The following is a 41568-nucleotide window of genomic DNA, read 5'->3' as shown; positions in this document are numbered from 1 at the left end:
GTCATTCCCTTTACACACATATCTCCTTAAATCAGTTTGAACACTTGATATTTGATTATTCAAGCTTTATATATTCTTTTAGTAGCTGCTTCACACCATAATTACGCATAGCAGTTAATTCAGGTAATTTTTTAGCCTCGCTTTCTGATATAAAGGTTTTATTATCCCAAATATCAACCTTTTTACAATATGCTCCTTCACCGAAGGTAAAATAAACATCATCTACATCTGTAGGTATATAATCATTCTGATGTCCTATAATCCGCCAATCTGCTTCTTTTTCAAACTTCCGATCAAATAGCGTATAACTATCTAATACTATTGGTGCGAACATTCTCTTGGATGAATCAATGTATTCGACCTCTATTTCGGGCGTTGATGATACATAGTTAAAAATCTCTGCAACACGACCAAAAAATATTTTTGAAATAATTCTGCCGAAAATATATTTTTTATCATTCAGTTTGACGCAAAATATATCACCTGGTTTTATAAAACGTAACATTGTCCGAGGTTTTTTATCCCAGCCCCAAAATTTAAAATCACTTTTTACTAGACTTTTCAAATCTTCATCTGAACCGTTATAATTTTCCAAGATTTGAACCGGTTTTGCGTTTCTTGCTTTTTTTTTGTGTTTACTTATGATAGAATCATCCTGAATAAACAGTTCATTATCTGATTGAAAAGACGATACTTCTTTTTCAAATTTATGATCAGAATTTTTTTTTAGCTTATCTTGTGAATCCATTATATAGATTGAGTATTGGTTACGAATTTAACATTTTTTTTATTTTATAGCCTTTATTTTACCCTATAATAGTTATTATTTTAAGATTGTCTAGTATTTTTAATAATGGAATTTTAATTTATTTTTGATAGGCATCTAGATTAATAATGTAAGTGATAACGATTTGAAAAATTTCTTTGACTAATTGAATGTTTTCTTAGATTCTTAATCAGATATAGAAGATTGGGAATCTCTCATATCAAAAGCCAACGCTTCCTGTTTTATACCTAATATTTCACGAAAACGTTTAATATTTCTACCTTGATGTATCTTTCTGGATGTTGCGTTATCTATAGTCATAAGACAAACGTACTAATTTATTTTTGGGCTAGTATACAAAAAAGTTAAATAAAATATAAGATTAAAAATCAATGGTATTTGGTGAAAAATCAGTTTGTAAAATTGAATATCGGGCAGGGTAGAACTTCCTTTGCAGAAAGAAAAAATCAGAAATATATGGAAGTTCGTAAATATAAAAGCAAAGCCAAAATACGTACTATAAAGGTATATGAAAGGGATTTTAAAAGAGCCAGTTTCCGTTATATATCTTATCCGGAAATACGTATGGCAGGGAAATGGTTGCAGGATTCGGGTTTCAGAACCGGAGACCAAATAGTAATTAAACATAGTAAAAAAAGGATTGTTATTACTAAGGTTTGAATGGTAAAATATTATGTTAAATAGAATGCAGGGAAAAACCCTTTTGTTTTTAAAACAAAAGGGTGAAAAATTCAAGGCTGTAAGTGGATTTCAGCTTAAAAAACTTCTTTAAAAAGCTTAAAGATTTTGAATTCACTAAGGCTCAAGGCATAAAATATTTTTAATATAGTTATTCATTTCATCATTTTTTTGTCTTGAAACAAAAGAATCAAAAATTCAAAAAAAATAAAAACTCGCTATCGCTCAAACATTTATTTTTCGTCATGTTTTTAAATTAACAATATAATTAAGCACTTCAAAAGTCTTAAAAAAATAAAATTTCTTTTCTCAGGTGTTGGCCAAAAAAAATTAAATAGCACAAGCTGGCCGTATGTTGGATTTGTGCAGAAAAATTTACAGCGTAATTTTTTATTGTAAAGGCTGTAAATTTTTTGAACAAACCGATTTGGCCGCGCGGCTATTTATACATAATGACTAATTATAGGAAAACCCTGTAAAATGTGTTTGTCTTAGAAAAGTTCTATTTAGGCGAAGCCCGGAGCTTTTGCGCAGACATAATATGACATTATAGGAAAATCTTTTAATTCTGCCAGAATTCTGAAATGTTTAATTTTCCTATAATTTATATTATGTTAAATAGGTTTTTGAGATATAAAATTACTCATACCTCATGAAATTTTATTAATTAAAAAATTTTTAAGACATTAAGTTTAGTTTTTTTCTTAATTTTTTAGGAAGTGCATTTTTATTAAGTAAAATTGCTGTAGTTTTAAATTGAACGTAAGTTTTCGTTACATATAAATATCCTTTGAAATCATTGGTATCTCCCCAGGAATTTTTAATTAAATAATATTCTTTACCGTTTTGATCTTTTGAAATACCTACTATATGCATAGCATGATCATCAGTTGTTGATTTATTATTAATAGCTTCCTGACGCATTTCTTCTGTTATAATTTTTTCAGGTTTTGGATGTGTAAATAAATTTGCCCGCTCTTCCGAAGATATTGCATATAGATTTGTATCAGGAACATAAGCCAGTCCGTTTTTCCAGCTGAAATATGCTTCACTTACATCAGTTGCCCAGCAAACGGTATATCCTAATGATAAAGCATGATCTATACAATCCGTAAGTTCAGCCATAGGTATGTTATACATCTTATCTCCGCTCCAGTTATCCGGCAAGGGTGGATAAAATTGTTTATAGTATTGGTAATCTTTAAATGAGGTAATTTCAATATAATCATCTGGATCTAAATCCACTATCTCTTCGGCAAATGTTTTGGGAGTATACTCTTTTCCATTATATATAAATGTTTCAGGAACTTTTCCTAAATATTTATCTAATATTGATGAAAAATTTATAGTCCAGTTAGTATTTATAGGAGCTTTTTTAGCTATAATTTTATCCAAATTATTTTTAAGCTCTATCTGCATTTCTTTAAAATTGTTCTTTACAGCTCCATTGATTAATCCAGTATATGCTTCTTGGGGCATTATCCCATATTTTTTATACATATTGATTACATCATGCAATGAACCGCCATCTCCATAATTTAAAAACCCGTCCATCATTACATAATTTTTGGCCTTTTCTTCATAAGTTTTTCTTGCAGTATAGATTTCTGCTATATCTAGAACGCGTTTATGTTTTTTATAAATTTCAGACTCAAGAAAAGAATTTCCTGCATAGCTCCAGCATGTTCCGGATGAACCTTGTTGTTTCACAGTAGTGTTATCAAGCTGTTTGACTAGAGTAAATTGGAAATTAGTATTATTTGATTTATTATTTATAATTTTTTTTATTAAATCCTCTTGAGCATATATTGAGGATTGAGTCGTAACTAATGTTAACAGTACTAATAGAATTTTCCTCATTGATTAAATTATTTATTTTTTTCTTTCTTTTTCTTTTTGTTAAAATAATCATAAACGAAATAGCCGCCTAATAGAATTATAAAAACGGGTAAATAATTAGTCTTTTCTTGTAAAGGTACATTTGTATTAACTGTTCTGAACATTCGATCCCATCTAATTTTAAATTTTGCCGGATGTCCATAAGGATCGTTTTCAAATAGTCCTTGAATACTCAACCAGGTAAATATTGGCGTACCTATAATGTGATCTTCAGGAACATAACCAAAATATCGGCTATCTAAAGAATTATCTCGATTATCCCCCATCATCCAATAATAATTTTGTTTTATAGTGTATGTACTAGTTTCTTTACCATTTATGAAAAATTTACCATTGATTTCTTTCAAATTATTTAATTCATAATTTTTTATAATTCGTCGATATTGATTTATATTTTGGCTAGTCAATTGAATTACATCTCCTTTTTTAGGTATAGTAATTGGTCCATATTGAGAACCGTTCCAACCACTATGTAAGGGAAAAATAGAATTAGTTGTATCGATTTTAGTTTTAGAAACATCTTTATAATGAATACCCTCTTCCCCTTTTTTCGCATATAAAATTTGAATAGAATCAACTGTATCAAAATTTTTTATTTTATCTGAATATTCTTTAGTTAATCCTTTGAAATAGTATACGTTTTTTCCATGTTCATCTAGACCATCTTGATAAGTTGCATAGCCTAATAAGTCTTCGATTTTTCTTTGGCTGATTCCTGCTTCTGTAGTGTATACTAAATAATCTCTTTGTTGCTGTTCATCTTTTTTTATGTCTTCAGGCTTTCCATTTATAAATAAATTACCATCGATAAGCTGTATTTTATCTCCGGGTAAACCTACACATCTTTTAACATAAGGATCTTTTCTATCAATGGCTGTATGTAATGAATCTGTAGGATAATTAAATACTACAATATCATACCTCTCAATATTTCGCCAGCCGGGAAGCCTCATGTAAGGCAGACGAATTTTATCAACATAAGAATTGATTTGATTTTGTGGTTTTTGATTATCTCCCAAAGGAATTTTATTTTGGAGAAAAGGAAGAGCTACCGGTGTCATCGGTATTCTTATTCCGTAATTAAGCTTACTTACAAAAAGAAAATCTCCAACCAATAATGTTCGTTCCATGGATGCGGTGGGTATAGTAAAGGGTTGAATTACAAAAGCATGAACAATTGTTGCAAAGACAACCGCAAATAATACTGCTGAAATAAAAGTTTCTTTTCTCTCTTCTTTTCCGCTGTATTTTGTTTCAGAAGAATAATTTATATAAGCTAGGAAAACAAATGAGAAAAATAATACTAATACGGCATCTAAGTAAGAACGGCGATTGTAATGTCTTATAAAATCCACTAATATTACCGCTCCCATAATTGGACCGACAATAGGTATAAATACAATAAGAAGCCACCACCAAGGTCGATGAATTATTTTTAAAGTAATAAAAATATTATAAAATGGTAATAAAGATTCCCAAGCTTTTCTACCTGCTTTTTGAAATAGTTTCCAGGTAGTTAAAAAATATAATATATTTGTAATTAAAGCGAATAATAAATAATATTGTAGTAAATGCATGAGAAAATTCTTTAAATTTTTTTAATAATATTGTCTTTTACTTTTTAGTTTCTTTAATAATTTTAGTAAATTATTCTAACTTAAAAGCCAAGTACGTCTTTCATGGTAAAAATACCTTTCTTCCCAATTAACCATTCTGCGGCAATTAGTGCTCCCATAGCAAAGCCTTTTCTAGAATGGGCAACGTGTTTTAATTCGATATCATCAATAGATGAATTATAGATAACCGTATGTGTTCCGGGTACGTCATGAACTCTCTTTGCCTCAATACCAAGCAAATTATTATTTGTTTTATATGATAAATTCCAACCATCAAAGTTGTATATTGGAATAATTTCTTCAGCAAGAGTTATAGCTGTTCCACTCGGTGCATCTTTTTTTTCTGTATGATGTATTTCTTCGATATGAACTGTATATTCTTGATATTTTTTCATTATTTCAGCTGCTTTTTTATTTATTTCAAAAAATAAATTAACACCCAAACTATAATTGGAAGAATAAATAAACCCACCATTGTGCTCTGTACAAAATTCTTTAACTTTAGGGAGCTTATCCAACCATGCGGTAGTTCCACATACAACCGGCACTCCAATTTCTAAGCATGCCATCACATTTTCGTAAGCAGTAGAAGGAGTTGAGAATTCAATAGCTACATCTGCGCCATTTATATTTTTTTTGGTTGGTTTTTCTTCTAATCTGGCTACTATTTGGTGATTTTGTTTTTGAGCTATTTCTTCTATGGCTTTACCCATTTTACCATAACCTACTAAAGCTATTTTCATAAATTATATATTAATTAATTATAAACATTTTTAATTTCAAAAAGATAAACAAAAAGAAAGTCCTACTTTTTGATTAGTAAATATAGTATTATTTGCATCTTCCATTATAACTGGTCGAATAGCAAGATCCTTATCTTTATCAAATATTGATAGATGAGCATCAACGGTAGCATCTACTATATTCAAAAGGTAAGCGAGTGAGGTTAATACAATGGCATAATCTCTATTTCTTCGCTCAGAATCCTGAGCATTTGCTAAAACCTTTGGGCTTATTCCTGCTACATCCGAAAATTTATGTTTTTGACCGCTAAGTTCCGCTAAATATGCCTTATGGTATTTATTATATCTATCATCGTAATATTTAATAAATCCTATTCCAGTACCTATAATTCCTAATACAATGGGAGCTTTTATATATTTTTTATTATATAATTGCCCTAAACCGGGAAGTATGGCGGAATACAAGGACGCCTTTAAAGGACTTCTCAACATAGTCTGAGTAAGTGAGTCTGTTTTATTAATATTTCGGATTATAACTCCATCGTCAGTGATCGTCGCATCATTTTTTTCTTGATTTTGCGCTAAAATAAAACATGTTAAAAATAATGAAATTATAACCAATATTTTCTTTTGTATCATTCTAATAATTTCTGAATCCTTTCAAATTCTTCAGTTGAATCAAAGTTAATGATAATTTTTCCTTTTCCTTTATCGGTTGCTTTAATTTCTATATTAGTTTCAAAGTAATCTTCAAAACTTTTCAAACCTTTTTTTAAATGATTAGGTAATTCTTTTTCTTTGGATACTTTTTTAATCTTAGGATTTTTAAAAGTACGTATAAAATTTTCAGTTTGTCTTACCGATAATTGTTCGCGTACTATTTTTTCATACACAAATAATTGTTTCTCTTGTTCTTCTAAGGAAATAAGGGCTCGTCCATGTCCCATAGATATGATACCATCTCTTATACCTGTTTGAATTATTGGAGATAATTTTAAAAGTCTTAAATAATTTGTAATGGTACTTCTGTCCTTCCCCACTCTGTTGCTCAGGTTTTCTTGAGTAATATTGATTTCCTCAATTAATTTCTCAAAGCTCAGGGCAATTTCAATAGGGTCTAAATCTTTTCGCTGGATGTTTTCAACTAAAGCCATTTCCAAAAGTTCCTGATCATTAGCTAGTCTAACAAATGCAGGCAATTTTTTTAATCCGGCTTGTTTGGAAGCACGATATCTACGTTCTCCAGAAATTAAATCATATTTATCTCCATTCTTACGAACTGTTATAGGTTGAATTAAACCTAGCTGTTTAATAGAGATTGATAGTTCGTCTAATGCTTTTTGATCAAAATTAGTTCTAGGTTGATTGGGATTGGTTATAATGTCATCAAGAGAAATTTCCAAAATATTACCTACCAGTTCTTCAGCTCCTGCTTCTTCAGCAGAATTTACTTTTTTTGAACTTTCGCTTAAAATTGCGGATAGGCCTCTACCCATAGCTCTTTTTTTGTCTATAGCCATAATTTATTTTACTTCTGCCTTATTTTTATTTAAAACTTCTTCTGCAAGTAATATATAATTAATAGCTCCTTTGCTTTCTGCATCATATTTTAGAATAGATTCGCCAAAACTTGGAGCTTCGCTTAAACGTACATTTCTTTGAATGAGACTGTCAAAAACCATATCCGGGAAATGTGTTTTTACTTCTTCTACCACTTGATTTGATAAGCGTAGGCGTGCATCGTACATTGTTAACAATAGTCCTTCAATGGTGAGATCAGGATTATGTAGCTTTTGTACACTATTTATAGTATTTAATAATTTTCCTAAACCTTCTAATGCAAAATATTCACATTGAATGGGAATGATTACAGAATCAGCGGCTGTAAGAGCATTTAAGGTAATTAATCCTAAAGATGGTGCACAATCAATGATTATGAAATCATATTCATTTTTTATGTCCTTTAATGCTTCTTTTAACATATATTCTCTGTTAACTTTATCGACTAATTCAATTTCAGCTGCAACGAGGTCAATATGAGCTGGTATTAAATCCACATTAGGGGACGTAGTCGGTTGTACTGTATCTTTTGCTGAAGCACTATGTTCAAGAACTTCATAGGTTCCTACTTCAACTTCTTCTACATTAATACCTAAACCTGAACTTGCATTTGCTTGTGGGTCTGCATCGATAAGCAATACTTTTTTTTCAAGTACCCCTATCGCAGCAGCCAAATTTACAGCTGTGGTTGTTTTTCCAACTCCTCCTTTTTGATTAGCTATAGCAATAATTTTTCCCATTTATATATTAAATTTGAAGGTGTAAAAATACAATATTTAAACGGTATATTCAGAAAAAATTATCAAAATTGCAAGGTTTTATAGGGTATAATTTATATTATTTTAATATTATTATTGTGTATTTACCTATATCTAAATATTTCTATTTTAGCTTGTTTTTTATCTTTTATATGTTTTGATTACCTTAATAAATTATTTTTATTTTATATATTAGTTAGCGATATAAATTAATGGAATCATTTAAATCTTTAGTATTAATAATCTTAAAAATTTTATTACTGAGATTTTATCATTAATTTTAATTAAGGTAAATTATTTTTTGTTAAACTTTTTTCAATAAGGTTTGTCATTAGGTTATAAAAGTATTTAAAGATATGAAAAAGATATTATACATAGGAGCATTGCTTATAACTACTACATATGCTTTTACTCAATCAAAATGTGATGATCATAAAGATCATGAAAAAAAGGAGGAGAAATTAAAAGAAATGAGAGATAAAATGGCAAAAGAGCTAAGTTTAACTGACGAACAGATAAAAAAAATAAATTTAATTGAAGATAAATATAAAATTCAGGAAGATGAACTGCGAAATAAATCTGAAGAGCTACGAAAACAGATTCATAAATTAAAAGAAAATAAAAAATCTGAGATTGATAAAGTTTTTACAGAAGAACAAAGACAGAAGATTAAAAAAATTAAAGAAGATATGCATGCTAAGAAAAATATATATAAAAAGGGATTAAAATACCATGATTAAGATAAAATACGACTAATCTAAATACATTATTTATAAAAAAAGCTTCATTTTTGAAGCTTTTTTATTGAATTTATATTTATAGATTAAAAATCATTTGTTGATTAAGAAAAATTTTGCATATCAATTAATTTTTTGTAAATCCCGTTCCTTTCTAATAGTTCAATATGGGTTCCTTCTTCCATTATCCTACCCCTTTCCATTACAACAATCTTATCGGCATTTACAATAGTAGATAATCTATGAGCAATAACCAAAGAGGTACGATTAGACATGAGATTATCAAGTGCATCTTGAACGAGTCTTTCACTTTGGGTATCTAATGCCGAAGTTGCTTCGTCTAGAATCATTATAGGTGGATTTTTTAAAATAGCTCTTGCAATAGCAATTCTCTGCTTTTGTCCTCCGGATAATTTTCCTCCCCCCTCACCTATAGTTGTTTCAAATCCATTTGGCAATTGCTCAATAAATTCAAGAGCATTGGCTACTTTAGCCGCTTCCATAACTTCACTCATGGTAGCTTCCGGATTGCTTAATTTAATATTATTAGCAATGGTATCATTAAATAAAATAGATTCTTGAGTAACCATACCCAATAATTTACGGTAAACTTTTAAATTCAAATCTCTCAAATCATGACCATCTATATATATAACTCCACTATCAACATCATAAAATCTAGCTATCAAATTAGCCAATGTAGTTTTACCACTACCACTTTGTCCTACTACTGCTACAGTTTTTCCTTTAGGTAAAAATAAATTTACATCTTGTAATATTGGATGCCCTTCAACATATTGAAAATTTATATTTTTTAGTTGAATTCCTTCTCTTATTTCAGAAATTTCAAAGGCATTTTCCGGTTCATAAATCTGAATGCTGGTTTCTAATGTTTCTATCAGACGGTCTGTAGATGCGGTGCCTTTATGTAAATTGGTAATTGAAGTTGATAATGTTTTAGCCGGTTCTAATAATTGAAAAAACAATGCTATATATACCAAAAATGAAGGTAAGTTTAACCCCTCTCCGTCTAATATTAGAATTCCACCATACCAAGTAATAAATATCATAGCTACAGAACCTAAAAACTCTGAGGAAGGTGAAGCTAATTCATATTTTTTCATCATATTTATGGATAATCTTCTTAAAGTAAGAACAATATTCATAAATCTGTTTTTCATGGATTCTTCTGCATTAAATATTTTAATTATTTTAGCTCCGTTAAGGGTTTCATCAATTACAGAAAGTACATTACCTGTCTCTGTTAATCCTTTTTTAGCATCTTTTTTTAAACTTTTTCCTATGGAAGAGATAATCCACGCCATAAATGGCAACACTATCAGTGCAATTAATGTCAATGAAGGGCTAATAGTGATTAAAGCAATTAAAGTAAAAAGAATGGAAAAAGGTGTTCTCCAAAGTTCTAAAATTGAATTTAATATATTTCCTTCTACTTCGCCAATATCTCCCGAAAGCCGTATCATAATATCTCCTTTTTTCCTGTCGGTAAAATAAGAAACCGGTAGCGTTAAGATTTTATCATACATCGCTACTCTTAAATCCTTGGAAATTCCACTTCGAAGAAGTACAATAAAATATTGAGCTAAATATCTGAAAATGTTTCTTAATAAGAATAAAACAATTACTGCAATGCATAGATAAGCTAAGATTGTTTTCGGATTGGTTCCTTCAAGAGAATGATCTAAATATATATAAAATTTGTATTTAAGTTCAGCCATCATACCTGTGGAGGCTTGCATTTCTCTTTTGGTGTCTTCAATTAAATTTTTATTATTTCCTCCTAAAAGCATTTCTAAGATAGGCATAATAGAAAATACGGAAACGATGGAGAACAAAGAATATAAAAGATTAAAGAGAATTCCTAGTATAAATTCTTTTTTGTATGGATAGGCAAATTTTTTTAGTATTTTTTTTAATGAATTCATGCTTCCTTTTAATTATCACAAAGGTAAATAAATTTCCCTTCGTTTTGATTAAAAATTGGCTTGTATTCCTATATGTATTTTAGAATCAGAAAAATTTATCGGTTCTGAATCGTATTTTCCTACAGCATAATTTAAAGAAAAGATACCGAAACGTGTTAAAAAACTAATTCCTAAGCCTGTTCCTAATAAAAAAGGTCTTGCATTTTGATATTTATTTTCAATCCAAGCTAGATCAGTAAATAAACTTAAATACATCTCTTCAAAGGGAATATATCTATATTCAAGACTACCAATGGCATAAGCATTGGCATAAATAGATTGCTCATTAAATCCACGAATGGTTTTTAAACCGCCAACTTTATAAAGTTCATTTACTGTTAATGTATCTGCAAATAAAGCTGAAGCGGATATTCTAGGTTTTAAAAAATGTGATCTGGATAGTTTTATTAATTTTTCGATAGATGCGGAAACATTGTATTCTGTAATATTTTTTCTATCTTCTGGAATATTTCTATACACCATACCTTTTATTGAATATAAATTTTTGGATCCTAAAATTTCATTCTCATTTTTTTCATTATATTGGTAGCTAATACCTAAACCGGTTTTAGAAAAATTATTACTGATTTCAGAATCAGATATATACCGTGAATTTTCAAATAAACCCTCAAATCCTAATCGTTGATGGATAGCGTACTGATAATAAATATGCTCATGAAAACGTATAGTTGCATAAGTACTGTCTTGTTTGTATATATTAAGGGAAGATTCTGAACCAAATTTTGATTTGAAAAGATAAGGTACATTTACCATAACTTCAAAGTTTTGAGATTTTTCAGGAGTTGAAAGCCAATTTAAATTGATTGTTTCAAATGAATTGAATAAGTTTCCTAATGATAGTTGCAATTGGCCATTAACTTTAAATTTTCCCTTATCATCATTGCCGAATCCTAACATCCCATCAAATGAACTGGCTTTTCTTTTTTTTAGATATAAAAAAATCGATGTTGAATCTGGGGTAAATAATACTTGCGGATTTTTTTCTTCTGTTATAAAATTAGTACTTAGCAGTAAAGAAGAAATTTCTTTAAGTTTCTCATCTGAATATGTTTTCCCAAGAAATCCGTATTCTAACTCTTTTTTTATACCTCTAGGAATTTGGTTATAGCCATTTATAACAAAAGAATTGATTATCCTTTTTTGGTTAAGTGCAACAGTTATAGATGCTTCTAGAGGCTCTTGTGCAATTGAAAGATTTGTATATACCATATTAAAGGCATATCCTCTCTTTAAATAATAATAATGGATGATTCCAGCTAGTGAATCAATATTATTGGTTGTAAATTTATCTTTATTACCTGTCGCTATTTTTGATAAAGAATCTAATTTTACCCTAACTTTTTTGTAAAATTTCCCCCTATTTAAATATATTGAGGTTTGTTTGTTAGTTTTATTTAAGGAATCAACTTTAAGGGTATAGAAACCTAAGTTTACCAATGAATCTAAAATATAATTTATTTTATCTTCCGAATTAGATGTTGAAAACCATACCTGATTGTTATTATATATTTTAAATAAATTTTTTCCTGCTTGTGCATTAAGCAAAAATGGAAATAATATAACTATATAGAGCAGCTGGTATCTCATAAGTTAAGTGTGCAGAACCTCTATTTTGTTTTTTACAAATTTAAAATAAATTATTTTCAATTGATTTTGAAAGAATAAATAAAATTTTCTAAGATAAATATTAATTATGAAGAGAATTTTCTAAAAAATTTTTAACTATAATTATCCATTCATCTGGATATTTTTCTAAATAGCTATGATGTAAGGAATTATCGAAAATTTTAAATTCTTTTTTATCACTTGCAGAATTTTCGAATATACGTTTAGATTCTTCTATAGGTATTCTGGGATCTTTTCCACCACATAATAAAAGTGTAGGTGTGGTTATATTTTTTATAAATTCTTCCGGATTCATAGCAAATGCATTAAATCCATTTAAAGCTCCTCCCCAAAATGTCATCAAATATGAAAATGGCATTCCTATATAATGTAATTTACCTACTCGCGTCTTTACGGCGTCAATCATTTTTCCGTAAGGCGCTTCCAATATAAGACCTTTGACATTTAAATTGTAATCATGTTGAGCTTTGATTATTGCTGCAGCTCCCATTGAAAATCCACATAAAAAAATTGGCTTTTCATTGTATTTATTCGCAATATAATCATAAGCTTGTTTAACGTTGACAGCTTCATAATATCCTATAGTAGTCTGTTTACCGTATGAATTTCCTGCTCCCATAAAATCGACAAGTAATACTTGATATCCTAAATTTAAAAAAGCATATGCTCTATCTAGCATAGACGATTTTTCGGAACGAAATCCGTGAAAAATTAATACGGTTCCAATATATTCGGATTCTGGTTTTAAAAGCCATCCTTCTAAATATTTATTTTTATCTATTACAATTTTTATAGTTTTATATTCCCTATTTGGAAATTTTATAACTCTAGGTTTAGGTAGAGAAACTCCTGTAAATAATGTGGAAAAGCCAATTTTAAAATTGGTTTTAGTATTAGTTTCTTTGCAGTGGGTAAAACTATATGCTTGAATAGCTGAAATATAATTACTTAAAAGAAATAAAAGAATTAATAAAAATCCTATCAGTTTTATGATAGGATTTACTTTATTTTTTAATATTTTAAATAAATACATACCGCAAGATAATAAATAATATTTATCTGGGGATATCTTTCTGCTTGACTATTTATTCGTTTTTCTTTGCAATAAAACATCTACCATATGTTCTTTTCCTAAAAGATGAATTGACTTAACGCTAATAATCCACTTTATAGTTTCGTCCAAATTATTTTGTTTTTTAGTTATATCTTTTTGGTTTATATAATGTAAAAATAAGAATAGTAATGAGAAAAAAAGTAATACTAAAGCTAATACATAGGATGGATTAATTTGCTGATACGCAGTATGTAAAAAATTCTCTCCATAAATCCAATTTATTACTAAAATAATACAAGAAAATATAAAGAGCCCAATGGCAGTCATATAATTTAGTATTGAAAATCGTTTTAATTGTTTAATCTTTTGTTCAGAACTTGCAATCCAAAGATCAAATTCTTCTTCTATCTTTTTCCAGGAGTCAACATTGGTATTTTCTTTAATTAAAGTATAGTTAAACTTACCTAAAGGTATATAAGTTAAAACAATATATTCCCAGCCTAATCCCAAAGCCAATATTAATAAGATAATAATTACTGAAAGAAAGCTATAAAATATGTTTTGAATAATGTTGTAATACAAGCCTAATTCCAAAACGATTATTATCAAAATTGCATAAACAAAAAATTTAAAGGAGCTCCTTTTATTTCTTTTTAAATCTTGATATTTACCATTAACTTTTTCATTATTAATTTCAGAATTATTTTCTTTTTTTTCTTTATCTGGATATATTTTATTCATATTATGAATTTATTAACAAAAATATATATTAATTTAATAAATTCAATAAAAATTATCTTAAAATACCTCCAGTCAACATTCTACCTGAATAAATAGTTTGTCTTCTAGCAGAAAATAATATATTAGGATTTGATACTGTACATAGATTTATAATTTCAATATTATGACTCAGACATCCGCTTTTTTTTAGGAGATATTCATTAGCTTTCCTTAAATCTATATAGTATTTTTTAGATTGATGGTTTTTCAAACTTATATTTTCTAGTTCAAATCCAGCTTTAATAAAGGTTTCGGCAACATTTTCATCTACTTCAAAACAATCTTGACAAATGCACGGTCCAATTCCTGATAATATATTTTCAGAATTACAATTAAATTTTTGCTTCATAATCGATATGGTTTTCGAAACAATTTTACGTACAGTTCCCCTCCAACCGGCATGGATGGCTGCAAAAACTTTATTTATGGGATCATAAAGTAAGATAGGTACACAATCTGCTGTGGTAATTCCAATACATATATTTTTTTGATTTGTAATTAATGCATCTGTGTTTTGTAGCATTTCTTGTTGGTTAACTTCCGATAAAGCTAAAAAATCATGGTCTATTGTCAGGACTTTATCACCATGATTTTGTATGGGAATAAATAATTTATTTATAGGAATATCTAAATCTGTACATAATCTTCTTCTATTTTCAAGAACGTTTTCTAATTTATCTCCTGAAGTTAAGCCTAAATTGAACGAGGCATAATTTCCTTCACTTACTCCTTTGTGTATTGTTGTAGTAAAATGTTGTAATTCTTTATATACGGATAAAATATTATATTGTATTGAATTATTTAAAAACATATATTTTACTAAGAGCAATCTTGAATACTATATAAATAATAATGAAACAAAAGCTAAATAAGAATAATACCCGCTGTTATTCAAATATTTTTATCATTTAGACGTGTGATAAATTTTTTCCAAAGAATTTTTTAATGGGCATCAAGCCAATTAGGTCCCACACCTATATCTACAATTAGAGGTACTTCTATTTTAACAGAGCTTTCCATAGTTTTTTTGATAAGTGCTGATACCTCTTTAATCTCTTCATCTGGAGCATCAAAAACCAACTCGTCATGAACTTGTAACAGAAGCTTGGTCCGATATTTTCTTTCGTTTAGCAATTCATGAATCTGTATCATAGCAATTTTAATTATATCTGCAGCAGTACCTTGTATGGGGGCATTAACTGCATTTCTTTCCGCATGAGAGCGTACAACACTATTGCCTGAATGGATGTCGGGAAGATACCTTCTTCTCCCTAATAATGTTTCAACATATCCATTTTTACGTGCTGTTTGTACTTGTTCAGCAATATATTCTTTTAACACAGGATATGCCTCATAATAAGCATCTATTAAGCTTTTAGATTCTGATCTTGATAATCCGGTTTGTTCACTTAATCCAAATGCAGAAACTCCATATATAATTCCAAAATTAACAGTTTTTGCTTGAGAACGTTGTTCTCTAGTTACTTGGCCCATAGGTATATGGAAGACTTTAGAAGCAGTAGCTTTATGGAAATCTTCTCCGTGATTGAAAGAAGCTATCATAGCTGGATCTTTACTCATTGCTGCAATGATACGCAATTCAATTTGAGAATAATCGGCCGAAATAATTTTATGATTTTTGTCTTTAGCAATAAAGGCTTTTCGAACTTCTTGTCCTCTTTCCGTTCTAATAGGAATATTTTGAAGATTTGGATTATTTGAAGCCAATCTACCGGTGGCGGCTACTGTTTGCGCAAATGTAGTATGTACCCTTCCTGTCTGAGGATTTACTTCATTGGGGAGAGCATCAACATAAGTTGATTTTAATTTTTGCAGTTGTCTGTATTCAAGCAACAAATCAATTATTTTATGTTTATGAGCCAACTTTAAGAGAACATCCTCACCTGTTGCATATTGTCCTGTTTTTGTTTTCTTTGGTTTATTTCCAAGTTTTAATTTATCAAAAATAATGTCGCCCAATTGTTTGGGAGAACTGATATTAAATTTTTCTCCGGCTAAGGAATAAATTTCTGTTTCAAGATGGATCAGTTCTTCAACTAATTCCTTAGACATATTATTTAATGCGATGATATCTAAATTAATACCCTCCCATTCCATATCAACCAAAACTTTCATCAAAGGCATTTCTATTTTATCAAATAGTTTTTCAAGATTATCTTGGGTAAGTTGCGGTTTGAATTTATCTTTAAGCTGTAAAGTTATATCGGAATCTTCAACGGCATATTCTTTTTGTTCTTCAATAGGAACTGATGAAAATAATTTTTGATTTTTTCCTTTTTTTCCAATCAAAGATTCTATAGATACTGGTTTGTAATTAAGCACTGTTTCAGCCAAAATATCCATACTATGTCTTGCATCGGGATTTATAAGATAGTGAGCAATCATAGTATCAAAGAGTATTCCCTTAACTTCTATATCATATTTTCTTAATACCTTACAGTCATATTTTAAATTTTGTCCAACTTTTAATATGTTTTCATTCTCGAAAAATGGACGCAATAATTCTATAAATTTCTGAGATTTTTCTTTTTCCTTCGGATTGAAAGGAATATAATATCCCTTAGCTTTTTCATAAGAGAAAGAAATTCCGACTAATTCGGCTACCATTGAATTGGTGGAAGTAGTCTCTGTATCAAAAGAAACAATTTTCTGTTTTAAAAGCTTATCAACCAATAATTTTATTGACATATTGGTTTCCATTAGTTGGTACAAATGATCAGTATTCTCGATCGTTTTCCAATGAGAACTTTCATTTATTTCAGGTTGTTGATCAGATAGATCAAATAAAGATCTTTGTCCATTTGCTTTTGTTTTACTGAAAGCTATCGTTTGAGTTTCTTTTTCATTTTCCGATATAATGTTATATGTCTTTTGAAAATTTGAAATCATATTACGGAATTCTAAATCTTCAAAAATTTTGATCACTTCTTCAATATCTGGTTTTTCAACGGTTAAACTTTCATAATTAAATTCGATGGGAACATCGGTTTCTATGGTCGCTAATTTTTTAGATAAAATTCCCATTTCTTTATTAGCCTCCACTTTTTCTCTCATCTTTCCTTTTAGTTCATGAGAATGGGCAAACAAATTTTCAATACTACCATATTCTTTTATAAACTGTTTTGCAGTTTTTTCTCCGACTCCGGGTATTCCCGGAATATTGTCAACACTGTCTCCCATCATCCCTAAAAGATCAATCACTTGAGATGGATTTTTAACAGCAAATTTTTCTTTTACTGAATCAACATCCCAAATTTCTATATCATTTCCTCGCGAAGCAGGTTTAAAAACGAAAATATTTTCTGAAACCAGTTGGGCATAATCTTTATCGGAAGTCATCATATAGGTGGTATATCCTTCTTTTTCCGCTTTTTTAGCCAAGGTTCCAATTACATCATCTGCTTCATAGCCTTCTTTCCATAAACATGGAATTTTTAAAGCTTCCATTAACTTATGTATGTAAGGAACTGCAATACGGATTGCTTCTGGTGTTTCCTGGCGATTTGCTTTATATTCTTTATAGACTTGATGTCTGAAAGTTTCACCTACATCAAATACAACTGCAAGATGTGAAGGTCTTTCCTTCTTCATTAAATCGAAAAGAGTATTGGTAAAACCAAAAATAGCTGAGGTATTTAATCCTTTCGAATTAATCCTAGGATTTTTAATAAAAGCATAATAAGCTCTAAAAATGAGAGCATAAGCATCTATCAGAAATAATTTTTTATCGCAATCTTGACTGGTCATTTTTTAGAATTATCTATATTTCTATTTTCAAATATAAGATTTTGAAGTTAATTTTTAATGATCAATTGCAAAGGGAAATTAGATAAATAAAGAATTAATACGAAAAGATTCAGTTATTTATTAAGTATATCTGTTGTTATAAAACTTAGAATAAATGGGATGTTTATCCTAAGTTTTAAAGTTTATTACTATTGATAATCGCTTAATTCGAATGATTAGATTATTTACTTTTCTAATTATACTTTAAAATATAAAATAAGATAATATATAAGGTAATCTTTATTTATTATAAGTTAATTAAGTAATAAATGAAAAAAAATTAATCTTCTTGCCCTTTTAATTTTTCTGCATTTTCTGCAATTTTCACAGCTTCAATCATTTCATCAATATCTCCATTCATAAAGTTATCTAAATTATAGATGGATTTATTGATACGATGGTCGGTCACACGTCCTTGTGGATAATTGTACGTACGAATTTTTGCAGAACGGTCACCTGTAGATACCATGGTTTTTCTATGAGCAGAAATTTTATCAAGGTGTTCCTGAAGTTTCATATCATACAACTTATTACGAAGCATTTGCAAAGCCATTTCCCTATTGGCGTGTTGTGAACGTGCAACTTGGCATTGAATCATGATACCTGTTGGTTTATGCGTGAGCTGTACTTTGGTTTCCACCTTATTAACATTCTGTCCTCCTGCTCCACTGGAACGTGCAGTTTGATATTCCAAATCTGCCGGATTAATCTCTACGTCAACCTCTTCCGCTTCAGGCAAAACGGCTACCGTTATAGCAGAGGTGTGTACTCTTCCTTGTGATTCAGTTTCAGGAACTCTTTGCACACGATGTACACCCGATTCAAATTTCATTATACCGTAAGCACCTTCCCCACTAACGTTAATGATCATTTCCTTATATCCTTTTACGCTTCCTTCGGTCGCATCCACCACCTCGAAATTCCAACCTTTTTGTCTCCAATACATGCTATACATACGAAATACATCTTCTACAAATATGGCCGATTCATCTCCTCCTGTTCCTGCTCTCAACTCTACGGTTATATTTTTATCATCTTCGGGATCTTTTGGAATCAACATATATTTAATGTTCTCTTCCATTTGAGGAATTTTTGCTAAAGCATCATTTTTTTCTTCTTTAGCTAACTCAACCATATCAGCATCTTTCCCATCTTTTATAATTTCATCTGCATCGGAAACTGTATTTAATAAAGATTTGTATTGATGATATATATCTACAATTTTATTTAAGTCTTTGTATTCTTTGTTAAGTTGGGCATATCTTTTCTGATCTGAGATTACATCCGGTTGTATAATCAAATCAGAAACTTCATCAAATCTTTGTTTAATAGCCTCTAATTTTAATACTAAATCTGACATACGATAAGTGGGTTTAAGTTTGCAAATGTACAACTTTGATAGAATATTTTCTGCTTACTAATTTTTATATGCATTAAAAACTATCTAAATTTTCTTTAATGTGTGTTTCATGAATAAAAATTTAATTCAATACTTTAAAAAAATATCTTTAAAATTATTTTTTGTTACCTATTTATTTTAAAAGTTTCCATAAATCATACATATTAAATAAATATTTTTCAAGAAAAAGTTTAAATTATTTTTGAGAAATATTATAAAAGCGAGAATTTTCCATGACGGCTTCATGTACAATATTGAAATCAACTTCTCTATCTTCAATAGGATTTAAATTTTTATCTATCACATCATACATACCCGAAGAATAAATGTTAATAATCATATTTTTTTCAATAATAGCATATTTTTGATTGTAACCGCATATAAACCAGTCTCTTTCTGAACAATCATAAAGATTTTTACCTACACTATACTCATTATAATCATTTTGTACTCCTAATACTGTATCCATAAATGTGGGAATTATATCATAGTGCAAGGTTAAATGTGTATAAATTTTAGGAGTTTTAGAATGATCATAGATAACAAGTGGCGTTCCAATTTGATAGTCTGAAAAATTTCCTCCATGTTGCCAATATCCTTTTTTATTATCATTAAATTCTTGTCCATGATCTCCTGTAATTATGATAAGGGTTGAGTCTAAAAGATTCTTATCTTTCAATTCAACAATTACTTTTCCAATAAGACTATCTACGTAGTTTAAAGAGTTTTTATACCTATTAAAAAGAGGTAGTGGATTGTAATCGTTCGTTAGAGCCATATAATTTACTTCCTGTAATGAGGGAGTAAATTTCAAATGATAATCTGAAGGATAATCAAATCCATGAGCTGAATCAAAAAATAAAAAGCTAAAAAAAGGTTGAGATTCAGCTGAAGAAGTCTTTTTAAGAAACTTCAACCACTCATTATATATATCCTCATCTCTTTCAGACGGAGAAACGCCTTTAGATTCCAACCTTAAATTAGGAATTCCAGAAAATACATTTTTGTTAAAAGGTGGGTTCTCAAGTGTTGAGCTTGATAAAATAGATAATTGATATCCTTGCTTTTTAAGTTCATTAAAAAAAACCGGCGAAATTTGTAGACCTGTAAAATTATCGTAATAGGTTGCAGGTATTGCATAAAATAATGAAAATATACCCCCGGTTGTCATATTAGAACCACTCTTATGATTTTGGAAAACTTGAGAGCTTTTTGACAACTGATATATGTTTGGCGTGATTTCTTCTGTCATGCAATTTAATCTCCAAGAATCTATAACTATAAAAAGTATATTCTTTTTTAGACTATTTTTAGATTGTAAAGGTTTTAAAGGATAATTAATCAGTGATTTAGAATAGGTATGGCTTAACAACGTGTTTTTTTCAATTTCGTCTTTATCTATTAAATTAAATTTACGTAAAAGTGATTCAAAAGTTAATGGATAATAGATAGGGTAAATGTTTTTTATTTGAGAAATAGGTCTATATCTGTTGGCATCCGCCCATGCATATAAAAAGTTTGAACATAAAAGAAGTAAGATAATTATTATTGCTGTCAGTTTAACATTAATTGTAACTATTTTTTTTGCTAATTTGTTGGAAATATAGAATATCAGTAATTCCAATAATATAAGTCCTACTATAAAAGCTATGAATATTATAATATTTACTGTCGAAAGATAGAAAATATCCGTGGCTCTCTTTCCAAAAACCAAATTAAAAACTATTGGGGATAAATGGTATCTAAACTGACTGAATACGGTTACATCAATTTGTATATATATTATGGTAAAAATAGATAATAAGCTAAAAATTATTTTAGATAAGAGTATAGATTTAATCTTATACAAAAATATCAAGCTTACGAATAGCGGAATAAAATTTATTAGAAAAAAATGAGTTACAAATGAAATAGATACGTAAATATAGGATATAAAACCGGATAAGTTTTCAATGTATTTCAAATAATTTTTTCCTAAATAAAAGAGTATAATTAGATTGATTAAATTTGCTAAATACAGTTGTTTTGCAGTAAAATATATTTTTGATTTCATATAATATTTAAAATAACCGTTTTAAAAAATGATATAAAGTATATTAAATTTTGTGAACTATTTTCTTTATTTATAAAATTTAAATAGTGTAAAAAACAATAAACAATCATAATTATAAAAAAATATTTTATAGCTCCTAATATTATACCAGCAATTTTGTTTGTAAAATCAAAACCTAATTTTTTTAAAAAAGTTTCCATTAATTTAGATAAAATAATCGTGCTTCCAAAAATTATTAGAAAAATACATATATAGCTGACCCATAAGGAAGTTTCTTTAGATATTAATCCGTATCTTAATAATAAATCGTTAAATTCAGATATAAATAGTGAAGAAAATGCATATCCGAATGCGAGGCCTAAAAATGATGAAATTTGTTTTAAAAAACCTTTAAAATACCCAAAAAAAGCACCAATAACAGTACCTCCTAATAAAATATAATCATATTGCATTTTAAACCTTATATTCTTTATATTCACCTAAAACATTTAAAAAACCTGTATTTTGTTTGATTTCTTCTAATGCTTTGTAATAATTATCGTCTTTTTCTCCATTGGTTAGAATATCCGCATGGAAAGAATATTGAAAAACAGATCCTTTAAGAGGTACAGACTGAATTTTAGTTATATTTATTTTATATTTAGCAAGAATATTCAATACTCTCGCCAAGCTTCCCATTGTATGATCGGTAGTAAAATAAAGGGATGCTTTAGAAAAATTTTCTATTTTTTGAGGTGATGCTGCTAATAGATAAAATCGCGTATAATTATCTGAAATATCGTGAATGTTTTCCTTTAATATGGTTAAATGATACATTTCAGCTGCCAATTTTGATCCAATAGTGGCAATACCTTTCATTTTATTTAAGCTGATATTATAAGCGCAAGTAGCCGTATCATCTTTAGATAATAACTTCCAGTTAGGGTATTGTTCTAGAAAGTTTTCACATTGTAATAAAGCCATAGGATGCGTCCTAACTTCGTAAATAGAATCTAAAGTTTCTTCTGGTAACGCTAAGAGATGAAGTTTAATTGGTAAAATAACTTCTCCAATAATATGTAACTTATATTTAGTTATTAGACTATAATTTGGTAAAATTGCTCCGGCGATTGAATTTTCTATAGCTATCATCCCGTAATTTGCTTTACCACTTATCACATCTTCCACTACCGATTTAAAGGTGGGACTATCAATTATTTCCACATTTTGACCTTGGAAAAAATTATTTACGGCTTCATGATGAAAAGAGCCTTTTATTCCTTGTATTGATACTGATTTCATAAATGATTGGTAATAAACGGTGTTTATTTTTTATTTTAATAGTGTTATATTTACATCAATTTTAAATATTATTCTTTTAAAATGTCTGTAAAAATACAAAATCTATTTAAACAATATAAGGAACAAGTTGCATTAAATAATATTTCTTTGGAAATAAAGCAAGGAGAAATTGTTGGTTTATTAGGTCCTAATGGTGCAGGTAAAACAACTATTATGCGTTCTATAACGGGATCGCTTTCATTTGATAAGGGAAGTATTTTAGTCAATGATATGGATACTCAAAAATTTTCTTTTAAAACCAAATCCATAATCGGATATCTTCCCGAAAATAATCCTTTATATATGGATATGTATGTAAAAGAATATTTAAATTTTGTGGCAGCTATTCATAAAACAACTATCGATGGAATTTCTAAGGTGATTGAAAAGGTTGGCTTACAAAAGGAACAAAATAAAAAAATTAGTCAATTATCTAAAGGCTATAAACAACGCGTGGGACTTGCCCAAGCAATTCTATTTGATCCGGAAATTTTAATTTTAGATGAGCCAACCAATGGATTGGATCCTAATCAAATAATTGAAATAAGACAATTGATCCAAGAATTAGGACAAATGAAAACCGTTATTTTATCCACTCATATAATGCAAGAAGTAGAAGCTTTATGCTCAAGAGTAATACTTTTAAATAAAGGCTCTATTATTCAAGATAGAAGCATTGAAGAGTTTAAAGGTAAATATTCAACTTTAGAAGAAGCCTTTTTTGAGTATACCCATTCCTAATTTTTTAATTATTTTAAAATAAAGGACCGACAGAAAATCGATTGACACAAAAACTTGAATTTATACTTTAGTTTAATTATTATTAAAGTTCTATTTCACTACTATTTTCATCCGTTTATATGGGAATAAGTTCAAGAAAATAAGATATGTATTCGAATAATTCTACATCAAGTCCATGCCCCCCTTAATTTTGTATCAATTAATGAGATTTATACGGTATTCAGAAAAAGACAAAGATAGCAATCCAATAATTTATAGGATTGAAGAGTGTATTTGAAAAAGTATAGATATTTTAGAATCGTAATCAATTACAGTCATCGAAATTGGGGGAAGACAGGTTACCGGCTTGTTTGCTGAAAACTTAAAGAATGCTTATTAACAGCGATTACAATTGATTGTAATGAGTTACTGCGTTTTTATTTCTAATAGAAATTTAATTTTAAAATAAAATAAAATCGTCTTGATACATTTCTTCATCGTATAAGTTGTTTACTTCATCATTAGTTAAGTATAAATCGTAAATAACATTAGATGAAGTAACTACTTCATGCTCATAAACCTTTTCATTTATTTGTTTTCTTTCTTTTGTTATTTTGGATGATCTTACATTATTAGTTGTAATTATCTCTTTTTCACTATTGATTTTTGAGGATATATTGGATGACATTGCTGAATCTTCATTTTTAAACATATATAAATTATCTGAAATAGTATTATTACTTTGATCCTGAATTTTAGCTAAAGGCAATGATTGATTTTTAAAAGGGCTATTCATTAGATAAATTCCCAACGAAACTGCTAAGAATAAACATGCGGCTGCTGCTATCCAATATATTTTTTGATTTATTACAAGTGTATTTTTTGATTTGTCATCATTCTTGCTCGTTGCTAATAAAATTTTATCTTCTAAGTTTTCAAAATAATTTATAGGTGTTATATAAGGATTTTTGGAATTAATTTTTTCAATTGTTTTTAAGCAAACATTTTTCTCCAGTTGTATAAAATAATCTTCTGGAATTTTAAAAGGGTTAGATTTACTATTTATATTTCTTTGCATTTGTGTCTTAATTAACTAATTTTCAATATTTTCTAATAGAAATTGCTCAACTTTTTTTGAGGCATGATGATAAGATGATTTTAATGCTCCTACGGAAGTTTCCAATATTTCTGACATCTCTTCATATTTAATATTATCAAAATATTTCATATTGAATACGATTCTCTGCTTTTCTGGTAATTTAGCTATAGCCTGCTGTAATTTGAACTGTATTTCGTCTCCATTAAAAAAATTATCATCTTTAAGATGAGAAGACAACTGCATTACCAGTTCTTCGTTTCTTATATTTTTTTTCTGTGCTGCGCTGTTAAGAAAATTGATCGATTCATTAGTAGCAATTTTATATATCCATGTTTTAAGACTTGAATTTCTCTTAAAGCTATCTAAATTTTGAAATACTTTGATAAAAACATTTTGAGTTATATCATCTGCATCAGCATGATTATAAACAATTTTACGTACATGCCAATATATGACTTGACTATATAGTTTTAACAAGTGCCTAAATCCACTATTAACATCTTTTTTCAAAAGAAGTAAAAGTTCTGTTTCTTCCATTTTTATTTCTTATTATTTAGACAAAAGACAATTGGAAAAGTTTATTATTCATTAAAATTTTTATGAGTATTTGTACTTTCATTTTTTTATTTAAATAATGTGATCATATTTGTTTTTTTGATGTAACGGTCTATTATTTGTTATGTTTTTTATGAAAAAAATTAATATAAATTCTCATTGTCAAGATAATATAATTTTTATAATAATTGAAAACAAAAAAATGAATCAAAAAGAAATTGTGCTAATTACAGGAGCTCACGGAGTTGTGGCACAGCAATTATCCTCACTGCTTGAAAATAATTATTCCCTTCGATATCTTACAAGAAACAAAACTAAAAGTAATGAATTTGAATGGAATATTGAAAAACAAAGTATGGATACTTCTGCCTTGGATCAAGTTGATCACATTATACATCTTGCCGGAGCAGGGATTTCGGATAAAAGATGGACAGTTGAAAGAAAAAAAGTAATTTTATCAAGTCGTATTGATTCAGCCCGTCTGCTTTTAAAAAAAATTATCGATAGGAAACAAACAATATCTTCATTTATAAGTGGTTCTGCAAGCGGATATTATGGTGCAAAAACTACAGATAAAATTTATACGGAATCCGATCCTAAGGGCCATGATTTTTTGAGTGATATTTGCTACCAATGGGAAATGGCAGCGGACGATTTTTACTCACATGGTGTTGCTAAGAGAGTAGTTAAGATTAGAACGGGTATTACATTATCCAAAAATAAAAAAGGAGTATTGGAAATTATAAAAAAAACTGTGAAATATTATTTAGGTGCAAATTTAGGAACCGGTAAACAATATATTCCATGGATACATTTACAGGATTTATGTTCTATATTCAAATATGCACTAGTTAATGAAAATTTGCAAGGAACTTTTAACGCCGTGGCGCCTTCATATATAACAAATAAAGAGTTAACAAGAGCTATTGCTAAAAAGCTGGACAAACCATTGTTTTTACCCAATATTCCCGGTTTTTTATTACAATTGTTATTTGGAGAAATGTCATGTTTATTATTAGAAGGAAGTAGAATCTCTTCTGAAAAAATACGTAATGCAGGATTTGTTTTTAGTTATCCTGATTTAAGTAGTAGTTTAGATTCATTGTTATAGTATAAAAAAACATATTTTATATGAAATAATATTAAATAACGATTATAAAAAATAATTTTTTTTTAAAAAATGTGCCCATTTGATAAAAATGAGCACAAAAATTATATTTATTTATTATTGTAAATAATTTAATGATTTATTGATAGCATTTTCTAAGCCTGATGTGTCACTTCCACCAGCCGTTGCAAATGAGGGCTGTCCTCCACCTCCTCCTTTAATTTCTTTAGAAAGTTCTCTTATAATAGTGCCTGCATGAAGATTCTTTAAATTCAATAGGTCATCGGATATTCCTAAATATAAAGTAGGTTTTTGTTCTGTCTTAGTACCAATAATTATGAATAAATTAGATATTTCTTTTTTAAGTTGGAAAATTAAATCTTTTACCGATGCTGCATTTAGATCAGTTATTAATCCAATGTAATTTATTCCGTTTACAACGTTTATTGAATTTTTCCAAATTAACTTTTCATGGTTGGCTTTTTCTTTATTTAGTTGCTCTACTTGTTTTTTTAGCTGATCATTTTCTAAATATAATTTTTCAATTGATTTTAATGGGTCGTCGGTTTGTTTTAAAAAATTTTTTAATCGATCATACTGGCTAAATTGATCTTTAAGGAAATTCATCCCTGTTTCTCCTGTTATGGCTTCAATCCTCCTTACTCCGGCTGAACTGGAGGATTCGCTCATGATTTTAAAAAATATGATTTCGTGTGTATTTTTTACGTGAGTTCCCCCACACAGTTCCACTGAATTTCCAAATTTAATAACACGCACTAAATCTCCATATTTTTCACCGAATAAAGCCATAGCTCCCATATCTAAAGCTTTTTTAAATGGTACGGCTCGATTCTCCTCTAATTCCAACCTTTCATATATTTTAGTATTGACAATCTTTTCCACTTCTTGTATTTCTTCAGAACTCATTTTACTGAAATGTGAAAAGTCAAATCGTAAATATTCTGGACCAACAAAGGAACCTTTTTGTTCTACATGTTTACCTAAAACTTCACGCAAAGCTTCGTGCAATAAATGCGTAGCAGAATGATTTTTAGTAATTGCCTCTCTTCGTTTGATGTCCACTATTGCATGAAAAGGAAATTCTGGATATTTTGGAAGTTCTTTTACGGTATGAATTATTAAATTGTTTTCTTTTTTAGTATTTAGAATTTCAATTTTTTCATTTAAATTTTCAATATACCCAATATCTCCTACCTGTCCTCCACTCTCTGCATAAAACGGCGTAATTTGAAATACTAATTGATAAAATACACCTTCTTTATTCTCAACTTTTCGATATCGTGTTATTTTGACATGAGTATCAAGAAAATCATATCCTACAAATTCTTCTACTTCATCTTCTTCTAAAATTACCCAATCATAATTTTTAAAGTTTGTAGCAGATTTTGAACGTTCTTTCTGTTTATTCATTTCCATATTGAAACCTTTTTCATCGATGGAAATTCCATGATCTTCTGCTATGATTCTGGATAAATCCGAAGGAAATCCATAGGTATCATATAATTCAAAAACAACCTCGCCTGGAATTACTTTTAATCCGGGATTGCTTTCCATAAAGTTTGCTAACCTTTGTAAGCCTTGATCCAAAGTTCGTAAAAAGCCTATCTCTTCTTCTTTTATTATTTCTGATATAAGTTTTTCCTGTTTTGAAATTTCCGGAAAGAAATCTCCCATTTGCGTATTTATAACTGGAACTAATTTATGTAATATAGGCTCTTTTATTTGCAAAACTCTATAAGCATATCCGATGGCACGTCTTAAAATTCTCCTAATTACATAACCTGCCCCTGAATTTGAAGGTAATTGGCCATCAGCTATGGAAAATGCAATGGCTCTAACATGATCTGCTAATACACGAATAGCAATATCAACATTGGCATTATCTCCATAGGTAAGTCCGGATATTTCTTCAATTTTTTTAATTATGGGTTGAAATACATCAGTATCATAGTTTGAATCTTTGCCTTGTAAGATCATACATAGCCTTTCAAAGCCCATTCCCGTATCAACATTTTTTTTAGGTAATTTTTCCAAGGTTCCATCTGCCTTGCGTAAAAATTCCATGAAAACAAGATTCCAAACTTCTATAACATGTGGATGATCATTATTCACTAAATCTTTACCATCAATTTTTTTTCTTTCCTCATCAGAACGAATATCCACATGAATTTCAGAACAAGGTCCACAAGGACCCGTTTCTCCCATTTCCCAAAAATTATCTTTTTTATTTCCTAAAAGAATACGATCTTCAGAGATATGTTCTTTCCATAAGTTATACGCTTCTAAATCTCTGTCTAATCTTTCATCGTTATCTCCTTCAAAAATGGTTACATATAATCGATCCTTAGGAATAGCAAAAACTTCTGTTAAAAGTTCCCAAGCCCATTCAATAGCTTCTTTTTTAAAGTAATCTCCAAAGCTCCAGTTTCCAAGCATTTCAAACATGGTATGATGATAAGTGTCTTTTCCGACATCGTCCAAATCATTATGCTTTCCTGAAACTCGTAAGCATTTTTGTGTATCTGCGGTTCTTTTATTTTTAGGTTCTTTGTATCCGAGAAAAAAATCCTTAAACTGAGTCATTCCTGAATTGGAAAACATAAGCGTAGGATCATCTTTTAAAACTATCGGAGCTGAAGGTACTATACTATGTTGTTTAGATTTAAAAAAATCAAGAAAAGTTTTTCGTATTTCTTTAGAAGTCATTTTACTACTTGGTTTAGGAGCTACAAAAATAATAATTTTACAATTTCGTATTATAAAATTAATTTATTTCTGCATTTTGTTTGAAATTTATAATATCTTTTAAATCATTTAAAGTATATTGCATCCACTCAATTTGTTTTTTAATTTTACCTTCTTTATCAAAATATATCCAGGAAGTAAAATTCATTTCCGGTATTAATTTTTCATTATAATAATAAGGATTATATCGTCCGCTTACCGCAACAATACTATCATTAGAAACAATTTCATTAATAATTATGCTTTCAGGATAATCCTGATGTTTTTTAAAGTTTTTATCTTTCCAGCTTGTTTCATACATTTCCAAAATATTATTTTTACCTTCTATTAATGACTGAGAAACGGCATCAACCCATTTAGGTTGCGAATCAGAATAAAAGCTCATCAGTTTTTTTGCATCATCTCTCTGAGCATATATTTTATAAAATTCTTCTACAGCTTTTATATTTTTCTTTTCATCTATAGAATTACAGGATATAACAACTAAAAAGATTAGAAAGTAAAATAAGTTTTTTTTCATTATTATATAGTTACATTTATTTTGCCAAAAGTAATAATATATATTTATATTTATTTATTAATAAAGGAATCATTTTTTAATATGAAAATCTATTTTATTATGAAAAGCAAAAAAAATTAACAAAATCAAGATAATTTAACATTTTTTTAACAAGCTTATCTAAACCCTTTATTTATCGTAAATGCAGAAGTTTGACTTAATACATATCTGGTCAATGAATATAATGGTAACTTTATTTTAGATTTTGAGGTTGTAATTTTGCATAATCAATGAGTAAAACTAAAATATGAAGAAAGTAACTTTAGCATTAATGATTTTATTAGTGTCACTATCATTTACGATTTTCCACAACGAAGAATTAGCAGAGGCTTCTACCTTTTCTAATATTCCAAGCGACACTATTAAAATAAATTACAAAAGCGACACTTTAGCAAGTAATACTTATAAAGAAAATAATGATTCTACTGAAAAATCAACTTTATCTGGACGGGTATCTTGGTATGGAGGGAAATTTCATGGAAGGCTAACTTCTAGTGGAGAAAGGTATAATATGTATGATTTTACTGCTGCACATAAAACTTTACCATTTGGAACTAAAGTTAAAATTATTAATCCTAAAAATGGTAAAGAAGTTATTGTTCGTATTACAGATCGTGGACCATTTGTGCCTAAAAGAGAATTTGATTTAAGTAAAGCTGCCTTTGCAGAATTAACTAACCTAAATAATGGGGTAATAAATGTTAATTATGAGATATTATAAATAGAGGTTGAAATATTTAATTTATATGGTATAAAAAGCTCCGGTTTATAGAAAATCGGAGCTTTTTTTATATCTTATTTTATCTTTTATGATAACTTTATTAATTGAAAATTATATTGAATTTAAAACTCATTATTTTTAATAATAAAAAATGGAATATAAAAATTAATTTATATTTCTATAAATAATTTTTTTTAAACTTTTCTATTATACCCTTATTAATTGGGTCTCGTGTAACAAATTGCCGATCAAATAAACGAGAACTATAATTTAATAATAATTCTATATTAAAAGTTATAAGCGTTTTACTATGTTTATCTAAAGGTTGGTCTATTTCAGAATTTATATTTTTAAGACATTCTAAAACTATTTGTTTTTCGTCGTCAAAAAATGTAAGGCTTCATTAGTGTCATAGGAAAAAGGAGTATTTTTATTATTTCCTTTCCTAGTTGAGTACCTATAATTAAATCAGGATGAAATAATGATGACCAGCCTTAGGTGTACATGTAGTAGCTTTAGATTTAACTTATATTATTTGTCTTGAAGAAATGAAAACTAAAGTATCTTCTTTAAAATCATAATTATTTCTTCCATATTTCAATTATCCACATTTTAGATTCTTTAAAAAATATTCCATATACGCTATTATTGAAAGTATGAGAAGGAATGAGTTTGGATTTCGATAAATCTATAACATTTACTAGTGGATTAACAGTTTCAATTCATCTAATTTTCTTATAAGCTTGAACGAAATTTTGTCCGTGAAATCAAATGTAAAGAAAACTTGATTTTTAAATATTTTATACGAATACAAGAAAGTTAGAAAAAAAATAATCTTGAAGTTTCTGAAATAGGACTAGGATGTGTGGGACTCAGTCATGGATTGAGACCTTCCACAAATAAATAGAATGCTATAAAATTACTACAATCAGCATATTTTTTTTTGATATAGCGAGGTTTACAGTCCATTTACCAATGTAGAGGTTGTGGATTAAGCAGTAAAATACTTTAAAAATAAAATAATAATTTCAAATTTATATTTTTAGATGGAAAAATTCTTACTCAGACAAAGTATAAAGCATTAGAAGGTTCATTTAAAAGACTGAAAAAATGGATTATTTAGACCTTTATTATCAGCATAGAATAGATAAAACTGTTCCTATATAAGATGAAACCGGACTATTAAAGATTTGATGCAAGAAGGTAAAATTAAATATTTAGGATTATCTGAAGCCAGTATAGAGACTACTAAAAAAGCACAATTCAGCCAGTAACTACTTTACAAAGTAAATATTCCTTATTTTATAGAAAGCTAGAAAAAGAAATTATTCCTAAACTTGAAGAATTGGAAATTTGTTTAGTGCCATTAAGTCCATTAGGATAGGTATTTTTAACAGGAACTATTAATGAAAACACCCAATTCGATACTAGTGATTTTAGAAATCAGATTCCTCGCGTATCTGCAAAAAATAGAAGTAAAAATTTAGTATTTATTTACTCTTTAAAAAACAATAGCTAATGAGAGAAATGCTCCTCCTGCTCAAATAATTTTAGCATGGTTATTAGCTCAAAAAACATGAATTGTACCAATTCCAGAAATTACAAAACTCAGTTGTTTTAAAGAAAATATAGAAGCTACTTCTCTTATTAAGTTAAATAGTAATTTTAAACCAAATAAATAAAAGTTTGTCTAAAATAAAGATATTTGGGAAAAGATATTCAGATAATATTATGAAATTAATAGATTAATGACTCTTGTTAATAATTTATATTATATCAAAAATCAATTACAAATCATTAATTTAAGTTATAAAATCCAATAAATCATATTATTTTTTTACTAATTTATTTAAAATAATAATATAAATAAATTAGATTATATATTAAGGGTATAATTTTTCAATTTTACCCTTATTATTTTAATATTTTTAGGATTAAAAAGTTATACCTTAATAAAATAATTTTACTTATGAATTTTTAACTATCATCAAAAAATAATAGTATACAAATTTTATTTATTAACTATTTCACCATAAAGATCAAAATCTTCTGCGCGATTAATCTTAACTGTAACAAAACTACCTATTGCTAAATAAATATCAGTAATAGATATTAAAACTTCATTATCGACATCCGGTGAATCATACTCAGTTCTAGCAACATAATATTCTCCTTCTTTTCTGTCAATAATACAGGTAAATGTTTTACCAATTTTTTGTTGATTTAATTCCCAGGAAATCTGAGATTGTATTTCCATTATTTCATTGACACGTCTTGTTTTTTCTTCTTCTGTAACGGAATCTTCTAAAGAAAAAGCGGATGTATTTTCTTCATGAGAATATGAAAAGCATCCTAAACGATCAAATCTTTGTTCAATGATCCAATTTTTCAATTCTTGAAAATGTTCTTCCGTTTCACCCGGATAGCCAACAATTAAGGTTGTTCTTATTGCTATATCTGGTACATGTGATCGGAATTCTGAAAGTAATTTATTTGTTTTTTCTTTTGTAGTTCCTCTTTTCATAGATTGGAGTATATCGCTCGAAATATGTTGAAGAGGAATATCAATATAATTACAAATTTTGGGTTCTTTTTTCATTAACTCTAATACCTCTATAGGAAAACCTGTAGGAAACGCATAATGTAAACGAATCCACTCAATACCCTCCACTTTGATCAATTCTTCTAATAAATCAGCTAATGCTCTTTTTTTATACAAGTCTAATCCGTAATAGGTTAAATCTTGAGCTATTAGAATTAATTCTTTAGTGCCTCCTTGAGCTAACGATTTTGCTTCCTTTATTAAATTTTCAATTGGAGTTGATACATGCTTGCCCCTTATTAATGGAATTGCACAGAAACTACAAGGCCTATCGCAACCTTCAGAAATTTTCAGGTATGCATAATGCCTTGGAGTAGTTATCAGCTTCTCTCCTACCAGTTCATGTTTATAATCTGCTCCTAGTGCTTTTAAAAGCAAAGGTAATTCGCGCGTTCCAAAATATTGATCAACATTAGGAATTTCCTTTTCTAAATCCGGTTTATATCTTTCCGAAAGACATCCTGTTACAAAAACTTTTTCAATAATACCTTCTTCTTTCTGTTTTACACATTCTAAGATGGTATTAATACTTTCTTCTTTTGCGTTATCAATAAAACCACAAGTATTAATAACAACAATGTCACCATTTTTTTCGTGAACAACATCTTTATGGTTAGCTTTTAATTGGTTAATTAGAATTTCGGAATCATAAATATTTTTAGAACAGCCTAAAGTTATAACGTTAATTTTTTTTTTCCCAATAGATTTTGTTCGCATTCGCTGTTATTTTTATAATGCAAAGTTATTTATATTTTTATAAATGAAAATTATACTGTAAAACAAATAATTTAATCAATTTAATTCTAATATATTTTTAACCCAAGTGTTAACATGGTATTTATCTAAAATATAGTTAGGCAGTTTCTGATATTCTGTATTTAAAAATTCATCTGGGATTATAATATTATCGGGGTCGATAAGCAATATATTGTTAGGATTATAAAAATCATAATTTACGATGTCTTTATTGGTCGTTATAAGTTTTTTGTGATAACCCAATGATTCAAATACCCTAAAAGTTAATCCGGTTTGTTCAAATCTTTGTATATCAATCATAAGATTAGATGTCTTAATTTTTTCAAGGGATTGTTCTCTTGAGACCATCTTATTTAAATAATTGATTTTAGTTTTTATTTTTGGCGTATATAAGTTTATTTGTCTTCTGTTTACAACAATAAATTCGTAGGGATAATTTTTACTTTCTAAAACTTTTGCTATTTTCTCAAGTACAGGTGTTCTTTTATCTAAAGAACATATGTTAAAAGCTTTTCTTTCTTCATTCAATTTTTTTTCATCATATTGTTCATAAATATAATTTGGAATAAATTTTAGCTTATATTTTTCAACATCTTTTTTATCGTAACTATAAATTTTATCAAAAAATTCAAAAGTATTGGAAATAGCTGGCATTCGTTCTACCCCATCATAATGATAGGCTATCATTTGATTACTTTTCAATTTACAAAAAGTTAATGTTTCAGGAGACAACCATTCGGCATGTATAATAATAATTTTATCAAATTTTTCGTAATTAGATAATCTTTCTCTAATTAATTTATCTAGATGACACCTTTTTATATTTTTATTAAAAAAAGATTTATTAATTAAATTCTTTAAACGATCAAATAAATTTGGATATAGGTATCTATTAGCATAAATATCAATATGAATCGCCTCTATGCCTAATTTTTTCATTGCAGATATAATATATTTATCATATCCGTAATAATCTAAAGATATTAAAGCGACTTTCATAATTTATAATTACTAAATTAGTTATTTAAAAAGTGAAATATATAATAAAATTAATAAATTAAATTTTAAATTTTAAATTTCCACTATTATTTATCTTATTATTTTTAGTTTTATTACTTCCTTCATAAATATCATATTGGAAAAGGCGACATTCTAATTTTCCATTAAAAATTTTAATTTTTTTCGATGGTCTTAATCCAATTTTTTTATAAGCTTCTAAATCTGAAGTTATAAACCATGAAAATACATTTTTATAATTATTTTTTAAAGTATCTCCTATATTTTTATAAAAGTTATCTGTAGCAATTGAAATTCTTTCACCATAAGGAGGATTAAAAACGATTAATAAAGGGTATTGTTCTTTTTTAGAGGTAAAAAAATCTTGATTTTTTAATTCAATGAATTCAGTTAAATCTGCAGCCTCTATATTTTCTTTGGCACAAAGTAATGCTTTATTAGAAACATCATATCCAACAATTTTACCTGAAAAGTCTTTAATTCTATTTATTCTCGTATCTTTTATTTGATTGAATAATTCTAAATCAAAATTTTTCCAATTAGTAAATCCAAATTTTTTTCTATGTAATTGTGGTGGAATATTTAATGCCATCATAGCAGCTTCAATTAATAAAGTTCCTGATCCACACATAGGATCTAAAAAATTTCCTTTTCCATCCCATCCAGCAATATTCAATAATCCTGCTGCTAAAACTTCATTTATTGGAGCTTCAAAATGAGATTTTCTATATCCTCTTTTAAAGAGAGGATCCCCGCTACTATCTAAAGAAATGGTCACATCTTGATTGCTTATATGCAGATGTAGCTTAATATCTGGATTGAATCTTTCAATATCTGGTCTTTTACCAAATTTCTTCCTAAAGTGATCCACTATACTATCTTTCATTTTTAACATGATATATTGTGAATGTTTGAAATATTCGGAATATACAGTTGAATCTATAGCAAATGTTTGTGAATTATAAAAGTAATTTTCCCAGGGAATTTTATTTATTTCTTTTTCAAAGACAATTTCATTTTTAGCTTTAAAATGCCATATTGGAACTAATATTTTTAATGCTGTTCTTAGAGAATAATTAGCCTTATATAAAAATCCTAAGTCTCCATAGAATTCTACTGCTCTATTTTTCTTTATAATTTTAGAAGCTCCTAATTGTTTGAGCTCTTGCACGAGCATATCTTCCAAACCATAAAATGTTTTTGCTTGCATTATAAAGGAATCTTTATTAGAATACATATTATGTAACAATTAAATATGAATATGAAGTGATAAGGTTTTAAAATAATTAATTATTAATTCAATCTAAATATATATGATATAATTTTTTTTAATAGTTCAAATATTTTTCAAATATAGGTACTTTTTCATAAATTATAATTTATCTGATTTAATTTATAATAATTTGTTTAAAAGTTATAAAATAACTTATATAATTAATAATCTCTATGATTTGATTTTAGTTTTATTAATCAATTAATTTATAATATTAAATTAATAAAAATTATTTTTAATAATATATAAATGTTGAATAAATTAAAAAGCTCGGATTTCCGAGCTTTCATTAATATAAAATTATAAAACTATCTTTGTTTTTCTTATAACCAATCGATTGAAAAATTACATTTTTTGTACTCGTCTTGTATGGTAATAAATGTTGAAGGTATTTGAGCTTTCACCCATTTTTCTATAACTTCATTTTCTTTAGTCTTCTGTGCAAAACCTTTAATTCTGTTATAATCTATTTCTAAATTCATTTTATGAGCTGGTATAACGTCTGTAATTTTTAATAATTTAACAACTGTTCTATTATTTTCTTTATCTTCAAAAACTTCGGATATATCACCTTTTCCCAATCCTGATAGGTTATACAATACTTTTGTTGGTAATTTTATTTTTTCAAATCTATTATCTCCAGTTTGAGAATTAGATAATATTCCTCCATTGTATTTTGTATATTTATCATCTGAATATTTTAAGGCAGCCTGATTAAATGTTATTTTTTCTGCTTTAATATCAGCTTTAATTTTTTCTAACTTTTCCAAAGCTGTTTTGATTTCTTCTTGATTAGGAACGGACATTAATAATATATGTCTTAAATCAATTACTTGCCCTTTCTTTTTTTCAAGATATACAATATGAAATCCGTATTCAGTTTCAAATGGCTCCGATATTTGTCCTTCTTCTAAGCTAAAGGCAACTGCATCAAATTCTTTAACCATTTGTTCTCTTCTCACATTTAAAATTTGACCTCCATTTGCAGCAGAACCAGGATCTTGAGAATATTTCCTAGCCATATCTGCAAAACTAGCTCCTTCTTCAATTTGCTTTTTAATAGATTTTAATTGATCAATTAATTCTTGTTTATGTCTCTCAGTTAGATTAGGATACATAAAAATCTGACCATATTCTATCTCTTCATTTGAAGTGGGAAATTCCAATTCGTGAGCTTTATAAAAATCTTTTAAGTATTCTGGAGATACGTCCACATTTTTAGTGATTTCGGCCATCTTTCTCTGTGTATACATTTGATTTTTTATCATGGTTTCAAGCAAGCTTCTTAGCTCACCCATGGTTTTAAACTTGAAATTCGTAAGTATATTAACATCAGAACCAAAGTAATTCCTATACCCGTCAATGCGAGATTCAGCTTCCCTTGAAACTTCATCTTTACTTACGGAAATTAAAGTATCTTGCTTAGCTTTATAAAGGATAATTTTTTCTTTCATCATATTTTCAATAAAGCTACATCTATCGGTTACGATTTGTCCTTCAGAGCGAGCGTAATTTTCACCTTCTTTAACATCTGTTTCAGTAATTATTTCATTTCCTACAACCGCTACAATTCCGTCTATTTTAGTTTCTTGAGCATAATTTAATGTAGCTATAAAAAATGTTAACAGTAAAATTAATCTATTCATTTCAAGTTTTTATATCTGCAAATTTAAAATTCTTTTATTAGTTATTAGTGTTTTATTAGCTATTTAACGCAATCAATTATAAATCTTTTTTAATTTTTGTACTTCCTCTGGGTTAATTGTAATAATTGCTTCTTCTTTTAATTTTTTTAGTATTTGAGTAGTTTTATAATCTATGTATTCATTAATATGATTCTTTCGAAGATCTTCTAAAGTCATGATATCCTTCTTGATAATTTTTTTAATATCTATAATTAGTTTTCTGTTTTTACTATTAACCCTATATATACCTTTTGAAAGTATTTCATTAGATGGAATATTTAGTGAATTTCGTGTCGATTTCCCTTCGTCTATTATTAAATCTTCTCGATTATCTTTAAATTGATTTTTTATAAATTCTACCGTTTTTTTATTTTTTAACCATTGTAAAACTTTATCTTCTACTTCAGAATTAATACAATAATAATAGGTCCCCTCAATCCTTTCATCCCATGTTAATTTTGTAGCTTCGTCTTTTAAAAACTTCTTTTGACCAATCAAATCGTATCTCGCTTGTAATGCAATTAGATTAAATGCGTTTTTAATAAGAAGTTGTTTTTTTAAATTTTCCAATTCTTCTCCTGCTATTTCTGCATTAAAAAAATTTTCATTATAAAATTCTAATATATTTTCTTTTACCCAGTAATTAATATAACTATCTAAAATACTGTTTCTATAATCATAGTTCTTATTATTTAATTTTAACTGAGTTAATACTTCATTAGCTGTTAAAATTTTTGACTCACCAATTCTTATTAATATTAGATTATCTGAAAAGTCATAATTTTTAAATTTATTATAAGATTTAGGTAATGATAAAATTAAATGATTTAAGCTGTCTGAATTTTCCCTATAGTATGAATAAGTTTTTAATCTATTTACTAATAAATCGTTTAGATGATCTATTTCGATTGAATTTTTTAATCTTTTTAATAATTTTTTTCTAGCCAATGAATAGGTATCATAACTTTCTCTATAATAATATTTAAAGATTGCATAACCATTTGTTAATTTTATTGGCTGGGAATATTTTTCATTAGAAGTATTTAATTTTATTTGGCTGTAAATGTACTGATACGTAGTTTCATCATCATAAATATTAATTTCATTATTAAAGTTTTGATTAAATTTTTGTTTGACAATATTAAAATTTCCTCCAAATTTCAAATCATTATATGCTTTTATTATTTCAATTTTTGCATTTTTTACAGTATTAGGTATATATATTTGATCGAAAATAACCTCTCCCAAATATTTTCTATCATTTGAAACCAATATCAGAAAACAGCTATTTTCATCTTCATAAAAAGTAACTGTATTTAGAGGAGCCTTATATATAGCATCCACTAAACTTTTATTCAATGAAAATATATCTACATAGCTCGGTTTTTTATATTCTAATGTTTGAGAATATTTTAAAACTGCCTCCTCAAATCTTGAAGGATCATTATCTATTCTATGAATGATTGATTTTATGAATTTGTCTTTGTTTTTTTCATTTCTATTTTTATAATATTTATTCTTAAAAAAAAGCAATTGAATCTTTTTTTCAATTTGAATTTTTTTATAATAATCTTGCAATATAGGCTCTAAAACTTCATTTGGGTAAAATAAGCTGTCTTTTAATGCAATAGCTTCATTTGCAAATTCTCTCTCATATTCTTGAGAATCTTCGATATTATTTTTTAAAGCATATTGTTTTAACAAATTAAAATCTATAAAATTATCAATAGCATGGTCGGTACCTAAAAGTTCTAAATCTTTTTTATAATTTTTTTCAAAAACTGATGTATAAATATCTTCACCGTTCATAGACATTAAAATAGATTGCGAAAATATAATACCAGTAAAAAAATTTAAAAAGACAACTATTATTTTTTTCACTATTATTTATTTTATACAAAAATATGTAAAGAATTAAGACTCTAAAAATATTTTTTACTCTTAAAATCTTGAATATAATATGAAAATCTATAAATCTATATTATTTAACAAGTAAATTAAAATTGCTAATTATATGAAAATTTACACTAAAATTAGGGCGAAATTGAACCTCTTAAAATTATTGTTTTTCTTGGACAATTACTTCCCAATTACCTACAACATTTACATCTAAATAATAGTCCCCTTCCGATTTATGAATTGTACTTTCACTTTCTTCTTTTTTATTTGCAGCCATTATTTCCGGTATTTCTCCTTTCTCAAGAATATCAACTCTTTTATCAATACATATACTATAAATATTTCCATTTCTGATCCGGGTAACAAATTTAGCCTCATTTCTTGATAAATGGAATACTTCTGATTTTTTTCCCATTCCCTTTAAATACAAAAATATCCTTATAAATAAGATTTTTTTATGTCTCTGTTTGTTTAGTTGATTAGTTTATTGATTGTTTAATGGCATTTTTAGAAAGAAATAATATTCAAAAAACCATTCCTATAAATATGAATAAAAATACTAATGCTATGATTGTATAACTATTATTTTTTTTAACAACTTGTTTGTTTTAATTCTATATTTTGATATTTTAAATAATTGCAAATAAAAAAAGGTGCAGCTTTAATTCTTTCGCCGCTCTTGGGATACCACTCCCATTCCGACACAAAAGATTATCTGCACCAAAAATTGGTGAAACATAATATAGTGTATCGGAAAGTTTGCGATTTAATGTGGTATTTTGAGCGGCAACTTAGATTATTTCAATTTTTTATTTTTACATAGGCAGTATATTTTCAATATGTTTTTTACAAATATAGAATTTATTATAATTTATCTTATAAGGCATACTCAATAGTTGTTTTTTAAATTTGATGGAAACCTGATAATTCTTTCAATTTTTTTGTATTTCAATGGTATAAAATATTGACTTTTAGGTAAATCATATTACTATCTTATTTAAGCAAGGCAGAGCGTTTGTGTTTCTTTCATTGAAATACTTAGATGCTTGTTCTTTTATCCATACATTATAAAAATCTCTAAATAAAAATTAGGATATAGTTTAAAATCCGGTATTGCTCTACCATTAGAATAAGTATAAGTAATAAGAAGGAAAGTTATTAGTTTCTAATACTTTTTCTTTCTCTCCCAACTTACAAACATTCTACCTTGCGAAATATCTGCAACTAAATTTATATAAGGTAATTCATACCTAAGTATGATTTAATTAGAAACAAATGCATAAAATTTGGGACAAACTCATTGAGCTAAATTTATTGCTACTCTTTAATCTTGTGTATTCTGCAAAACTTTTTACATATAGCTTTACATATATGCTGTAGCATTTAAATATCCATCAATATCTCCTTGGTAAATAGCTTCCTAATTGGAAGTTACTAGCCTTATTAATATATTGTATAGAGTATGTTTTTTTTAAAATTAAAAAACAAAAAAATAAATATTTGAGCGATAGAGAGTTTTTTTTCTTGAATTTTTGATTTTTTTTCACTTCTTTAATAAATTTTTAAGGTTTTAAAGAATGCAAAAGCATTTGTAGTAAGACAAAAGAATATTCTCTTTTATATGTAACCTAACATACCACTATTCAAGCCTTAGTAATAACAATCCTTTTTTTATTATGCTTAATTACTATTTGATCTTCGGTTCTGAAACCCGAATCCTGCAACCATTTTCCTGCCATACGTATTTCCGGAAAAGATATATAATGGAAACTGGCTCTTTTAAAATCCCTTTCATATACCTTTATAGTTCGTATTTTAGTTTTGCTTTTATATTTACGAATTTCCATATATTTCTGATTCCTTCTTTCCGCAAAGGAAGTTCTACCCTGCCCGATATTCAATTTTACAAACTGATTTTTTACCAAACATCACTGGTTTTTTATCTTATATTTTATTTGATTTTTTTGTATATTAGCCCAAAGATA

At 27.7% G+C, this 41568-nt stretch carries 33 protein-coding genes and 1 pseudogene; 5 read left to right on the top strand and 29 right to left on the bottom strand.

Annotated features, from left to right (window positions below; all coding sequences use genetic code 11):
• Positions 1-55: 55 nt before the first annotated feature.
• Positions 56-748, bottom strand: coding sequence for an immunity 26/phosphotriesterase HocA family protein (locus tag Q0T35_RS06460; protein ID WP_295841409.1), 693 nt, complete (start codon positions 746-748; stop codon positions 56-58).
• A gap of 207 nt (positions 749-955) precedes the next feature.
• A pseudogene (locus Q0T35_RS06455) lies at positions 956-1087 on the bottom strand (XRE family transcriptional regulator); the annotation flags it as partial.
• Positions 1088-1168: 81 nt separating this feature from the next.
• Here Q0T35_RS06455 and Q0T35_RS06450 point away from each other — a divergent pair.
• Positions 1169-1447, top strand: coding sequence for a SymE family type I addiction module toxin (locus Q0T35_RS06450; RefSeq protein WP_295841408.1), 279 nt, complete (start codon positions 1169-1171; stop codon positions 1445-1447).
• 696 nt (positions 1448-2143) lie between these two features.
• Here Q0T35_RS06450 and Q0T35_RS06445 read toward each other — a convergent pair.
• The 6 genes from Q0T35_RS06445 to Q0T35_RS06420 all read right to left on the bottom strand — a co-directional run bounded on the left by Q0T35_RS06445 (position 2144) and on the right by Q0T35_RS06420 (position 8023).
• Positions 2144-3325: a C1 family peptidase gene (locus Q0T35_RS06445; RefSeq protein ID WP_295841407.1), complete on the bottom strand. Its 1182-nt coding sequence runs from the start codon at positions 3323-3325 to the stop codon at positions 2144-2146.
• A gap of 8 nt (positions 3326-3333) precedes the next feature.
• Positions 3334-4941, bottom strand: coding sequence for a signal peptidase I (lepB, locus tag Q0T35_RS06440; protein ID WP_293919202.1), 1608 nt, complete (start codon positions 4939-4941; stop codon positions 3334-3336).
• Between the two features lie 80 nt (positions 4942-5021).
• Entirely contained in the window at positions 5022-5723 is a 702-nt protein-coding gene (gene dapB, locus Q0T35_RS06435) for a 4-hydroxy-tetrahydrodipicolinate reductase (protein ID WP_293919204.1), read from the bottom strand.
• 36 nt (positions 5724-5759) lie between these two features.
• A complete protein-coding gene (locus Q0T35_RS06430) occupies positions 5760-6362 on the bottom strand; it encodes a DUF5683 domain-containing protein (protein WP_295841406.1) in 603 nt (200 codons plus the stop codon).
• Entirely contained in the window at positions 6359-7243 is an 885-nt protein-coding gene (locus Q0T35_RS06425) for a ParB/RepB/Spo0J family partition protein (RefSeq protein ID WP_295841405.1), read from the bottom strand. The genes Q0T35_RS06430 and Q0T35_RS06425 overlap by 4 nt, the downstream gene beginning before the upstream one ends.
• 3 nt (positions 7244-7246) lie before the next feature.
• On the bottom strand, positions 7247-8023 hold the full coding sequence (locus tag Q0T35_RS06420) for an AAA family ATPase (protein ID WP_295841404.1): 777 nt from the start codon (positions 8021-8023) through the stop codon (positions 7247-7249).
• A gap of 374 nt (positions 8024-8397) precedes the next feature.
• Between Q0T35_RS06420 and Q0T35_RS06415 the strand changes: the two genes are divergently transcribed.
• Complete coding sequence (locus tag Q0T35_RS06415; RefSeq protein WP_295811693.1) at positions 8398-8781, top strand: hypothetical protein; 384 nt, start codon at positions 8398-8400, stop codon at positions 8779-8781.
• Positions 8782-8882: 101 nt separating this feature from the next.
• Here Q0T35_RS06415 and Q0T35_RS06410 read toward each other — a convergent pair whose 3' ends face one another.
• The 10 genes from Q0T35_RS06410 to Q0T35_RS06365 form a co-directional block, all read right to left on the bottom strand.
• Positions 8883-10724 carry an ABC transporter transmembrane domain-containing protein gene (locus tag Q0T35_RS06410; protein WP_293919345.1) on the bottom strand — a complete coding sequence of 614 codons (1842 nt, stop codon included), beginning with the start codon at positions 10722-10724 and terminating at the stop codon, positions 8883-8885.
• A 48-nt stretch (positions 10725-10772) separates the two neighbouring features.
• Complete coding sequence (locus tag Q0T35_RS06405; RefSeq protein ID WP_295811698.1) at positions 10773-12371, bottom strand: ShlB/FhaC/HecB family hemolysin secretion/activation protein; 1599 nt, start codon at positions 12369-12371, stop codon at positions 10773-10775.
• A gap of 100 nt (positions 12372-12471) precedes the next feature.
• Positions 12472-13443: an alpha/beta fold hydrolase gene (locus Q0T35_RS06400; RefSeq protein ID WP_293919302.1), complete on the bottom strand. Its 972-nt coding sequence runs from the start codon at positions 13441-13443 to the stop codon at positions 12472-12474.
• 48 nt (positions 13444-13491) lie between these two features.
• Positions 13492-14205, bottom strand: a complete 714-nt coding sequence (locus Q0T35_RS06395) for a hypothetical protein (RefSeq protein ID WP_295841403.1) — start codon at positions 14203-14205, stop codon at positions 13492-13494.
• A gap of 52 nt (positions 14206-14257) precedes the next feature.
• The gene (pgeF, locus tag Q0T35_RS06390) at positions 14258-15055 is read right to left on the bottom strand and encodes a peptidoglycan editing factor PgeF (RefSeq protein WP_295811704.1); all 798 of its coding nucleotides are present in this window, start codon (positions 15053-15055) and stop codon (positions 14258-14260) included.
• 131 nt (positions 15056-15186) lie between these two features.
• Positions 15187-18012, bottom strand: coding sequence for a DNA polymerase I (polA, locus tag Q0T35_RS06385; protein WP_295811707.1), 2826 nt, complete (start codon positions 18010-18012; stop codon positions 15187-15189).
• A gap of 319 nt (positions 18013-18331) precedes the next feature.
• On the bottom strand, positions 18332-19411 hold the full coding sequence (gene prfA / locus Q0T35_RS06380; RefSeq protein WP_293919364.1) for a peptide chain release factor 1: 1080 nt from the start codon (positions 19409-19411) through the stop codon (positions 18332-18334).
• 235 nt (positions 19412-19646) lie between these two features.
• The gene (locus Q0T35_RS06375; protein ID WP_295841402.1) at positions 19647-21503 is read right to left on the bottom strand and encodes a DUF3413 domain-containing protein; all 1857 of its coding nucleotides are present in this window, start codon (positions 21501-21503) and stop codon (positions 19647-19649) included.
• Complete coding sequence (locus tag Q0T35_RS06370; protein ID WP_295841401.1) at positions 21500-21955, bottom strand: CvpA family protein; 456 nt, start codon at positions 21953-21955, stop codon at positions 21500-21502. Before Q0T35_RS06370 ends, Q0T35_RS06375 begins: the two co-directional genes overlap by 4 nt.
• Position 21956: 1 nt before the next feature.
• Positions 21957-22784 carry a prephenate dehydratase gene (locus tag Q0T35_RS06365; RefSeq protein WP_295841400.1) on the bottom strand — a complete coding sequence of 276 codons (828 nt, stop codon included), beginning with the start codon at positions 22782-22784 and terminating at the stop codon, positions 21957-21959.
• A gap of 81 nt (positions 22785-22865) precedes the next feature.
• On the opposite strand from Q0T35_RS06365, the gene Q0T35_RS06360 reads away from it, so the two are divergent.
• A complete protein-coding gene (locus Q0T35_RS06360; RefSeq protein ID WP_293918916.1) occupies positions 22866-23564 on the top strand; it encodes an ATP-binding cassette domain-containing protein in 699 nt (232 codons plus the stop codon).
• Positions 23565-24003: 439 nt separating this feature from the next.
• Here the strand turns inward: Q0T35_RS06360 and Q0T35_RS06355 are convergent, their stop codons facing one another.
• Both Q0T35_RS06355 and Q0T35_RS06350 read right to left on the bottom strand, forming a co-directional pair.
• A complete protein-coding gene (locus Q0T35_RS06355; protein WP_293918917.1) occupies positions 24004-24621 on the bottom strand; it encodes a hypothetical protein in 618 nt (205 codons plus the stop codon).
• Positions 24622-24636: 15 nt separating this feature from the next.
• Complete coding sequence (locus tag Q0T35_RS06350) at positions 24637-25179, bottom strand: RNA polymerase sigma factor (protein ID WP_293918918.1); 543 nt, start codon at positions 25177-25179, stop codon at positions 24637-24639.
• Positions 25180-25399: 220 nt separating this feature from the next.
• Between Q0T35_RS06350 and Q0T35_RS06345 the strand changes: the two genes are divergently transcribed.
• Complete coding sequence (locus Q0T35_RS06345) at positions 25400-26308, top strand: TIGR01777 family oxidoreductase (protein ID WP_295841399.1); 909 nt, start codon at positions 25400-25402, stop codon at positions 26306-26308.
• A 114-nt stretch (positions 26309-26422) separates the two neighbouring features.
• On the opposite strand, the gene alaS is transcribed toward Q0T35_RS06345, so the two are convergent.
• Entirely contained in the window at positions 26423-29032 is a 2610-nt protein-coding gene (alaS, locus tag Q0T35_RS06340; RefSeq protein WP_295841398.1) for an alanine--tRNA ligase, read from the bottom strand.
• Positions 29033-29090: 58 nt separating this feature from the next.
• Positions 29091-29591: a hypothetical protein gene (locus Q0T35_RS06335; RefSeq protein WP_293918921.1), complete on the bottom strand. Its 501-nt coding sequence runs from the start codon at positions 29589-29591 to the stop codon at positions 29091-29093.
• A 286-nt stretch (positions 29592-29877) separates the two neighbouring features.
• Between Q0T35_RS06335 and Q0T35_RS06330 the strand changes: the two genes are divergently transcribed.
• Positions 29878-30351 carry a septal ring lytic transglycosylase RlpA family protein gene (locus tag Q0T35_RS06330; RefSeq protein ID WP_293918922.1) on the top strand — a complete coding sequence of 158 codons (474 nt, stop codon included), beginning with the start codon at positions 29878-29880 and terminating at the stop codon, positions 30349-30351.
• A 2011-nt stretch (positions 30352-32362) separates the two neighbouring features.
• On the opposite strand, the gene rimO is transcribed toward Q0T35_RS06330, so the two are convergent.
• The 7 genes from rimO to Q0T35_RS06295 all read right to left on the bottom strand — a co-directional run bounded on the left by rimO (position 32363) and on the right by Q0T35_RS06295 (position 41508).
• Positions 32363-33670: a 30S ribosomal protein S12 methylthiotransferase RimO gene (gene rimO, locus Q0T35_RS06325; RefSeq protein ID WP_295841396.1), complete on the bottom strand. Its 1308-nt coding sequence runs from the start codon at positions 33668-33670 to the stop codon at positions 32363-32365.
• 75 nt (positions 33671-33745) lie between these two features.
• Positions 33746-34708: a hypothetical protein gene (locus tag Q0T35_RS06320; protein WP_295841394.1), complete on the bottom strand. Its 963-nt coding sequence runs from the start codon at positions 34706-34708 to the stop codon at positions 33746-33748.
• A 58-nt stretch (positions 34709-34766) separates the two neighbouring features.
• The gene (locus Q0T35_RS06315) at positions 34767-35963 is read right to left on the bottom strand and encodes a class I SAM-dependent RNA methyltransferase (RefSeq protein ID WP_295841393.1); all 1197 of its coding nucleotides are present in this window, start codon (positions 35961-35963) and stop codon (positions 34767-34769) included.
• A gap of 359 nt (positions 35964-36322) precedes the next feature.
• On the bottom strand, positions 36323-37645 hold the full coding sequence (locus Q0T35_RS06310) for a peptidylprolyl isomerase (RefSeq protein WP_295841391.1): 1323 nt from the start codon (positions 37643-37645) through the stop codon (positions 36323-36325).
• Positions 37646-37717: 72 nt separating this feature from the next.
• Entirely contained in the window at positions 37718-39565 is a 1848-nt protein-coding gene (locus tag Q0T35_RS06305; RefSeq protein WP_295841390.1) for a hypothetical protein, read from the bottom strand.
• 178 nt (positions 39566-39743) lie between these two features.
• Positions 39744-39998 carry a hypothetical protein gene (locus Q0T35_RS06300; RefSeq protein WP_293919371.1) on the bottom strand — a complete coding sequence of 85 codons (255 nt, stop codon included), beginning with the start codon at positions 39996-39998 and terminating at the stop codon, positions 39744-39746.
• A gap of 1228 nt (positions 39999-41226) precedes the next feature.
• On the bottom strand, positions 41227-41508 hold the full coding sequence (locus Q0T35_RS06295; RefSeq protein WP_295841389.1) for a SymE family type I addiction module toxin: 282 nt from the start codon (positions 41506-41508) through the stop codon (positions 41227-41229).
• Positions 41509-41568 lie beyond the last annotated feature (60 nt).

The organism is uncultured Apibacter sp., from assembly GCF_946479295.1.
In the GTDB taxonomy this organism is placed as follows: Bacteria; Bacteroidota; Bacteroidia; order Flavobacteriales; family Weeksellaceae; genus Apibacter.
The sequence above is the reverse complement of the archived record's forward strand: the minus strand, read 5'-3'. Positions and strand labels throughout refer to the sequence as shown.

Coding starts and splice junctions, on each gene's coding strand:
- Q0T35_RS06460 (WP_295841409.1), bottom strand. CDS start 748: ATGGATTCACAAGATAAGCTAAAAAAAAATTCTGATCATAAATTTGAA.
- Q0T35_RS06445 (WP_295841407.1), bottom strand. CDS start 3,325: ATGAGGAAAATTCTATTAGTACTGTTAACATTAGTTACGACTCAATCC.
- lepB (WP_293919202.1), bottom strand. CDS start 4,941: ATGCATTTACTACAATATTATTTATTATTCGCTTTAATTACAAATATA.
- dapB (WP_293919204.1), bottom strand. CDS start 5,723: ATGAAAATAGCTTTAGTAGGTTATGGTAAAATGGGTAAAGCCATAGAA.
- Q0T35_RS06430 (WP_295841406.1), bottom strand. CDS start 6,362: ATGATACAAAAGAAAATATTGGTTATAATTTCATTATTTTTAACATGT.
- Q0T35_RS06425 (WP_295841405.1), bottom strand. CDS start 7,243: ATGGCTATAGACAAAAAAAGAGCTATGGGTAGAGGCCTATCCGCAATT.
- Q0T35_RS06420 (WP_295841404.1), bottom strand. CDS start 8,023: ATGGGAAAAATTATTGCTATAGCTAATCAAAAAGGAGGAGTTGGAAAA.
- Q0T35_RS06415 (WP_295811693.1), top strand. CDS start 8,398: ATGAAAAAGATATTATACATAGGAGCATTGCTTATAACTACTACATAT.
- Q0T35_RS06410 (WP_293919345.1), bottom strand. CDS start 10,724: ATGAATTCATTAAAAAAAATACTAAAAAAATTTGCCTATCCATACAAA.
- Q0T35_RS06405 (WP_295811698.1), bottom strand. CDS start 12,371: ATGAGATACCAGCTGCTCTATATAGTTATATTATTTCCATTTTTGCTT.
- Q0T35_RS06400 (WP_293919302.1), bottom strand. CDS start 13,443: ATGTATTTATTTAAAATATTAAAAAATAAAGTAAATCCTATCATAAAA.
- Q0T35_RS06395 (WP_295841403.1), bottom strand. CDS start 14,205: ATGAATAAAATATATCCAGATAAAGAAAAAAAAGAAAATAATTCTGAA.
- pgeF (WP_295811704.1), bottom strand. CDS start 15,055: ATGTTTTTAAATAATTCAATACAATATAATATTTTATCCGTATATAAA.
- polA (WP_295811707.1), bottom strand. CDS start 18,012: ATGACCAGTCAAGATTGCGATAAAAAATTATTTCTGATAGATGCTTAT.
- prfA (WP_293919364.1), bottom strand. CDS start 19,411: ATGTCAGATTTAGTATTAAAATTAGAGGCTATTAAACAAAGATTTGAT.
- Q0T35_RS06375 (WP_295841402.1), bottom strand. CDS start 21,503: ATGAAATCAAAAATATATTTTACTGCAAAACAACTGTATTTAGCAAAT.
- Q0T35_RS06370 (WP_295841401.1), bottom strand. CDS start 21,955: ATGCAATATGATTATATTTTATTAGGAGGTACTGTTATTGGTGCTTTT.
- Q0T35_RS06365 (WP_295841400.1), bottom strand. CDS start 22,784: ATGAAATCAGTATCAATACAAGGAATAAAAGGCTCTTTTCATCATGAA.
- Q0T35_RS06360 (WP_293918916.1), top strand. CDS start 22,866: ATGTCTGTAAAAATACAAAATCTATTTAAACAATATAAGGAACAAGTT.
- Q0T35_RS06355 (WP_293918917.1), bottom strand. CDS start 24,621: ATGCAAAGAAATATAAATAGTAAATCTAACCCTTTTAAAATTCCAGAA.
- Q0T35_RS06350 (WP_293918918.1), bottom strand. CDS start 25,179: ATGGAAGAAACAGAACTTTTACTTCTTTTGAAAAAAGATGTTAATAGT.
- Q0T35_RS06345 (WP_295841399.1), top strand. CDS start 25,400: ATGAATCAAAAAGAAATTGTGCTAATTACAGGAGCTCACGGAGTTGTG.
- alaS (WP_295841398.1), bottom strand. CDS start 29,032: ATGACTTCTAAAGAAATACGAAAAACTTTTCTTGATTTTTTTAAATCT.
- Q0T35_RS06335 (WP_293918921.1), bottom strand. CDS start 29,591: ATGAAAAAAAACTTATTTTACTTTCTAATCTTTTTAGTTGTTATATCC.
- Q0T35_RS06330 (WP_293918922.1), top strand. CDS start 29,878: ATGAAGAAAGTAACTTTAGCATTAATGATTTTATTAGTGTCACTATCA.
- rimO (WP_295841396.1), bottom strand. CDS start 33,670: ATGCGAACAAAATCTATTGGGAAAAAAAAAATTAACGTTATAACTTTA.
- Q0T35_RS06320 (WP_295841394.1), bottom strand. CDS start 34,708: ATGAAAGTCGCTTTAATATCTTTAGATTATTACGGATATGATAAATAT.
- Q0T35_RS06315 (WP_295841393.1), bottom strand. CDS start 35,963: ATGTATTCTAATAAAGATTCCTTTATAATGCAAGCAAAAACATTTTAT.
- Q0T35_RS06310 (WP_295841391.1), bottom strand. CDS start 37,645: ATGAATAGATTAATTTTACTGTTAACATTTTTTATAGCTACATTAAAT.
- Q0T35_RS06300 (WP_293919371.1), bottom strand. CDS start 39,998: ATGGGAAAAAAATCAGAAGTATTCCATTTATCAAGAAATGAGGCTAAA.